Here is a 42,142-nt window from a genome sequence, read left to right as displayed (position 1 = left end):
GCGATGGCGGCGCCTGCTATTCCTGCGAGCCGCTACTCACTTTTCCTCCCACATCCTGGTCAAAGAACTGCGGGATCTCATGCTGGTAACTTTTCAGCCAGCGCTGCATCGCCAGTTCGCGTTCGGTGGTGCTGGCGGTTTGCGGTTTTGTGGAGGCGGCTGCGTTGCTGCTTTGCAGTTGCAGCCAGCCTTCGGTTTCCTGTTGTTGTGGCGAGGCGGGGCCGGCGTCGATGGCGTGGGCGGCAAGGGGCAGGGCCAGCACGCCGAGGCAGTAAAGGGTGGTCGATTTCATCGGGGGGCTCCTTACTGAACGGCGGCGACGGTCGGACCGGACCTGCCGGGGGACTTGAGTTTCTCCGCGCGGGCCTGGGCCTGGGTGACTTGTGCCGGTTTCAGGCCAAGGCGGCTGACCAGTTCGGCGGCGCGGTTCCAATCGTCCTGGTAGATCAACAGGGTCACCAGGTTTACCGCAGCCAATTGATCGCTCTGCTTGAGCTCGATGGCCGTGAGGAATTCGAATTTGGCGTCTTCGATGCGCAATTGATTGAGGTACACCACGCCCAGGTCGTTGCGGATTTTTTCGTCGGTGGGCGCCAGGCGTGCGGCCCGTTGCAGGTGCGCCTGGGCCAGGCGATGGTCGCCCCGGGCGGCGGCGAGTTGGCCCAGGCCGTGTTCTGCTTCGGCGGCCATGCAGCCGCCGAGCAGGCTGCGGTACAGCGGCTCGGCTTCACTGCGATCCAGCAGTCGATACACCTTGGCCTTGCGCAGGCGCACATCGGCGAGATTGTCCGGCAGGCTCTGCAGGTTGGCGAGGCTGGCGTGCAGCTTGCCGTCATTGGCCATGTCATCGGCCAGGTTCAGTGACAGCTGTTGTTCGGCGTTTAATTTGGCGCAACTGGCGGTGCCGGTCATGGCACTCCAGGGTGCCGGTCCGTTGCTCGCGCAACCCCCCAGCATCAGCAGACTCAAACCGGCAATCAATGCTTTCATCACGATTCCCCTAGGAAGCAAAAGCCCGGGCGAGGGCGGTGAAGCCCGGGCCGGCCAGTACGATCAACAACGCCGGGAAGAGGAACAACATCATCACGACGGACATTTTCGCGGACATCTTGGAGATGTATTCCTGCAGGCGTGACAGACGCTTGTCATCGAGCAACAGTTTGAGCGCCAGCAGGGATTTCATCGCGCCACCGCCCTGATGGATCAGCTGTTGCAGGATCACGCAGGTGTCAGTGAATTCATCGACCGCCAGCAAGCGGGTGGCCTTGTTCAGTTCTTCGCCCAGCTCCAGGCCCGAGTCGACGCGTGCCAGCACCAGGCGCAGTTCGTGGGTCAGCGTGGGCATCAGCAGCTTGCCTTCATTGCTCAACACGCGCAGCGATTGCTCCACGGCCATGCCCGATTCGAACAGGATGCGCAGCAACGGAATGAAGGTGGAAATCTCGACCGCCAGTTTCTTTTGCCGATGCTGCGCGGCGGCGGCTAGCAGGCGCTTGGGCAGCAGGTAACCGATGCCCAGGGCGAACGCCGGGACCAGCCACGGGCGAGTGACCTCGGGGAAGAACAGGCCCTGCACCAGCGCACTCAACGCCAGCGCCAGTACCGGGACACCCACCTGGAAGGCGGCGAACAAAGCCCGTTGCCGCGCGGTACGCCAGCCCAGGCAATTGAGCAGCGTCTGGGTTTCGTTGTCGAGCTTGACTGACTGCTGGCCGACACGGCTGCTGCCCAGCGCGTGCAGCCATTGGTTGAAGCGGTTTTTGCTCGGCGCTTTGCCGTCCAGGCGCTGCACCACCTGGCGGGCACGCCGACGCATTTGCACAATGACGCCGACAAACAATCCCGATGCCAGCAGGAACAGCAGCGAGCTCAGCAGCATGGACAGGTTCATAGGCTACGCAACATCCGCCACAGCGCCACGCAGCCGAACACCTGGAGGGCAAGCGCGCCCACCAGCATCGTTTGCCCCGAGCTGTCGTTCCACATGCCCATCAAGTACTTCGGATTGGACACCAGGATGTAGCCGGCGAGTGCCACCGGCATCAGCGCCAGGACCACCGCGGTGACCCGGGTTTCGCCGGTCATGGCGCTCAACTGGCGAGCCGCCTGTTCACGTTCGCGGATGATCTTGATCAGGTTCTCCAGCAGTTCACTGGCGTTGCCGCCGTAGCGGTGGTTGACCTTCAATCCCAGGGCAAACAGGCGCAGTTCGTCCTTGTCGTAGAGTTCGGCGAAGTCCGAGGCGGCGTCCGGCAGGCTGATACCCATGTGCACCTGGCGTTGCACGCGGCCCAAGGCATTTTTCAGCGGGTCTTCGGCGGCGTCGATGGCACCCAGCACCGCGTCGGCCAGGGTGCGCCCGGACTTCAGGCTGCGCACGCTGTGATCGAGCAGCGCTGGCAATTGTTCGATCATGCGCTTGAGCCGGCGCTGGTAACGCCAGTCGACATACAGGCGCAGCAGCAGGGGCGGCACCAGTAACAGGGCGAACAAACCCAGCCAGCCGCCAGCGATGAAACCAAGCAGAACACTCAAGCCCCACAGCGTCAGCCACACACCCAGACGTTCAGTGGGTCGCCCGAGGCCGGCGCGCAAAAAGGCGCGATCCAGCCCCGTCCAGGATGTTTTCTGCACCACCCGCTCCGGTTGCCCCTGGCTCAGGCGCTCCAGTACGCGGCGAGTACCGGGTTCGCGCAAACCGCGGCTGAGCAAGCGCACCGACAGCCCCAGCAACGCCAGGCAAACGAGGATGAGCAGCAGCGGTTTGAGCATGCCGTGACCTTCAATATACCGAGGGAGAGAGCGCCGATTCGCGGCGCAGTTTGTCACCGGCGGGGTTGAGGGCTTCGCGCATGAAACCGAAGCCGCTGCGGCGATCGAGGCGAAACAGCGTATTGGTGACATACACGTCTTCGCGGATGCCGATCACCTCGACCACTTCGCTGACGCAGCGGCGGCCATCGGGCATGCGCGTCAACTGGATCACCACGTCCAGCGCCGCGCAGATCATCTGGCGCAAAGTCCTTTCGGCAATGCTGCGGCCGGTCAGGCCGACCAGGGTTTCCAGGCGCAACAAGGCATCCTGCGCGTTGTTGGCGTGCACGGTGCTCATGGAACCGTCGTGACCGGTGTTCATGGCGGTCAGTACGTCGACCACTTCGACGCCACGGATTTCGCCGAGGATGATCCGGTCCGGGCGCATCCGCAGGGCATTGCGAATCAGGTCGCTGGCTTTTACCTCGCCATGGCCTTCAGCATTCGGCGGCCGGGTTTCCAGGCGCACCACGTGAGGGTGGCCCAGTTGCAGTTCGGCGACGTCTTCGATGGTCACCAGGCGTTGGTGGGGATCGATCAACTGGCTGAGGATGTTCAGCAGCGTGGTCTTGCCGGTGCCGGTGCCGCCGCTGATGAGGATGTTGCAGCGCTTGCCCACGGCGTCCTGAAGAAATTCGTAGATCGCCTGGTCGATGGTCTGCATGGCCATCAGGTCGGTGCTGTTGAGCATGTCCTGGCGGAATTTCCGAATCGACAGGCACGGCCCGTCGAGCGCGATCGGGGGAATGATCGCGTTGACCCGGCTGCCGTCCGGCAGGCGCGCGTCGACCATCGGCGAAGACTCGTCGAGCCGTCGGCCCAAGGGCGCGAGGATGCGCTGGATGACGCGCTCGACATGGTGCGCATCGATGAATCGCAGGTCGCTCAGGTGCAGGACGCCATCGCGCTCGATGAACACGCGGTGCGGGCCGTTGACCAGGATTTCGGTCACTGCCGAATCCCGCAGCAGCACTTCCAGCGGCCCGAAACCTGTGAGCTCGTCGACGATCTCCTCGGCCAGGCGCTCCATCTCGTAGCGCGAAATCGCCAAGTGCAGGCGCGCGATGTATTCGGCCACCTTGTCGATGACGAACTGCGCCAGCACCTGGCGCGAGCCTTCGAGCAGGTTTTTCCCGGACTCCTCGATGGCATCGATGATGTAGCGATGCAGCACCAGTTTCAGGCCTTCGTGGTCGGTATTGCCGGCCACCCCGCGGTGTGTCGCGCCGAACAGTTTTTCGCCGCTCATGGCGTACCTCTCAAACGGCTGAACCAGGACTTGGGTTTGGCCAGGCTTTCGGAGCGCTTGGCCAGGCGTTCGCCGAGGTTGCGCAGGCTTTGGGTGAGCACTTCCCGCGGGGCCAGTTCGAACAGGGTCACGCCCTGGTTCTTGGCGTTCAAGCGCACTTCGGGGCTGTAGGCGAGCGTGGCGATGACCTCCATGCCGAAGCTTTTGCCCAAGGCCTCGGAGTCCGGCGCGACGCTGCGCAGGTAGCGATCCACCAGCAGTTTGGCATGGTCGAGCTTCATGCCTTTTTCGCGCCAAAGGTTCAGTATCGCCAGGTTGCGGCGGCAGTCGAGCACGTTCTGGTCGGTGTACCACAGCAGCTTGTCGCAATGGCTGACAAAGGTGCGCAGGGCTTCGCTGTCGGGCTGGCCGGTGACATTCACCACGATGTGCTGGAAGTGTTGGCGCAGGGCGCTGAGCAGCATGTACAACTCGGCGGCGCTGGTGTGTTCCAGCGGTTCGTCGTGGGTGGCGTAGGCGAGGATTCGCAGGCCGGCTTCGCAACGGGTGAAGGCGCTGTCGATCAGGGTTGCGTCGAGGCGGCGCAAGTTGCGCAGCGCATCACCGAAATGAAACGAACTCTCCAGGCCGAGCAGGGCCAGGCTGTCACCGCGCGGCAGGCCGAGGTCGAGCAGCAGCGTCTGCTGACCGCTTTTTTGCACCACTTGCGCCATGTGGTTGGCCAGCAGCGCGCCGTCGGCGTTGCTCTGCACGCCGTACAGCACGGTCAGGCCGCCCAGGTGAGTGTTCGGCACTACAGGCGGAAGGCGTTTACTCTGGCGCCGCACCAGCCCGGCGACTTCACTGGAGCGCGATCCATACGCCACGAAATCCCGGGCCCCGGCGCGCATGGCGTTGAGCACCAACTGGTTGTCCATGCCGTCGCCCAGCGCAACGATCGCCAACCGCGGCTTGGCTTCCAGGGCGCCTTCGATCAGGGCGCACTGGGCCACCACGTGTTCACGGTCCAGACCCACGAACACCAGGCTGGCCAGGGTCACGTCCACCAGCGCCAACAGTTCGTCGAGGCTGCCGCCACCGGCACTGACCACCTGGCCCAAGGGGGCGAGAGCGCCTTGCAGCCATTCCAGGTCCGTGCTGTTGCGCGTGATCGCCAGGAAGGTCTGACTCAGGTTCTGGCTCATTGCGATAGCCCGCTGCGTTTATCGAAGTCGCCGTTTTCGAGGAAGTACATGCGATACCAGTTGGGGTCGTAATTGCGCAGTTTTTCACCCGGCAGCGACGGCAGTTGCGCATTGGCCGCCAGCGGCTGCACCAGGTGTGGCGTGACGATCATCAGCAACTCGCGTTCTTCGCGATTGATCGAGGAGCTGCGAAAGAACGCGCCGAGAATCGGGATATCGCCCAGCCCCGGAAACTTGTCCACCTGCGAGGTGTTTTGCGTGCTGATCAGGCCGCTGATGACGAAGCTTTCGCCATCGGCCAGGGAGATGCTGGTATCGGTGCGGCGAATGGTGAACGCCGGCACGGTGGTGCCGCCGATGGTCACGGCGTTGTTGTAATCCAGTTCGCTGACCTCGGGAGCAACCTTGAGGGCGATCTGGTCGTTGCTGACCACCGTCGGCGTGAGCGTCAGGCGGATGCCGAATTCCTTGTATTCGATGGAGTAGCTGTTGCTGTTGGCGCTGGGGATCGGGATCGGGATTTCACCGCCCGCCAGGAAGCTTGCGCTTTGGCCGCTGATCGCCACCAGGCTCGGGCGTGCCAGGGTGTAGGCAAAGCCACTGCTTTCCATGGCGTTGATGATGGCCAGGAAGTTGCCGCCGCCGGCGACGATGTTGAACATGTCGTTGGCCAACGGAATGCTCGGCACGGCAATCCGCGGATCAAGGTTGCGCAACGGAAACACCCGCGGCGTCACCGCCGTGTTGGGGACGGTACCGGGGGAACCGAACAGGAAATTCGAGTTTTTGCCGTAGATCGAGGTACTGGCTTCCTTGAGCTTGGTGCGACTGACTTCGACGAAGCGGATGTCGGTCTGCACTTGCGATGGCAGCAACCCATCATCGGACGGTGACTGCCTGGCACTGGTCATGGCCGCCGTCGCGCGGCCCTGGACGAATACCATGCTTTGCCGCGGTGCACTGGCACAAGCGGTCCAGACCATCAGGCTGGTGGCGCCGGCGCCCATGCCGGTGAGCAGGAACGCCTGGTTGCCATTGACTCGCACGTCGGCGATCTTCGGGTCGCCCACCGCGATCCGGGTGATCGCCACCGGCGATTGCACTTCCTGTTGCAGGCCTTCGCCCACTTCCAGTACCGCTGGCAGCGGGCCCAGCGCTGCGCAACTGCCGGTAGCTGCCAGTGCTGCCGTTACCGGCATGCCGCTGAGCAAGGTGGCGCAGATCAAGCCGTTGAACAACGGCATAATACGTCTGTGCATTAAAGCGGTTCCTTGCACGATTCAGGGGGTCTTTTGGGTTTCGTTGCCGCGGATGACTTCCACACCGGAGCGGCGCGGTGCGCCTGCGCTACTGGCGATTGCAGGTTTGGGCGGTGCGGTCATGGCCAGTTGGTTGAACTGGATCAGGTCGCGATTGGCATTGGCGAGATTGGTCGCAGAATCCCGTTCCCCGGCCCAGTAGCGCGCCAGGCGTTTTTCCTCGGCGCTGCGCACGGCCAGGCGCAACACGCCGGCTTGGGTGGCGAGCATCAAGCGGCTCAACAGTTGTTCGGGGACGGCGAGCAGCACGGTGCGGGCGCTGGCGCGTTGTTGCTCCTGGCGGAGTTTTTCATCGTTGCCCTGGGCCGGGCTGGACGGATGGCCGTCGTTGGTCAGGCCCAATTGCTCGCCCACCCCCAATACGCGCAAGGCCGGGATGGCGAGCTGGGCCGAGGGCTGAAGGTTGAGGTTGTCCGAGCGCAAGAACAGCAGCACATCGACATAGTCCCCCGGCGTCAACTGCCCGCCGGCATTGATCACTTCATCCACGGCAACAGCGAGTGCGCGCTCGTCGGGACGGATCATCCGCGCCAGCTTGCCGCCGGCTTCAAAGCTCTCGTCATTGAGCCAGCTGCCGGCGGGCAGGGCGCGCCAGGGCGTACGGCCAATGGCTTGATCGAGACGGGTCAGGCTGCCGGCCGGAACGGTGCGTAGTTTTTCCAAGGCAATGTCGGCGGCGGTGATCTGCACGAACGGTGGGATGTCATGCAACAACACCACGATCGGTTGACGGGTGTCTTCTTCTGGCTGGGGAACAGCTGCTGGAGTGGCGGTGGTCGCAGGTGAAATCTCGGTTTGCGCAACAGGGGCGGCGGCCGGCTGACGGGTCAAGGTAAAGCCCCAATAACCGGCGATGACTGCGCCCGCCAGGGACAGGCCGGCCAGGCCTAGGATGACACGACTGTTCATGACGGCGCTTCCTTTCCTGGTGCATCTTTCCTGCTGCTCAAATAACTCGTTTGCGCAACGAGACAACTTCGCAATCAGGCAGCTATGAACATGGAACTATTTGGCTATTTGAAGGTAGCGCAGCTAGAGCAAAACGCCATTACCCAGGGGGCAAAAATCCAACGAAAGTTAATGGTTCAGAGCAAATACAGGGTTTTTTGACGTCAACGAAACGGTTAATACTTTGGTGTTAATGCGTTCTTACAGTTGTTTGGCGGGGAAATGCCGACAATGCTGATGCTGGCACAGGGGAATCATGTTGCGTCCGTGCAACACCCGGAGTCATCTAGGAGAACTTCATGTCTTTCGCCAAGCTGGTTCAGAAGGTCAAATCCGAAATCGATTTTTACAAAGGGCTGGCCAAGGATACCGAGGGAGCTTCGGGTATCGAGTACGCCATCGTCGCCGCCATGGTTGCGGTGGTGATTGCCGGGCTCAGTGGCGGCATGGGCACGACGATCACCACGATCTTTGGAAAAATCACCGGTGCAATGGTGGGCGCCCCCACCGGTGGTGGCGGTGGTGGTGCTTAAGGCGGCTGTCACTTGCTAATGCACAAGGCGGGTTCTAATGTCAGCGCTTAGTCTATTCCAGGTGTTGCCCATGAACGCCCCCGCACTGCCGCGCCAACAACTGCTTCTGGTCGATGACGAGGAGGATGCGTTGCTTGAGTTGGCGGAGTTGCTGGAGGGCGAGGGGTTCAATTGTTTCACCGCGACCTCGGTCAAGCTGGCGCTGCAGCATCTGACACGCCATCCGGATATTGCTCTGGTCATTACCGACCTGCGCATGCCGGAGGAGAGTGGCATGTCGTTGATCAAGCGCTTGCGCGAGCACACGGCGCGCCAGCATTTGCCGGTGATCGTGATGTCCGGGCATGCGGACATGGAAAGTGTCAGCGACATGTTGCGGTTGCAGGTGCTGGACCTGTTTCGCAAGCCGATCTATCACGTGCGGTTGCTGGAGACCCTGAATAACCTGTTCCCGCAGCCGTTGGGGGAGTTGGCCAATCGTTGAAGCAGGTGAGGGCCTTGTAGGAGCCCGGCTTGCCGGCGAAAGCGCCTGAAAGACTGACGCAAGGTTCAAGAACGCCTTCGCCGGCAAGCCGGCTCCTACAAGGTGTATGTCATACGATTCGCGTCAGGCGATGGGCCGCCAATGGCCAATCATGTGCTCCAGATCACCAGCCCCTATCAATTGCAAATCCCCACTGGAGCCCGCAGCGCTGGCCAGCAATGTCACCTCGCTGGGCAGGCGCACCGGCTTCTTGAATTGCACCGCAATCTCGATGTTCGCCGCCGGCAGATACTCTGCAAGCGCGGCCAGGGTGCGGGCCTTGTTCCATAGGCCATGGGCAATCGCCGTTGGAAAGCCAAACATTTTGGCGCTCAGCGCACTCAAGTGAATCGGGTTGTAGTCGCCGGATACCTTGGCGTATCGCCGGCCGATGTCTGTGGGCACGTTCCATTGGGCGACTTGCGTCAGGGGCAGCGTCGAGGCCAACTCCTCTTCGACGGGCTCGCCCTCAAGCTTCACCCCTCGGCACAGCATCTGGCTTTGCGCCTCCCAGAGCGGTCCCAGTTGATCATCCAGCGTCGTCACCAGATCGAAGGTCGCCCCCTTCGCATGGGGTTGCAGGTTCTCCACGCACACGCTGGCCCGCACTCGATGGACGCCGCCCATGGGGCGCAGCACGCGGATGCGGTTGCTCAGGTGAATCAGCCCCAGCAGCGGGAACGGAAAGTCCCGGGCGGTGAGCAATTGCATCTGCAAGGCGAATGCGAGGATATGCGGATAGGTAGGTGGCAGCAGGCCGTTGTCGGCGAAGCCGCAGACTTTGCGATAGGCCGCCAGGCGCTGCGGGTCGACATCGAGCCAGCAGCGCAGACCCGAATGGGGCAGGGTGGTACCGGTGATCTTGCGCCGCGTTGCCGCCTGCACATAGAGCCCCGACAGGCTGGGTTCGCGATTGAGTGTGTGCCAGTCGATGATCATGCCTAGGCCCCCAGAACGCTTTGCCCGCAGACACGCAGTGCCTGGCCGGTGAACGCGCCGGTGCCCGGTTGCGCGAGCCAGGCCACCGCTTCGGCGACGTCCTGCGGCAGACCGCCCTGGCCCAACGAGCTCATGCGCCGTCCGGCTTCGCGCAGGCCGAATGGAATGTGCGCGGTCATCTGGGTTTCGATAAAACCCGGCGCCACGGCATTGATGCTGATGCCCCGCTCATGCAACAGCGGCGCCCAGGCTTGCGCCAGGCCAATCAGGCCAGCCTTGCTCGCCGCATAGTTGGTTTGCCCGCGATTGCCGGCGATGCCGCTGATCGACGCCAGCAGGATCACCCGGCCATTGTCGCGCAGGGTGCCGCTGTCGAGCAGGGCCTTGGTCAGCACTTGCGGAGCGTTGAGGTTGACGGCGAGTACCGCGTCCCAGAATTCCGGGGTCATGTTGGCCAGGGTCTTGTCCCGGGTGATGCCGGCGTTGTGCACCACGATGTCGATGCCGTCGGGCAGTTGTTCGACCAGTTCCGTGGCGGCGTTCTCGGCACAGATGTCGAGGGTGATGCCACGCCCGCCGAGGCGTGCGGCGAGGGCGTCGAGGTCGTTCCTGGCCGGGGGGACGTCGAGCAGGATGACCTCGGCACCGTCACGGGCCAGGGTCTCGGCGATGGCGGCGCCGATACCGCGCGCCGCACCGGTGATCAGTGCCTTGCGCCCGGCCAGCGGGCGAGTCCAGTCCATTACCTGGGTGTCGCAGGCAGTCAGGTTGATGACTTGCCCGGACACGAAGGCGCTTTTCGGCGAGAGGAAAAACCGCAGCGGTCCCTCCAGTTGATCCTCGGCACCTTCGCCAACATGGATCAGCTGCAAGGTGCCACCGCTGCGCAGTTCCTTGGCCAGCGAGCGGCTGAAGCCTTCGAGGGCGCGCTGGGTACTGGCGGCGAATGGGTCGCTCAACGACTGCGGGTCACGTCCCAGGATCACCAGGTGGGCACTGTGGTCGAGATTTTTTATCAGGGGCTGGAAGAACTCGCGTAGTTGCTTGAGCTGGCCGACCTGCACCAGATCACTGGCATCGAACACCACGGCCTTGAGTTTCGGACCGTGTCCGGGAATCCACGCGGTCGCCATCGAGGGCTCGGTGCCGTAGGTGTAGATCGCGTCCGTCAGGCGGTTGGCGAAGGTGTTGACCTTCTCCGCCAGCGGTCCGCCGCCAATCAGCAAGGCGCCTTCCACAGGGCGCAATCTGCCCGCTTGCCAGCGTTCCAGGCGTACCGGCGAAGGCAGGCCCATGGCCCCGACCAGACGATGGCCGATGGACGAATTGGCGAAGTCGATATAGCGGTCGGACATGGAACGCGCTCCAGCAGATGAGGTTCAAAGTGTGGACCATGAATGGCAATCAGTCGTTCGATTTGCCAGATTCGGCCTACGCTTGCGGGTAATGGCCTTCACAGAATAGGAAGCTTTTCATGACTCAGCTGCGTCGCGTCGCGATCATCGGCGGTAATCGGATACCCTTCGCTCGCTCCAACGGACCCTATTCCACCGCCAGTAACCAGGCCATGCTCACGGCTGCACTCGAAGGCCTGATCGAACGCTACAACCTGCATGGACTGCGCCTTGGCGAAGTGGTGACGGGGGCGGTGCTCAAGTTGCCACGGGACATGGCCCTGACACGCGAGTGCGTGCTCGGTTCGCGGCTGTCGCCCGCTACCCCCGCCTACGACATCCAGCAGGCTTGCGGTACAGGGCTGGAAGCGGCGCTGCTGGTGGCGAACAAAATTGCCCTCGGCCAGATCGACTGCGGCATTGCCGGTGGCGTCGACACCACCTCGGACGCGCCAATCAGTGTCAACGAAGGGTTGCGCAAGATTTTGCTGCAGGCCTATCGCGCCAGCACCACCGCGGAAAAACTCAAACCCTTCCTGCAGCTGCGCCCCCGGCACCTGATTCCCGAGTTCCCGCGCAATGGCGAGCCGCGCACCGGTATGTCCATGGGCGAGCATTGCGAGTTGATGGCGCAGGCCTGGAACATTCCCCGTGAAGAGCAGGATCAGCTGACGCTGCTGAGCCATCAGAACCTGGATGCGTCCTACGCCGAAGGGTGGCAGAACGATTTGATGACGCCGTTTCTCGGCCTCACCCGCGACAACAATTTGCGCCCGGACCTGACCCTGGAAAAGCTCGCCTCGCTCAAGACCGTTTTCGACAAAAGCGCAAAAGGCACCCTGACCCCCGGCAATTCCACGCCGCTGACCGATGGCGCATCCTTGGTGCTGCTGGGCAGTGAGGCATGGGCGAAGGAGCGCGGTCTACCGATTCTCGCCTACTTGCGTGACGGCGAAACCGCCGCGGTGGATTTCGTCCATGGCGCCGAGGGCCTGTTGATGGCACCGGTGTATGCCGTGCCACGCCTGCTGGCGCGCAATGGCCTGACCCTGCAGGACTTCGATTACTACGAGATCCACGAAGCCTTCGCCGCCCAGGTGCTCTGCACCTTGAAGGCCTGGGAAGACCCCGAGTACTGCCAAAGCCGCCTGGGCCTCGATGCACCGCTGGGCTCCATCGACCGCAGCAAGCTCAATGTCAAAGGCAGCTCACTGGCGGCCGGGCACCCGTTTGCGGCCACGGGTGGGCGCATCCTCGCCAATATGGCCAAGTTGCTTGATGCGGCGGGGAAGGGGCGTGGCCTTATCTCAATTTGCGCCGCAGGCGGTCAGGGGGTAACCGCCATCATCGAGCGATAGGGGCGTCCGGTATTGAATGGATGCGTGACATGGCCTAACGTCGGCCCATCAGCCGTCTCGCAACACAAGGCCAGGTTATGCCGACTAACGGACAGGTTTCCCTCGAACGCAGCATTCCGCCCCTCATAAGGTTGCCGCGTCCGCTGTATGCCCGGGTGGAAAGCCTCAATGCCGGGTCGTGGACGCCGTCCCATCGCCACGACTGGGTGCAGTTTTCCTATGCCATCAGTGGCGTGCTCGGCGTGCACACCGCCGAGGGCAGTTTCTTCGCGCCGCCGCAATGGGGCATCTGGATTCCGGCCGATCTGGATCACCAGGTCGTGACCTCGATGCGCGCCGAGATGCGCAGCCTGTATGTGCGTCGCGAGGATTGCCAGTGGGCGGACGGGCGTTGCCGGGTGCTGGAAGTGACGCCGCTGGCCCGGGAGCTGATCAAGAGTTTTTGCCTGCTGCCAGTGGAATATCCCCAGGGTGACAGCCCGCAGGCGCGGTTGGTGAGTGTGCTGCTCGATCAGTTGGCGACTTTGCCGGAAGTCGGGTTTTCCCTGCCATTGCCCCGCCATGAACGGTTGCTGGGGTTGTGCAATGAGCTGATCGAAAATCCCGAGAGCAATGTGACCCTGCACCAATGGGCCGAACGCCTGGGCGCGTCGGAGAAAACCCTGATGCGTTTGTTTCAGCGTGAAACCGGGTTGAGTTTTCGCGGCTGGCGCCAGCGTATGCGCTTGCTGTCGTCGCTGAGTCTGCTGGAGGAGGGCGACAGCGTGACCAATGCCGCGCTGGCCTGTGGGTATGACTCGACGTCGGCGTTTATTGCGGCGTTCAAGAGTTTGTTCGGGTTTACCCCGGGGGAGTTGTTTCGGCAGTGATGGCCCCATCGCGAGCAAGCTCGCTCCCACAAGGACAGTGAAAATCCCTGTGGGAGCGAGCTTGCTCGCGATTGACCGCGCAGCGGTCACCGGTCAGGTACGGAACCGGCGCACCAACCCATCCAGCTCATTCGACAACCCGGCCAGGCTCTGGGAATCCAGGCGCGCCGAGTTCGCCAGTTCAGCCACCAATTGCGCGTCGCCATGGATCTGGCTGATGTGCCGGTTGATGTCTTCGGCCACCTGATGCTGTTGTTCCGCCGCCGTGGCAATCTGGGTGTTCATGTCGCGGATGACGTCCACCGACTCGCGGATCTGCCCGAAACTGTTGCGCGCTTCACCGATGCGCGTCACCGATTGCTGGGACACCTCCAGGCTCGCGTGCATCTGCTGGGTCACCTGGCTGGTGCGCTTGGCCAGGTTGCCCAGCAGTCCGTCGATTTCCGCCGTGGAGTCGGCCGTGCGCTTGGCCAGCGCCCGTACTTCATCGGCCACCACGGCAAAACCACGGCCCTGCTCACCGGCCCGCGCCGCTTCAATGGCCGCGTTCAGCGCCAGCAGATTGGTTTGCTCGGCGATCGAACGAATGGTCCCGAGGATCGACTGGATATCATTGCTGTCGCGTTCCAGCTGTTGCATCGACTGGGCCGACTGCTCGATTTCCTGGCTCAGGCGATCGACGCTGCTCACGGCCGCGTCAATTTGTTGCTGACCTTCACGGGCCTGGCGCTGGCCACTGTCGGCGGACTCGGCCGCCTGGCTGCAGGAGCGTGCCACTTCGTTGGCGGTAGCGACCATTTCGTGAAATGCCGTGGACACCATGTCCACCGCTTCGCGCTGGCGTCCAGCGGCTTCAGCCATGTCGCTGGAAACCTGGGTCGAGCTCCTGGAGGTGGCCAGGATCTTGGTCGCGGCGCCACCAATGCTTTGTATCAGGTTGCGAATCGCGGTCAGGAACTGGTTGAACCAGTTGGCCAGTTGCGCGGTTTCGTCGCTGCCACGGATTTGCAGATTCTTGGTCAGGTCGCCTTCACCCTGGGCAATGCCTTCCAGGCCGTCGGCCACACTGCGGATCGGCCGCACGATAACGCTGGCGAAACTGGCGCCGACGATGGCGAAGACAACGGCCAGTACCGCAGCGATGATGGCGATCAACCAGGTCAGCTGGGTCGCGGTGCTCATCACGTCGCTCTGCTTGATCAGGCCGATGAAGGTCCAGCCCAGCTGCTCCGACGGCCAGACGTTAGCCATGTAGCGTTCGCCGTTGAGCTCGACTTCAACCAGGCCCTTGCCAGCCTTGGCCAGTTGCGCATAACCCTCGCCGAGGCTGTTCAAGGCCTTGAAGTTGTGTTCCGGTTGCTTCGGATCGACCAGCACGGTACCGGTGTTTTCCAGCAGCATCAGGTAGCCGCTTTCGCCGAGCTTGATCTGTTTGACCAGTTCGGTGAGCTGCTTGAGCGAGACGTCGATGCTGACCACGCCACCGTTGGTGCCCAGCTTGTTGTCGATGGTGCGCACAGTGCTGACGTAGGACGTATCGTTTTCGGCCCAGTAATAGGCCTCGGTACGCAACGGCTTGCCCGGTTTCGCCTGGGCCGCCTTGTACCACGGACGCTGGCGCGGGTCGTAGTTGGCCAGCTTGGCGTCGTCCGGCCACGACACATAACCACCGGCGGCGGTGCCGAGGATGGCGTAGGCGTAGGATGGATGGGCGTTGCCCAGATCCTGCAGGAAGCCAAAGACTTTTTTGTCCATCTCGCCCTGTGGAATGCTGGCGGCGTTGGCGTTCATGTAGGTCTTGAGGCTGTCGTCGGAGTTGGTGATCAGCGGTTGTTTGGCCAGGTACTCGACGTTCTGGCTGATGCCGTCGAAGAACAGTTGCATGGCGTTGCTGACCTGACGGATCTCGCGACCACTGCTGTCGACGAATCCTTCCCTGGCATCACTGCGCAGGTTCAGCACGACGAGGGTGGCGACCAGTACCACCGGCAAGCAGGCGATGATTGCAAACGCCCAGGTCAGTTTCTGTTTGATGTTCATCCGCGCTCCAGATTTTCTTGTAGGCCCACGCAGTGCAGATGACTCGCGGTTTATTGGCAGCCGTAAACGTTGTCGATCAACCCGGGTCCGTGAGTGCGGTATCGTTGTTGTCAGGGAAACGATTGTCGGACAAATCACTTTGTCACTAAGGACTTCGGCTGTTGTCTGCGGAAATTGAGGGTTGTCCGGAAAAATCCCGCGAACGGTAGTGCCGGGGTGTCGGTTTCTGTCACAAATGCCCATGCAGCCCCGGACAACAAGCGCTTCAGGCTCGACTATGATCCAGAAGACCGGTGATGAACTGCAGGTTTTTGCGAGTAAATCGGCACATTGTGTGCATCTGCATGGTTCATAGGTCGGCACCCCCTCCCCCGAATCGGTGGATTGCCGTATAACGAATGACTTTCGCGTGTTTGGTAATAAAGGACCCACAATAAAAGCTGATGAAGACTCCAAAACGCATTGAACCCCTGATCGAGGACGGTCTGGTCGACGAAGTGCTGCGCCCACTCATGAGTGGTAAAGAAGCAGCTGTTTATGTGGTGCGCTGCGGCAACCAGTTACGTTGCGCGAAGGTCTACAAGGAGGCGAATAAACGCAGTTTCCGGCAGGCGGCCGAGTATCAGGAAGGCCGCAAGGTGCGCAACAGCCGACAGGCCCGGGCCATGGCCAAGGGTTCCAAGTTTGGTCGCAAGGAAACCGAAGACGCTTGGCAGAACGCCGAAGTGGCGGCGCTGTTCCGCCTGGCCAATGCCGGTGTACGGGTGCCCAAGCCGTTCGATTTCCTCGAAGGCGTGCTGCTCATGGAGTTGGTAGCCGACGAGTACGGTGATGCCGCGCCGCGTCTGAACGACGTGGTTCTGGAACCGGACCAGGCGCGTGAATATCACGCGTTCCTGATCTCGCAGATCGTGCTGATGCTGTGTACCGGTCTGGTGCACGGTGACCTGTCCGAGTTCAACGTGCTGTTGACCCCGACCGGCCCGGTGATCATCGACTTGCCGCAAGCAGTTGACGCGGCCGGCAACAACCACGCGTTCAGCATGCTGGAGCGGGACGTGGGCAACATGGCGTCCTATTTCGGACGGTTTGCACCGGAGTTGAAAAAGACCCGGTACGCCAAGGAAATGTGGGCTTTGTACGAGGCGGGCACTTTGCACCCGGCCAGCGTCCTGACCGGCGAGTTCGACGAGCCGGAAGAGCTGGCGGATGTGGGCGGCATCATGCGCGAAATCGAGGCCGCGCGCCTGGATGAAGAGCGCAAGCAAGCCGCGCGTGCGGCTGACGATGCTCCCCCCAAGCCAGCCGAAGAACCGCCTCCACCGTGGATGCAGTGATCGACTAAAGAAAAACCCGGCTTCGGCCGGGTTTTTTCTGGGTGAAGGGACTCAATGTTTATGGCGCCCGACGCACCGCCTTCGCGAGCAAGCCCGCTCCCACATTCGATCTGCACTGGACACAGAATTTGTGTTCGGCGACGGTCCAATGTGGGAGCGGGCTTGCTCGCGAAGGCGTTAGCACAGTCAAAATCATTGTCAGACGGGATCCGCGTTAGCACAACACCCCGACTCAAGACTCTTGAGAATCGGACAATCCGGCCGATCATCCCCCTGACAATGCTCCACCAGATCCTGCAACGTATCGCGCAACTGCCCCAGCTCCCGAATCTTCTGGTTCAGTTCATCGATATGCTGGCGCGCCAACGCCTTCACATCGGCACTGGCGCGCTGGCGGTCCTGCCAGAGGGTCAACAGCTTGCCGACTTCCTCCAGCGAAAACCCAAGGTCCCGTGAGCGTTTGATGAACGCCAGCGTGTGCAGGTCGTCATCGCCGTACACCCGGTAGCCGCTGTCGGTGCGATGAGCCGCCTTGAGCAGGCCGATGGACTCGTAGTAGCGGATCATCTTTGCGCTCAGGCCGCTGTGACGGGCTGCTTGGCCGATGTTCATCGGTTGTCCTCCAGGTCCTCGGGTTTCCAGGTTTTCAACAGTAGCGCATTGCTCACCACGCTGACGCTCGACAACGCCATGGCTGCTCCGGCCAGCACCGGATTAAGGAACCCGAAGGCGGCCAATGGAATGCCGATCAGGTTATAGACGAAGGCCCAGAACAGGTTCTGCCGGATCTTCGCGTAGGTCTTGCGGCTGATCTCCAGTGCCGCCGGAACTCGCCGAGGATCGCCATGCATCAAGGTAATGCCGGCCGCATGCATGGCCACATCGGTGCCGCCGCCCATGGCGATACCGATATCGGCCGCGGCCAGCGCTGGCGCATCGTTGATGCCGTCGCCGACCATTGCGACCACGCCGGTTTTCTTCAACGCAGCGACAGTGGCGGCTTTGTCCGCCGGCAGGACCTCTGCGTACACATCCTGGATGCCCAGCGCCTTGGCGACCACGTTGGCACTGCCTCTGTTGTCACCGGTCAGCAGATGACTGCTGATATTGCGCGCGCGCAGTTGTTGTACCGCTTGCAGCGCGCCAGGCTTGAGCGTATCGCCGAAAGCGAACAGGCCCAACACTCTCGGCTCGGGACTTTGCTCGATCAGCCAGGACAAGGTCCGGCCTTCGGTTTCCCACGCGCTTGCGGAACCTGCCAGAGTGCCGGCGTCCAGGCCGCTTTCCTCCAGCAGGCGCCGATTACCCAGCGCCAGGCGACGATCCCCGAGCGTGCCGGCAATGCCTCGGCCGGTCAGGGATTGGCTGTCAGTCACGTCGGCCACGGCCAGGCCTCGCTCGGCGCACGCATCCAGCACCGCCTTGGCCAGCGGATGCTCGCTGCCGCGTTGCAGGGCGCCGGCCCATTGCAGCAGGCTGCCTTCGTCGCCATCGAGGGCGCTGAGGTGGGCGATACGTGGGGTGCCCGAAGTCAGCGTGCCGGTCTTGTCGAACACCACGGCGCTGACTTCATGGGCACGCTCCAGCGCCTGGGCATCCTTGATCAGAATGCCGTAGCGCGCCGCGACCCCGGTGCCGGCCATGATCGCCGTTGGCGTGGCCAGGCCCAGGGCACAAGGGCAGGCGATCACCAGCACCGCCACGGCATTGATCACCGCGGTCTCCAGCGGGGCGCCATACATCCACCAGCCGATCAGGGTCGCCAAGGCCAGCAGCAAGACCACCGGGACGAACACCTGGCTGACTCTATCCACCAGTTTCTGGATCGGCGCTTTCGCCGCCTGGGCGTCCTCCACCAGGCGAATGATCCGCGCCAGCACGGTTTCCGCGCCAAGGGCCTGGGTGCGCACCAGCAACCGGCCTTCACCATTGATCGCGCCGCCCGTGACCTTGTCACCAGGTTGTTTGGGCACCGGCAGGCTTTCGCCGCTGATCAAGGCTTCGTCGGCATGGCTCTGGCCTTCGACCACTTCGCCGTCCACCGGGAAACGTTCCCCGGGCTTGATCATGACCAGGTCATCGAGACGCAGGGCGCTGATCGCCACCTCTTGCTCACGACCGTCGATCACCTGGACTGCCCGCTCCGGGCGCAGCGCTTCCAGGGCGCGAATGGCGCTGGCGGTCTGGCGTTTGGCGCGGCTTTCCAGGTATTTACCCAACAGCACCAGGGCAATCACCACGGCCGAGGCTTCGAAGTACAGGTGCGGCATGCGCCCGGCGGCGGTGGCCCATTCGTAGAGGCTCAAGCCATAGCCCGCGCTGGTGCCCAAGGCAACAAGCAAGTCCATGTTGCCTGCCCCGGCACGCACGGCTTTCCAGGCGGCCACATAAAAGCGCGCGCCGAAGATGAACTGCACGGGCGTTGCCAAGGCGAATTGCGCCCAGGCCGGGAGCATCCAGTGCACGCCGAACGGTTGCAGCAACATCGGCAATACCAGTGGCAAGGCGAGGGCAATCGCTGCGATCAACGCCCAGCGCTCGCGCTGCAGGCGGGTTTGCTGAGTATCGACGTGCGGCTGATCGTCCTGCCAGACGCTGGCGGCATAACCCGCCTTGCTCACGGCCGCGATCAAGGTTTGCGGGTCGACTTGCCCGAGCAGTTCCAGATGGGCGCGTTCATTGGCCAGGTTGACGCTGACGCTCTTGACCCCCGGCACTTTGTTCAATGCCCGCTCGACCCGGCCGACGCAGGAGGCGCAGGTCATGCCGTCGATGCTCAATTCCAGGCGCTGCCGAGGTACGCTGTAACCGGCTTTTTCCACTGCGTCCATCAAGGCCGGCAGGCTGTCGGCCGGTGCCTGGACCCGGGCCTGCTCGGTGGCCAGGTTGACGCTGACGGCACTGGCGCCAATGACTTTGCTCAAGGCGCGCTCGACACGCCCGGCGCAGCTGGCGCAGGTCATGCCGGCAATCGGCAGATCGAAAGTGGTGGATTCGGACATCGGTCACGCTCCCTGTAGAAGATGCCTACAGGATCAACCTTGCCATGCTGGCAAGGTCAAGCGCCATTTTTAAAGCAAAAGATCGCAGTACACCTGTAGGAGCTGCCGCAGGCTGCGATCTTTTACAGGCAACTCAATATCCAAGACCTGCACGCTTTAGATACATCCCATCCTGGGTCATCGCAATCCGGTACTTCAACACATCTCCGGCCCGCAACTGAATATCCTGCGAACCCGGCGCCAGCATCCCCGGGTTGCACCCCGGCGCCTGGCCGGGCAGCAACTTGAGGCGCAGGGAGACATTGCCCGGCGGCAGGTTGAACGAGGTGCTTTGCTCCTGGAATAGCCGCGCCGCCAACTGGTCCTGGATGTACACGCCGATCTCGCAGCTGGTTGCGACTTCCAGGCGCTCGCGGGAAATGACCAGCACGCCATAATCCTCCCCGGCGGCATGGGCCGAAGTGGTGGCGGTGAAAAGGCCGAGCAGGCCAAACAGGCTGAAAGCTGACCAGCGCATGGCTGAATCTCCTGGGATCAAATCGTAAATACCCGCAGCTTGGCCGAGCGCGAAGCCGATTGCCAGCCCGGCAGGTCACTGCAGAACTTGACCTTGCCATGGTGGCAAGCTCAAGACTGCAGGTCACCTCTTTCGAATGGCACATTAAAGGAGTCATCCATGCAAGTGTTCAACGTTGAAGGCATGTCCTGCGGTCACTGCGTCAAGGCGATCACCCAGGCGGTGCAGGCCCGGGATCCGGCGGCGAGTGTGCGGGTCGATCTGGCGGCCAGGGAAGTCGGGGTCGAGAGCGCATTGAGCGCCGATCAAGTGATCGCGCTCATCAGTGAAGAAGGCTACAGCGTGAAATTGGCCTGACTTTTTAATAGTTAGCGAGCTAACTTAATGTTCAAGGCGTCCATGCGCGGCTAGACTGTCGGGCTGCCGACTTCTGTTCCATGGATGCCTGATGAATTTTCGTACAATCCTTATTCTTGGCGCCTTGAGCGCTTTCGGTCCGCTGGCGATCGATTTCTATCTGCCGGCGTTCCCGGCGATGGCGCTTGCCTTCGGTACCGACGAACAACACGTCCAACTGACGTTGGCCGCTTATTTCCTTGGCTTGTCCATTGGCCAGCTGGCCTACGGTCCGGTGGCGGATCGTTTCGGGCGACGCATTCCCCTGTTGATCGGCGTCGGCTTGTTTACCGCCGCTTCGTTGGCGTGCGCCTATGCACCGAACCTGGAATGGCTGATCGGCGCACGCTTCGTGCAGGCCCTGGGCGGTTGCGCGGGCATGGTGATCTCGCGGGCGGTGGTCAGCGACAAATGTGATGCGGTGGGTTCGGCGAAAGTCTTTTCGCAGCTGATGCTGGTAATGGGCCTGGCGCCGATCCTTGCCCCGATGCTCGGCGGCTTGCTGGTCAACACCACGGGCTGGCAGTCGATCTTCCTCGCGCTGACCGGTTTCAGCGCCTTGGCAGGTCTGGCTGTGGCACTGGGTTTGCCGGAAAGCATGCCCGCCCATTTGCCACGCCAACCCCTGAGCGGGGCGTTCCGTCAGTACGCACGCCTGCTGAAGGACCCGGTGTACCTCGGCCATGCCATGACGGGCGGTATCGCCATCGCCGGCATGTTCTCCTACATCGCCGGGTCGCCGTTCATCTTCATCAAGCTCTATGGCGTCCCGGCCGAACACTTTGGTTGGTACTTCGGTGTCAACGCAGCGGGGTTCATTCTGGTGGCCCAGATTAATGCGCGACTGTTGGCCAAGCGTGGTCCGGCGTTCCTGCTGACGCGCACCGTGTGGATCTACCTCGGTGCCGGCCTGGCATTGCTCGCCGTCAGCGCGCTGCACACCGCGCAGCTGTGGCCGTTGCTGATTCCATTGTTCGCCTGCATCGCCAGCCTGGGTTGCATCCTGCCCAATGCCTCGGCCTGCGCGATGAACGGCCAGGGCGCCCGCGCCGGTAGCGCTTCGGCAATGCTCGGATGCCTGCAATTCAGTGTCGCGGCAGGCGCCGCGGCGCTGGTGGGTGTTTTGCACGACGGCAGCGCCATGCCGATGGCCATGGTCATCAGCCTGTGCGGGATTCTGGTGGTGAGCGCGGCGATGCTCACCCGGCGTCTGCAAAATGCCCGGGCGCTGGTGCAAGCCCAGGTCTGAGGACGGACTCAGCCAGCGGCACGCTGCTGGCGGTCGGGGATCTGATGGGGAGCGTGCAATCGCGCTTCAAGGGTATTGGTGAACGCCCGCGCTTCCGCTTCGCTGCGGAACATCACGGTATGTTGGTCCAGGCGGACCTGCCACTGGGATTTTGCCAATTCTTTTATCAGGATCTTCATAGCTGAACTCCTCTTGTAAAAGACGTTGCGTAAAAAGGATGGGTAAAGATTTCCTCGCAGAGGTTTCGATTGTAGACCCGATTACGATGGCTTCTATGACAAGGATCAACTCTCGGACTGACGGTTTGTAACAAAAAAAATCGCCGTCCGAGGGCCAATTCCTGAGGATGCCTAGAATCCTTCCAGCACGATCTTGCCCTTGGATTTCCCGCTTTCCAACAGCGCATGTGCACGCCGCAGATTAGCCGCATTGATGGTGCCAAAGTGTTCGCCAACCGTGGTTTTCAACGTCCCGGCATCGATCAGATGGGCCACCCGGTTGAGCAGTTTGTGCTGCTCGATCATGTCCGCGGTCTCGAACAGTGAGCGGGTGTACATGAACTCCCAGTGCAGCGACAGGCTCTTGCGCTTGAGCTTGGTCACGTCGAGGGTTTTCGGGTCGTCGATCAGCGCCAGCTTGCCTTGCGGTGCCAACGCCTCGACCAGTTGATCGAGGTGATGATCGGTCTGGGTCAGGCTGGCGACATGGGTCACCTGATCAATGCCGGCGTGCTTGAGCGCTTCACTCAGTGGCTGGCTGTGGTCGATCACCTGGTCGGCACCCAGGGCCGTGACCCAGCTTTGGGTTTGCGGGCGCGAAGCCGTGCCGATGACCTTCAGGCCCGTGAGCTGTTTGGCCAGTTGCGTGAGGATCGAGCCAACGCCACCGGCGGCGCCGACGATCAGCAGGCTCTGGCTTTCATCGGTCTTGCCTTCGCGCACTTGCAGGCGCTCGAAGAGCAACTCCCACGCGGTAATGGCGGTCAACGGCAGGGCAGCGGCTTCGGCGAAACCGAGCGACTTCGGCATATGGCCGACGATGCGCTCATCCACCACGTGCAGCTCGCTGTTACCCCCGGCGCGGGCAATGGAGCCGGCGTAGAACACCTTGTCGCCGGTCTTGAACAAGGTCACTTCACTGCCAACGGACTTGACCACGCCGGCCACGTCCCAACCCAGCACTTTGGCCGTACCGACTTCTGGCTGGACGTTCTGACGGACCTTGGTATCGACCGGGTTGACCGAGATGGCTTTGACTTCCACCAGCAGGTCACGGGGGCCAGCGACCGGCTCCGGCAGGTCGATGTCTTGCAGGGCGTTTTCATCGCTGATCGGCAGCGAGGCGTAGTAGGCAACGGCTTTCATGGAAGGCTCCCAGATAACTATGGATTCGATGGGCGGATGATTGGCTATTTCTTCGCAAGATAAAACCCGCTAAAACAGCAGTCTCTTTCAATATTTTTTTGATAATAAAAGGCTTCACATGCTGCGATTCGATGATTTGCAGTTATTCGTCCGGGCCGCGGACCTGGGCAGTCTGTCCGCGGCCGCGCGGGGCATGGACATGTCGGCGGCGGTGGCAAGCGCGGCGTTGAAACGCATCGAACAGCAGCTGGGCGCCCGACTGCTGGCGCGTTCGACCCGCAGCCTGCGCCTGACCGCCGAAGGTGAAGGTTTTCTCGAGTACGCCCGGGCGGCCTTGAGTTCCCTCGACGAAGGCCGGCGATTGTTGGCCAGTGGCCAGGATCAGGTCAGCGGAGTCCTGCAGCTGTCGGCACCGTCGGACTTCGGTCGCAACCTGTTGCTGCCCTGGCTGGACGAGTTCCAGCGCGAGCACCCGAAGCTGACCGTGCGCCTGCTGCTGGGCGATCGCATCGCCGACCTGTTCCGCCAGCCGGTGGACATCGCCCTGCGCTACGGCGAACCGGAGGACTCCAGCCTGGTGGCGCTGCCCATCGCCCCCCACAATCGTCGCGTGTTGTGTGCCGCGCCCGAATATCTCGCCCGGCGTGGCGAACCGCGCCAGCTGGAACAACTGGCCCAGCACAATTGCCTGCTGTTCATGCTGGGCAGCCGCGTTCACGATCACTGGACCTTTCATGACGGCAAGCGCGAGGTCGGCCTGACCGTCAGTGGCGATCGTTTCAGTGACGATGCCGATGTCGTGCGTCTGTGGGCGCTGGCAGGGGCCGGGATCGCGTACAAATCCTGGCTCGATGTGGCCGCCGATGTGCTCGCGGGGCGTTTGAAAGTGCTGCTGCCGGAGCTGCTCTGTGAGCGCGCACCGCTGAATCTGTTGTGCGCCCATCGCGCACAATTGAGTAAGCCGGTGAACCTCTTGCGGGAAATGCTTGCCAGCCGATGCGCGCGCTTGAGTAGTCATTTTCCAGGGTTATCAGACATTGATCATTAGTCGCAGGTAAAAAGCGAAATTTCCCTCAGGAACTATCAGCATCTGCGGTTTGCAGGGGGCAGGATCTGGCGGTCAACCGGCCTATACTAACGTTCGCCTCGTACACGCACGTCGATCGCCATGGCGAAACCGGTTTATGGCAGTTTCCACGTTTGGCCGACGGCACCTTACTGGTCAAGATATCTCTGGGCAGCAGGACGAAACGATTCAACAGGGAGTGAATACATGGAACATGCACCTTGCATCAGCCAGATAGCCACATTGCTGGCTGACCCCAAGCGCAGCGCAATGATGTGGGCCTTGATGGACGGCTCGGCGCGACATACCGAAGAACTGGCATTGATGGCCGGCCTGTCACCGTCCTCCGCCAGTGCGCACCTGGGGCGGTTGTCCGCCGGAGGTCTGTTGAAAGTAGAAGCCCGTGGGCGAAAGCGCTTCTTCCGCCTGACGGCTCCCGAAGTCGGTGCCGCGATCGAAGCGCTGGCCAGCGCCACGCTGGCCAGCGCACCCCAGGATATCCCGGATATTTTCAAGCGCGCCGCGCCCCTGGCGAAACCTCGGCCGAGCGCTTCGCCGTTGTTGCGCGCACGGCTTTGTGACGACCATTTGGGTGGCACCCTGGCCGCCGATCTTTACCAGCGCCTGCTGGACGCGGGCTGGATCGAACAGTTCGATCAGCGGGTCACGGTCACGCTCAAGGGCGCGACGCAGTTGGAGGCACGCGGCGTCTTCATTCAGGCGCTGGCCCATCGCAACGGCAAGGTCGCGTGTGCGTGTCCCGACTGGAGCGAAAGACGTCCGCACCTGGGCGGCGCCCTGGGTGCGGCGTTGCTGCAGTTGTTCATGCAGTCGGGTTGGCTGAACTTGCCCATGGATTCCCGTGCCCTGCAGCTCACCGCCGCCGGGCAGCGAGAAATTCACCGGTTCGCCAAACAGACCGAGGTTGAAATGGCCCTGTAGGAGCAAGCTTGCTCGCGATGACGGAGTGTCAGTCGACATCAATGTTGAGTGCCAAACCGCTATCGCGAGCAAGCTTGCTCCTACAGAAGAATCCGGTAAACCTCAGGGTTTTACCAAACGAGCATCCAGGCTGTTCTGCGCCAGGCGTTTGGCCTGGTCCTGGGTCATGCCCAGATCGGTATACAGGGCATGGAAGTTTTCGGTGACGTAACCGCCGAAGTACGCCGGGTCATCCGAGTTCACGGTCACTTTCACGCCACGCTCGAGCATGTCGAGAATATTGTGCTGGGACATGTGATCGAACACGCAGAGCTTGGTGTTGGACAGCGGGCACACGGTCAGCGGAATCTGCTCGTCGATGATGCGCTGCATCAGGCGCTCGTCTTCGATGGCGCGCACGCCATGGTCGATGCGCTGGATTTTCAGCAGGTCGAGGGCTTCCCAGATGTACTCGGGCGGGCCTTCTTCACCGGCGTGGGCGACGGTCAGGAAACCTTCGCCACGGGCGCGATCGAACACCCGCTGGAATTTGCTCGGCGGGTGGCCCATCTCGGAGCTGTCCAGACCCACGGCGACAAACGCGTCGCGGAACGGCAGTGCCTGGTCGAGGGTTTTCTGCGCCTGCTCTTCGCTCAAGTGGCGCAGGAAGCTCAGGATCAAGCCGCTGGTGATGCCCAGTTGCTGCTCGCCATCCTTCAACGCGGCGGCGATGCCGTTGAGCACCACTTCGAATGGAATGCCACGGTCGGTGTGGGTCTGCGGATCGAAGAACGGTTCGGTGTGAATCACGTTCTGCGCCTTGCAGCGCAACAGGTAGGCCCAGGTCAGGTCGTAGAAGTCCTGGGAGGTGCGCAGCACGTCGGCGCCCTGGTAATACAGGTCGAGAAACTCCTGCAGGTTATTGAAAGCGTAGGCCTTGCGCAGGGTTTCGACATCGCTCCATGGCAGGGCGATCTTGTTGCGTTCGGCCAAGGCAAACAGCAGCTCGGGCTCCAGCGAACCTTCCAGGTGCAGGTGCAGTTCTGCCTTGGGCAGGGCGTTCAGCCAGTCGTACATAATTCTTTTCTCATCAGGTGCAATGGCGCCATTCTACAGAGGCTCGCTGCAAAAATTGGTAAAACCTGACCAGGCGGTTCATTCCACCGCCTCCTGATCCCGTCTATAAGCGTAGGTATCGGCGAAGCGTGAGAGCAGGAATTGGGCGCAAGTGGTGGCCGGGTATTTCGCCGGCTGCTGCTCATCCTGGCACCCCGGCAGGCATTCGATGCGGGTGTCGGGGTGCGGCTCGGCAAAGAATGGCATCGAATAGCGATCTACGCCCAACGGGCTGATCACCCTGTGTGGCGTCGACAGGTAACGGTCGTTGCTCCAGCGCGCCATCATGTCACCGAGGTTGACCACGAACGTCCCTTCGATCGGCGGGGCGTCGATCCATTCGCCCTTTACGTTCCTGACTTGCAAGCCACCGGCAGAATCCTGGTAGAGCAGGGTGATGCAGCCGTAATCGGTGTGGGCACCGGCGCCTTGCTGATCGATGGAGCTGGCGGTGTGACGCGGCGGGTAGTGAATCATCCGCAATACGCTGACCGGCTCGACAAAGCGTGTGTCGAAAAAGTCGCGCTCGATGCCGAGCGCCATGGTCATTGCCCGCAACAGGGTTTGCGCGAGCGCCTGCATGTCGACGTAGTGCTGCTCCATCAGCGCCTCCCAGCCCGGCACCGATGGATGGCGGTTGGGGCCGCGCAACGGTTTTTCCGCCAGTACTTCGGGATGGTCGAGGGGCAGGTGCAGGCCCATGTCGAAGGTTTCTTTCAGGTCGCTGGGTTTGCTCGGGTCCAGTTGTTCGGTGGCGATGGCGCCGTAACCGCGATGGTGGCGGGACTGGGTGATGTCGATCTTGAGTTTTTCGGCGGTGGGCAGGGCGAAAAATTGCTTGGCGTTGTCGAACACGGCATCGATGCGCGCCGCGCTGATTGGATGACCCTTGATGTAGAAGAATCCCCATTCGCGGCAGGCGAGGTCGATTTGTTGTGCCACGGCTGGCCAGGCGCTGTGATCGTCGCTGTAGAGCGGGCTGATGTCGATGATGGGAAGGCTGTTCATACACAATCCTGGAATACGCTGAAAATCCATTGTGGGAGCGAGCCTGCTCGCGATGGTGTATCAGCTGCATCGAGTCGACTGACACACCATCGCGAGCAAGCTCGCTCCTACAGGGGTTTTGTGTTGGTCGCTGGATTTATTTCGGCATCTCGGCCTTCATTCCTTCCACGTAATAATTCATCGACGCCAGCTCCGTATTCGTCGCGCTAACCCCTGCGGGTATTTTCTCGACCCCGGCCTGGTCCTTGATCGGCCCGGTAAACGGCTGCAGCGCGCCGCTCTTGATATCGGCGATGATCTGTTCGGCTTCGGTTTTCACCGCCGCCGGCACCAGGTCGCTGATCGGCAGTTCAACGGTGCCTTCCTTCAGGCCACCCCAGTAATCCTGGGTTTTCCAGCTGTGGTCGATCACGCTTTGGGTCGCTTGCAGATAATGCGGCGCCCAGTCATTGACGATGGAGGTCAGCACCGCCTTGGGGCCGAAGTGCGCCATGTCCGAAGCGTAGCCCACGGCATATACGCCGCGCCGTTCAGCGGCCTGGATCGGCGCCGGGCTGTCAGTGTGCTGGAACACCACGTCGACGCCCTGGTCGATCAGCGCGTTGGCGGCGTCGGCTTCCTTGCCCGGATCGAACCAGGAGTTGACCCACACCACCTTGATCTCGGTGCCGGGGTTGTACTTGTTCAGGGCCAGTTGAATGGCGTTGATGTCGCGGATCACTTCCGGGATCGGAAACGAGGCGACGTAGCCGATCTTTTTGCTCCTGGTCATCTTGGCCGCGAGGAAACCGCCGACGTAGCGACCTTCATAGGTGCGCGCCAGGTAGGTGCCCAGGTTCTTGTCCTGCTTGTAGCCGGTGGCGTGTTCGAAGGTCACCTGGGGAAACTGCTTGGCGACCTTGAGTGTCGGGTTCATGTAGCCGAACGAGGTAGTGAAGATCAGGTCGTACTTGTCCTTGGCCATGTTGCGGATCACTCGCTCGGCGTCGGCGCCTTCGGCAACGTTTTCCACATAGTTGGTGGTGATCCGGTCGCCGAGTTTTTCCGCCAGCGCCTTGCGCCCCTGTTCATGCTGATACGTCCAGCCGTGGTCGCCGATCGGGCCGATATAGACGAAGCCGACTTTCAGCGGCTCGCTGGCACTGGCGGTAAGGCTGATCCCCAGACCGATGGCGGCGCACAGCAGTTTATGCAGCGGACGTATTTGCATGAATTCGAACCCCATTTTGTTGTGTGTGGTCAGGGCCAATGCAAATTGCTGACCAACAGGACAACATCGGCGTTAGACCGAGGGGAGGCCTTCGCGGGCAAGCCCGCTCCTACAAGGGTTGCGTAAATCCTGTGGGAGCGGGCTTGCCCGCAAAGAGGCCGGGAAGACCGATAAAAGTGCAGTGCCTGGCACAGCTGCCATCCACTGGTGCGCTAAGGTGAAACGAAACGTTAGCGCCGCGCCGCAGTCAGTCACCTATCGCACCTCAACGGCAAAAAGGCCCGCCATGCTCACGATTCTCAAGCAAGAAACCTTTCTGCTGCTGGCCCTGATCGCCGTCGTCGTCGCTTTCCCGCTGGAGCACTGGTTGCTGCACAGCGGCCAGGCCGTCGCACTATCTGCAGGGCTGGTGCTGATCGCGTTCATCGTCGCCGCCTCCATGCGCGTCGCCCATCAGGCCGAACTGCTTGCGGAAAAGGTCGGCGACCCCTACGGCACGATGATCCTGACCCTGGCCGCCGTGCTGGTGGAAGTAGTGATCCTGGCGATCATGATGAGCAACGAAGCCTCGGCCACCCTAGTGCGCGACACCATCTACTCAGCCGTGATGCTCGACATCAACGGCATCCTCGGCCTGGCGGCGTTGATGGGCGGGCTCAAGCACGGCGAACAGTCCTACAACGATGATTCGGCGCGCAGCTACAGCGTGATGATCCTGACCGCCATGGGCGTGTCGATGGTGGTCCCGGAGTTCATTCCCGAAGCCGACTGGAAGCTCTATTCGGCGTTCACCATTGGCGCGATGGTGGTGCTCTATACCTTGTTCCTGCGCATGCAGGTCGGGCCGCACAGTTACTTTTTCAGCTACAGCTACCCGGACAAACGCCGCAAAAAAGAACCCCTGGAGCAGGAGCCGGCACCGATCAACCTGACGTTGTCCATCGGCATCCTGGTATTCGGTGTGGTGGTGATCGGCGCCTTGGCCGAAGTGATGTCCAAGACCCTCGATCTGGGGCTGGAAGGAACGGGCGCACCACCGGTGATCACGGCGATCCTGGTGGCGGCCATTTCGGCCGCGCCAGAGATTCTGACGGCATTGCGCGCGGCGCTGGCCAACCGCATGCAGTCGGTGGTCAACATCGCCCTGGGTGCCTCACTGTCGACGGTGATCCTGACGGTGCCGGTGATGGAGGCGATGGCGCTCTACACCGGCCAGCCGTTCCAGATGGCCATGACCCCGGTGCAGACCGTGATGATCTTCATCACCCTGATCGTCAGCGCGATCAACCTCAACGATGGCGAAACCAACGCCATCGAAGGGATGACTCATTTTGTGCTGTTTGCGACGTTCATCATGTTGTCGTTGCTGGGCCTGTGATCCAACCGAAAATCAAGGTGGAAACTGGATCAATGTGGGAGCGGGCCTGCTCGCGAAGGCGGTGTGTCAGGCAATGAAATATCGACTGACACATCGTCTTCGCGAGCAAGCCCGCTCCCACATTAGATCTCCATAGGCTTAGACGCCTGCGATCAACTGCCGAGCTGCTTGAGTGTGATCAGCGATCAACCCTTTCAGATCCAGCCCTTCGACCTGCCCGTCGATCACTCGCCATTTGCCGCCGACCATCACCCGATCCGCGCGATCGGCACCGCACAACAACAGCGCCGACACCGGATCGTGACTGCCGGAGAAACGCAGTTCATCAAGCTTGAACAACGCCAGGTCCGCCTGCTTGCCCACCGCGATCTCGCCAATATCGGTCCGCCCGAGCAAACTGGCCGAGCCCTTGGTCGCCCAGCCCAGCACGCGCTCTGGAGTGATCTTCTCGGCACCGTAGCGCAGGCGCTGGATGTACAGCGCCTGACGGGTTTCGAGCATCATGTTCGACGCATCGTTGGACGCTGAACCGTCCACGCCGAGACCGAGCAATGCGCCGGCATCGGTCAGCTCGATGGTCGGGCAAATGCCGGAGGCCAGGCGCATGTTAGAGCTCGGGCAATGGCAGATGCCGGTGCCGGCCGCACCGAGGCGAGCGATCTCGTCCGGGTTGAAGTGGATGCCATGGGCCAGCCAGGTACGCGGGCCGAGCCAGCCGACACTGTCCAGGTAATCCACGGTGCGCAGACCGAAACGCTGCAGGCAGAAATCTTCTTCGTCGAGGGTTTCGGCCAGGTGCGTGTGCAGGCGCACGTCGAGTTTATTCGCCAGTTCGGCGCTGGCGGACATGATCTCCGGTGTGACGGAGAAGGGTGAGCAGGGCGCCAGGGCGATCTGGATTTGCGCGCCGTCACCACGTTCGTGGTACTCGGCGATCAGGCGCTGGCTGTCGGCCAGGATGACTTCGCCTTCCTGTACGGTTTGCTGCGGCGGCAGGCCACCGTCCTTTTCACCCAGGCTCATGGAGCCGCGCGTCAGCATGGCGCGCATGCCCAGTTCGCGCACGCTTTCGACTTGCACGTCGATCGCATTTTCCAGGCCTTGCGGGAACAGGTAATGGTGATCGGCAGCCGTGGTGCAACCGGAGAGCAGCAATTCGGCCAGTGCGACTTTGGTGGCCAGGGCGAGTTTTTCCGGCGTCAGCCGTGCCCAGACCGGATACAGGGTTTTCAGCCAGGGAAACAACGGCTGGTTGACCACTGGCGCCCAGGCGCGGGTCAGGGTTTGATAGAAGTGGTGATGGGTGTTGATCAGCCCCGGCAGAATCACATGCTCGCGGGCGTCGAACACTTCGTTGCAAGGCGTGGCAGGCTGCTGGCCGAGGCCAAGCACTTCGACGATCAAACCGTCTTGCAGCACCAGGCCGCCACGGGCATCGAGACCGTTGGCTGTGAAAATGGCGAGGGGATTTTTTAACCAGGTACGGGTCGCAGGCATGTTGGCCGGCTCCTCTGAAAGTTGGGTTCAGGGTTGCCAGCTCAGTGTTGCCCTGTCTGCTGATCCAGGGTCGCCGGGGAGGCGAGGTGCGAAGTGTCGATCAAAAGGGCTTCGCGGGCAAGTCCGGTCCGACCAGACAACGCAAAACCCCATTGGGGCGGTGTAATTACCAGGGAATGGTTTCACCCCGGTAATTGATGAAGTGATGCCCGCCCTTGCCCACATACGCATTCACCTGATCCACCAGCCCCCGCGTGCTGGTCTCTACATCGATGTCAGCACCTTCACCGCCCATGTCGGTTTTCACCCAGCCCGGATGCAGCGACAGCACGGTGAGTTTCTGTTCGCCCAGTTGAGTGACGAAGCTGTTGGTCATGGAATTGAGCGCCGCCTTGCTGGCCTTGTACAGTGCCAGTTCCGGCGCGTCGGGCATGGTCACGCTGCCCAGTACCGAGCTCATGAAGGCCAGCACGCCGCTGTCCGGACGGATTTGCCCGGCAAAACGCTGGGCCAGGTTGATCGGCGCCACGGCGTTGGTGAAGAACAGTTGGCCGACTTCGGCCAGTGTCGCGCCACCGTTGGGCGTCTGCACCTCAGGGCCTTTGACGCCGGCGTTGACGAACAGCAGGTCGAACACTTCGTCCTTCAGTTGCTGACTCAGCGTGATCACCGCTTGCTGATCGTCCATGTCGAGCTTTTCGATCCGCACATTGCCCACTGCCTTGAGGGCTTCGGCGTTTTGCGGATTGCGCACAGTGGCGGTGACTTGCCAACCGTCGGCCAGCAGGGTTTTCACCAGGCCGAGGCCAAGGCCCCGGGAGGCGCCGATGATCAGTGCAGTTCTGGACATGTGTGGCTTCCTTGAAAGTTCAGGGACGTGGGTTCCGGATCCGGCTTGACCCTGGAGCATACTCCAGGCTTTAGCCTTGTTGCTCCCTGAAATTGATGGAGCAATGTCGATGTGGACTTCAACGCAGTATCGTCAGCTGGTACGCGGCAGCGCGTGGTACGACCTGGTCGTCATGGCAGCGTTCGCCACACCCTGGAGTTTTGCCGTGGTGCATGGACTGTTGTCGAGCCTGATGCTGGTGGTTTTCCTGGTGTTTGAATTGGCGTGGGGCGTGGCTCAGGTGTTGCCTGTGCGGGACCCTTCGCGAGCAAGCCCGCTCCCACATTGGATTGGTGTGCACTCGGTCAATTGTGGGAGCGGGCTTGCTCGCGAAGAGGCCGTAACAGTCAGCGCTTAATGCCCGGCCCGCCACGGCTGCCCCAACGAAACCGGCGCATACAAACGGGTGCGCATCCGGTCCCGGGACAGCAGCACCAGCACCACGATGGTCGCCACATACGGCAGCATCGCCAGCAAACTCGACGGAATCGCCAGCCCCAGCCCCTGCGCCACCAGGTGCAGGATGCTGGCGAGCCCGAACAGGTACGCACCGAGCAGCAAACGCCATACCCGCCAACTGGCGAACACCACCAGGGCCAGGGCAATCCAGCCGCGGCCGGCGCTCATGTTTTCCGCCCACATCGGTGTGTAGGCCAGCGACAGGTACGCACCGGCCAACCCGGCCATCGCGCCGCCGAACAACACCGCCAATGCCCGCACGGCCAACACCGGCAAGCCCATGGCACTGGCGGCATCCGGGTTTTCGCCGACCGCCTGGATGATCAGCCCGACGCGGCTTTTCAGCGTCACCCAGGCCACCAGCGCAAACAGCGCGAATGACAGGTACACCAGCAGGTCCTGGGCGAACAGCATCCGCCCGATCAACGGGATCTCGCTCAAGTACGGGATCGCCAGCGGCTCGAAGCCCGCCAGCGGTTTACCCACCCACGCCGCGCCGACAAAGGTCGACAGCCCTACGCCGAAAATCGTCAGGGCCAGACCGGTGGCCACCTGGTTGGCGTTGAAGACCAGCGCCACCAGGGCAAACAACGAGGACAACAGCATCCCGGCGAGCATCGCCAGCAAGACGCCAAGCCAGAGGTTGCCGGTGCTGAACGCGATGATGAAACCGATCACCGCGCCAAACAGCATCATGCCTTCCTGGCCCAGGTTGAGTACGCCGCTTTTCTCGCACACCAGTTCGCCCAGCGCCACCAGCAGCAACGGCGTACCGCAACGAACCATGGCGTAGAAAATGTTGCTCAGCAGATCGATATCCATCACAGCGCTCCTGCTGGTACGGCGGTGGCGGGTGCACGGCGAGCCCAGTGCAGGTTCAAACGGGGTCGGTAGAGAATCAGCACATCGCAGGCGAGCAGGAAAAACAGCATCATCCCCTGGAACAATTGGGTGATCGCCTGCGGCAGGTTCAAGCTCATTTGCGCGTTCTCGCCACCGATGTACAGCAGCGCCATCAACAGGCTGGAAAACAGAATGCCAAGGGGGTTCAAGCGCCCGAGAAACGCCACGGTGATCGCCGCATAGCCGTAGCCGGGCGAAACCTGCGGGACCAATTGCCCGATCGGCCCGCTCACTTCACAGGCACCGGCCAAGCCCGCGAGGCCGCCGCTGATCAACAGTGCCAGCCAGACCAGGCGTTTTTCGCGAAAGCCGACAAAACCGGCTGCGCGCTTGTCCAGCCCAAGCACCTTGATCTGGAAGCCGAGAAAACTTTTCTGCAGCAGCACCCACACCGCCACCAAAGCGAGCAGGGCGAAATACACGCCGGCGTGAACCCGACCGTCTTCCATCAACAGCGGCAAGCGGCTGGCGTCACCGAACATCGCCGACTGCGGAAAGTTGAACCCTTCCGGATCTTTCAGCGGGCCGTGCACGCAAAACAGCAGCAGGTTCAGGGCGATGTAATTGAGCATGATGCTGGTGAGGATTTCATTGGCGTTGAAGTGCGTGCGCAACCAGGCCGTCAGCCCAGCCCATGCGGCACCGGCCAGGGTCCCGGTGAGCAGGATCAGGACCAGTGCCCAGCGACTTTGCAGCTCGATGATATTCACCGCCAAAGCACTGCCGGCCAGGGCGCCGAGCAGCAGTTGGCCTTCGGCGCCGATGTTCCAGATTCGCGCCTGGTACGCAACGGCCAGGCCCAACGCGCAGAGCAGAATCGGTAACGCTTTGACCAGCCATTCGGAGATGCCATACAGGTCGCTGATGGGCGCGATCAACAGCGTATGCAAAGTCAGCAAAGGATCGTGGCCCAAAGCGATAAACAGCAACGAGCCACAGCCCAGGGTCAGGACCGCCGCAAGCAACGGCGAGCACCACAGCATCAGGCTCGATTGCTGGCCACGGGGTTCAAGAGAAAGCAGCATGTGAAACTCCGTTAACGTATTGCGCAGGCGGGTAGGTGAGAGGTGTCGAACTGGCCGGCCATCCAGCCACCAACATCGCTCAGGCGGGTGTCGACGGTGGCCTTGAGCGGCGATAACTGTCCGCCGCACAAGGCACCGAGGCGGTCGCTGATCTGGAACAATTCGTCGAGGTCTTCGGAAATCACCAGGATCGCCGCGCCGGCATCGCGCAGGGCGATCAACGCCCGGTGAATGGTCGCGGCCGCGCCGACATCCACGCCCCAGGTCGGGTGCGCGGCCACCAGCAATTTCGGCTGTTGAAGTATTTCCCGGCCAAGGATGAATTTCTGCAGGTTACCGCCGGACAGGCTGCGGGCCGGTGCCAGGGGGCCGGCTGCCTTGACCCCGAAGCGGCGAATGATGTCTTGCGCCATTGCCAGGACCTTGGCGCGCTGAATCAGCCCCTTGCTCACCAACCCGTGCTGGAATGCAGTAAGCAGGGCGTTGTCCGCCAGGCTCAGGTCCGGTACGGCGCCATGCCCCAGGCGTTCGGCCGGGACGAAGGCCAGTCCGCGCTGGCGGCGGGCATCGGGGCGTAAATGCGCGACCGCTTCGCCGCCGAAACGGATGGTCGCAGCGTCGTTGCGGCCCAGCCGTTCTTCACCGCTGAGCAACGCCAGCAGTTCATCCTGACCATTGCCGGCGACACCGGCGATGCCGACTATCTCGCCGCTGCGCACCGCAAGGTCGATGGCCTTGAGCGAACAGCCGAACGGGTCCGGGTTGTGCCAGGACAAGCCTTGCATGTGCAAAAACACATCGCTGCCCGTCACCTTCGGGTAATCGGTGATCAACTCCGCCGCATCGCCCACCATCAGGCGCGCCAGTTGCCGATCCGAGTATTCGGCCGGCACGCAATGGCCGGCCACTCGTCCGCCGCGCAACACGGTGGCGCTGTGGCACAGCGCACGCACTTCGGCGAGTTTATGGCTGATGAACAGAATGCTGCAGCCCTCGGCAGCCAGTCGGCGCAAGGTCACGAATAAATCGTCGGCCTCCTGCGGGGTCAACACCGAGGTCGGTTCGTCGAGAATCAGCAGGCGGATGTCCTGCATCAGGCAGCGAATGATTTCCACCCGTTGCCGCTCGCCGATGGACAGGCTGTGGACAAGTCGCTGCGGCTCCAGCGCCATGCCGTAGCGCTGCGACACTTCGCTGATTTTGCGTTCAAGCTGGCTGGGCGTGCCTGCCGCCGGGCCCATGGCCAGGGCGATGTTCTGCGCCACACTCAAGGTTTCAAACAGCGAGAAGTGCTGGAACACCATGCCGATCCCCAGGTCGCGAGCCTGGGCCGGGTTGCGCAGGGTCACGGGCTGGCCATGCCAGAATATCTCGCCGGCGTCGGCATGCACGACGCCGTAGATGATCTTCATCAGGGTGCTTTTGCCTGCACCGTTTTCGCCGAGCAGGGCGTGGATTTCACCCGGGGCGATGGTCAGGTCGATGGCATCGTTGGCCAGGCAGCCGGGGTAGCGTTTACTGATTCTGCTCAGTTGGAGGCGGGGCGTTGGATCGGCGATGGGCATGACAGGCTCGGTTCGATGGAGTGCATGCCTGTGGATAAAGCAATTTTCTGGCCATCAGGTCAGGAAATTTGCCTGGGCCGCGTGCGCCAAGCCACTTTGCGCGCAGGCAGGCCGGGACGCACCGCAAACCGGGCACCACAAAAGTGCAGGGCGGTTGAGCCGGCTCCGGTTTTGCGCGTGGTCTCTTGATCAAAAAATGAGCATTCGCCGGCAAGCCATGCCGGATATGCAGCCGCGCCAGCCATGAACGGGTTATCCACAGATTGCTCCACAGTATTTGTGCGCAAGCTCAAGGGACGGGCATAAGCGTGGGGCGGCTATCTTCTAAAAGTGCTAAACCACTCTAACTAATTGTTTTTAATTGGATTTAACAATTTTATGGGCGAAATGGACGAAAAATGAGCAAAGCCCGCAAAGCCGCATGACAGAAGGGTTACAGCGTTATGTGCTCAGGTTATCCACAGTCGGGTGCACAGCAGATGTGGGCAACTATGGAATATGCAAAAAATGCGCGTGCCCCAAAAGATCGCAGCCTGCGGCAGCTCCTACAGGATGTCCGCGATCCCCTGTAGGAGCCGCCGCAGGCTGCGATCTTTTGATCTTGCTAGTGCTGCAACACAATCCGTCCACGACTCAAGTCGGCGAGTAGAGATTGCAATGTGTCGATCTGCCCGGCACCCACCGCTAATTGCAGTTCAACGCCATTGGCCGTGAAATCCTCGTGCACCACCAGCCCACCAAGTTCCGCAACCCGCAGCTTGACCAACGCCAACTCACCAAACGCACAGGCACAGCGCACCGGCACCCGACTGATCAACTCAATCTTCGGCGCCGTTTGCAGGCACTTATTGGCACCGCCGCCGTAAGCCCGGGCCAGTCCACCGGTGCCCAGTTGAATGCCGCCATACCAGCGAATCACCAGTACGACGACCTGATCACAATCCTGTGCCTCGATGGCCGCCAGGATCGGCCGCCCAGCCGTGCCGCCGGGTTCGCCATCGTCAGTGCTGCGGTATTGATCGCCGAGCTTCCACGCCCAGCAATTGTGCGTCGCGTTCGGATCGCTGTGCTGGGCAATGAAAGCCTGGGCTTCGGCGGGGCTGCCGATCGGCGCGGCGAAGGTGATGAAGCGGCTTTTGCGAATCTCTTCGCGGTATTCGCAGAAGTCGCTGAGGGTAAAAGGCATAGGGGTCTTAGAGAGAGGGTGTCAGGCCGCAGCCTTTGAGAATGATACGGATCAGGTTGTTGCCGGCGTCTTCCATGTCTTGCTTGGTCAGCTTGCTGCGCCCGCTGACCCGGCAGATCTGCGTGGCGAAGTCGGCGTAATGCTGGGTGCTGCCCCACAACAGGAAAATCAGGTGCACCGGGTCGACCGGGTCCATTTTGCCAGCGTCGATCCACGCCTGGAACACCGCGGCACGGCCCTGGAACCAGGTGCGATAGTCCTGGTTGAAATATTCGGTCAGGCATTCGCCGCCACTGATGACCTCCATGGCGAAGATTCGGGAGGCTTGCGGCTGGCGCCGGGAAAACTCCATCTTGGCGCGGATATAGCGGGTCAGGGCTTCGGCCGGGTCGTCTTGCGCAGTGAGGGTATTGAAGGTGCTGTCCCACAACTCGATGATGTTGCTCAGCACCGCCACGTACAAACCGAGTTTGTTGGTGAAGTAGTAATGGAGGTTCGCTTTCGGCAAGCCGGCATTCAGGGCGATGGTGTTCATGCTGGTGCCCTTGAACCCGTGACGGGCGAACTCGTCTTCGGCTGCTTTGATGATGGTCTCTTCGTTCTTCTGACGAATGCGGCTGGCGGGTTTGCCGCTGTGGGCTGGGACTTCAAAGGTCATAGGCACTTCCGGACAAGGGGGTGGGTGCATCCAGTGCGTTGATAGCGTAAAACCGAATACACCACAACCGGATGTTCAGCGTGTTGCGGCCAGGCTTTCGAGAAAACTTTCCAGAACCAGGTGCGGACGACGCCCCTTGCGGGTCACCGAAGCCAGGCTGAGATCATAGAATCGGCTTTTTGATTTCAATGCGCGCAACCGGCCTTGCTGCACCCAAAGGCTGGCGTAATGGTCCGGCAGGTAGCCGATGTAGCGCCCGGTCAGGATCAGGAACGCCATGCCCTCGCGGTCCGACGCGCTGGCGGTGCAGTTGAGCGCCTGATAATGCGCCTGGATATCCGCTGGCAAACGGAAGGTCGGGGCGATGGCGTCCTGGCTGTTCAAACGCCCGTCGTCCAGTTGCTTGTCATCGACATAAAACAGTGGGTGGCCAACCGCGCAGTACAGCAGCGAGCGTTCGCTATACAGCGGCTGATACTCCAGCCCCGACAGCGCACTGGCCTGCGGCACTACGCCGACATGCAGGCGCCCGTCGAGCACGCCTTGTTCCACTTCGTTGGGCGCGATCATGCGGATCTGGATCTGCACGTCCGGGCCGCGTTCCTTCAATTGCGACAGGGCGTGGGTGATGCGCATGTGGGGCAGGGTGACCAGGTTGTCGGTCAGGCCGATGGTCAATTCGCCGCGCAAGTGCTGGTGCAGGCCGTTGACCTCGGTGCGGAAACTTTCCAGGGCATTTAGCAGCTGCAACGCCGATTGATAAACCTCACGACCTTCTTCGGTCAGGGAAAAACCGGCACGGCCACGTTGGCACAGGCGCAAACCCAGGCGCTGCTCCAGATCGCTCATCTGCTGGCTGATGGCCGAGCGGCCGATACCGAGCACGCTTTCAGCCGCAGAGAAGCCGCCACTTTCGACCACGCTGCGAAAGATCCGCAGCAGGCGAATATCAAAGTCGCTGACTTGCGCCAGTGGATCGGGGCGACGGCTGGACATGCGTTTACTCGATAGTTTAGTGAGGGGCTGACTGAAGGTTAGAAAAGTTGCATTTCACCGACTTTATCCCCGTGGCAATTTAGCTGCAACAGCGGTTTCAATCCTTACGCGCTTATTGCCTTGCGAGGTTTCACCCATGAACTTGCCTGAAAACGCCCCGACATCCCTGGCCAGCCAGCTCAAGCTCGATGCTCACTGGATGCCGTACACCGCCAACCGTAACTTTCAGCGCGATCCGCGCCTGATCGTGGGTGCCGAGGGCAGCTGGCTGATCGACGACAAGGGTCGCAAGGTCTATGACTCGCTGTCGGGTCTGTGGACCTGCGGCGCAGGGCACACTCGCAAGGAAATCCAGGAAGCGGTCGCCAAGCAACTGGGCACACTCGATTACTCGCCAGGCTTCCAGTACGGTCACCCGCTGTCGTTCCAGCTGGCAGAGAAAATCACCGACCTGACCCCGGGCAACCTGAACCACGTGTTTTTCACCGACTCGGGCTCCGAGTGCGCCGACACCGCCGTGAAAATGGTGCGTGCCTACTGGCGCCTGAAAGGCCAGTCGACCAAGACCAAGATGATTGGTCGTGCCCGTGGCTACCACGGCGTGAACATCGCCGGTACCAGCCTGGGTGGCGTCAACGGCAACCGCAAGTTGTTCGGCCAGGCGATGATGGACGTCGATCACCTGCCGCACACCTTGCTGGCGAGCAATGCGTTCTCCCGTGGCATGCCGGAGCAGGGCGGTATCGCCCTGGCTGACGAACTGCTCAAGCTGATCGAGCTGCACGATGCCTCGAACATCGCGGCGGTATTCGTTGAGCCTCTGGCCGGTTCCGCTGGCGTACTGGTTCCGCCGCAGGGTTACCTGAAACGTCTGCGCGAGATCTGCGATCAGCACAACATCCTGCTGGTGTTCGACGAAGTGATCACCGGTTTCGGCCGTACCGGCAACATGTTCGGTGCCGACACCTTTGGCGTGACCCCGGACCTGATGTGCATCGCCAAGCAAGTCACCAATGGTGCGATCCCGATGGGCGCGGTCATTGCCAGCTCCGAGATCTACCAGACGTTCATGAATCAGCCGACGCCTGAATACGCGGTGGAATTCCCCCACGGCTACACCTATTCCGCACACCCGGTGGCGTGCGCCGCCGGCCTGGCAGCACTGGATCTGCTGCAGAAGGAAAACCTGGTACAGAGCGTCGCCGAAGTCGCACCGCATTTCGAAAACGCGCTGCATGGCCTCAAGGGCACCAAGAACGTCATCGACATTCGTAACTATGGCCTGGCGGGTGCGATCCAGATCGCGCCACGTGACGGCGACGCCATCGTGCGTCCGTTCGAAGCGGGCATGGCCTTGTGGAAAGCCGGGTTCTACGTGCGCTTCGGCGGCGACACCCTGCAGTTCGGCCCAACGTTCAACAGCAAGCCGCAGGACCTGGATCGTCTATTCGACGCGGTCGGCGAAGTGCTCGGCAAGATCGACTGATTTCTCCTTACATACCTACAAACAACGGGCGCGCCGATTCGGGCGCGCCTGTGGACAACTTTTCAGGAGCTTCCATGAGCGTTATTCCGCATTTGATCAATGGCGAACTGGTGACCGAGAACGGTCGCGCGGTTGATGTGTTCAACCCGTCCACCGGCCAGGCTATCCACAAGTTGCCGCTGGCGACTCGCGAAACCATCCAGAGCGCTATCGACGCGGCCAAGGCTGCATTCCCGGCCTGGCGCAATACGCCACCGGCCAAGCGTGCCCAGGTCATGTTCCGCTTCAAGCAACTGCTGGAGCAGAACGAAGGACGTATCGCCCAACTGATCAGCGAAGAACACGGCAAGACCCTGGAAGACGCCGCCGGTGAACTGAAGCGCGGTATCGAGAACGTCGAGTTCGCTTGCGCGGCGCCGGAAATCCTCAAGGGCGAATACAGCCGCAACGTCGGCCCGAACATCGATGCATGGTCCGACTTCCAGCCATTGGGCGTAGTGGCCGGTATCACTCCGTTCAACTTCCCGGCCATGGTGCCGCTGTGGATGTACCCGCTGGCCATCGTCTGCGGCAACTGCTTCATCCTCAAGCCATCCGAGCGTGATCCGAGCTCGACGCTGCTGATTGCCCAGTTGCTGCTGGAAGCCGGTTTGCCGAAAGGCGTATTGAGCGTGGTGCACGGCGACAAGACTGCGGTGGACGCGCTGATCGAAGCGCCGGAAGTCAAGGCACTGAGCTTCGTCGGTTCGACCCCGATTGCCGAGTACATCTATAGCGAAGGCACCAAGCGCGGCAAACGCGTCCAGGCCCTGGGTGGTGCGAAGAACCACGCGGTGCTGATGCCGGATGCCGATCTGGACAACGCGGTCAGCGCACTGATGGGCGCGGCTTACGGTTCCTGCGGCGAGCGCTGCATGGCAATCTCGGTAGCCGTGTGTGTCGGCGACCAGGTTGCAGATGCTCTCGTGGCCAAACTGGTTCCACAAATCCAGGCGCTGAAAATCGGTGCTGGCACTTCCTGCGGTCTGGACATGGGCCCTCTGGTCACGGGGCAAGCGCGGGACAAGGTCAGCGGTTACGTAGAAGACGGCGTAGCAGCCGGTGCGACACTGGTCGTGGACGGTCGTGGTCTGACCGTGGCCGGTCATGAGGAAGGCTTCTTCCTGGGTGGCTGCCTGTTCGACAACGTCACGCCAGAAATGCGCATCTATAAAGAAGAGATCTTCGGGCCGGTGCTGTGCGTCGTCCGTGTGAACAGCCTGGAAGAGGCGATGCAACTGATCAACGATCACGAGTACGGCAACGGCACCTGCATCTTCACCCGTGACGGGGAAGCGGCGCGCCTGTTCTGCGACGAGATCGAAGTCGGCATGGTCGGCGTTAACGTACCGTTACCGGTGCCAGTGGCCTACCACAGCTTTGGTGGCTGGAAACGTTCGCTGTTCGGCGACCTGCATGCCTACGGCCCGGATGGTGTGCGTTTCTACACCCGCCGCAAAGCCATCACCCAGCGCTGGCCGCAACGTGCGAGCCATGAAGCTTCGCAGTTCGCTTTCCCTAGTTTGTAAGTAGAAGGGTAAAGACGGCCGACCCAACGGGTCGGCCTTTTTGTTTCTGGTGCTTTTTAGCTATATGACAGTTTTGTGAAAATAGAGGTTGACGGCAGATTCTGGAAGCCTATAATTCGCCCCACTTCCGGCGCAGCCGAAACGGAAAACTCCTTGGTAAACAATGAGTTACGTAG

At 61.7% G+C, this 42,142-nt stretch carries 40 protein-coding genes and 1 pseudogene; 13 read left to right on the top strand and 28 right to left on the bottom strand.

The genetic code is table 11. The features are described 5' to 3' along the window. Window positions 1–16 precede the first annotated feature (16 nt). Genes ACM6I6_RS13620 through cpaB form a run of 8 tightly spaced genes read right to left on the bottom strand, consistent with a single transcriptional unit; the run spans window position 17 to window position 7,475 of the window. Complete coding sequence (locus tag ACM6I6_RS13620; protein ID WP_414920043.1) at window positions 17–292, bottom strand: DUF3613 domain-containing protein; 276 nt, start codon at window positions 290–292, stop codon at window positions 17–19. A gap of 11 nt (window positions 293–303) precedes the next feature. Then, a complete protein-coding gene (locus ACM6I6_RS13615) occupies window positions 304–990 on the bottom strand; it encodes a hypothetical protein (RefSeq protein ID WP_414920042.1) in 687 nt (228 codons plus the stop codon). A gap of 10 nt (window positions 991–1,000) precedes the next feature. Continuing rightward, window positions 1,001–1,879: a type II secretion system F family protein gene (locus tag ACM6I6_RS13610; protein WP_414920041.1), complete on the bottom strand. Its 879-nt coding sequence runs from the start codon at window positions 1,877–1,879 to the stop codon at window positions 1,001–1,003. A gap of 8 nt (window positions 1,880–1,887) precedes the next feature. Further along, window positions 1,888–2,772, bottom strand: a complete 885-nt coding sequence (locus ACM6I6_RS13605; RefSeq protein WP_414920040.1) for a type II secretion system F family protein — start codon at window positions 2,770–2,772, stop codon at window positions 1,888–1,890. A gap of 10 nt (window positions 2,773–2,782) precedes the next feature. Further along, window positions 2,783–4,063 carry a CpaF family protein gene (locus ACM6I6_RS13600; protein WP_274077778.1) on the bottom strand — a complete coding sequence of 427 codons (1,281 nt, stop codon included), beginning with the start codon at window positions 4,061–4,063 and terminating at the stop codon, window positions 2,783–2,785. After that, window positions 4,060–5,247, bottom strand: a complete 1,188-nt coding sequence (locus ACM6I6_RS13595) for an AAA family ATPase (RefSeq protein ID WP_414920039.1) — start codon at window positions 5,245–5,247, stop codon at window positions 4,060–4,062. Before ACM6I6_RS13595 ends, ACM6I6_RS13600 begins: the two co-directional genes overlap by 4 nt. Continuing rightward, on the bottom strand, window positions 5,244–6,506 hold the full coding sequence (locus ACM6I6_RS13590; protein ID WP_323607145.1) for a type II and III secretion system protein family protein: 1,263 nt from the start codon (window positions 6,504–6,506) through the stop codon (window positions 5,244–5,246). The genes ACM6I6_RS13595 and ACM6I6_RS13590 overlap by 4 nt, the downstream gene beginning before the upstream one ends. Before the next feature lie 21 nt (window positions 6,507–6,527). Further along, window positions 6,528–7,475 (bottom strand): Flp pilus assembly protein CpaB, encoded by a 948-nt coding sequence (cpaB, locus tag ACM6I6_RS13585; RefSeq protein WP_414920038.1) that lies wholly within the window; start codon window positions 7,473–7,475, stop codon window positions 6,528–6,530. 338 nt (window positions 7,476–7,813) lie between these two features. Here cpaB and ACM6I6_RS13580 point away from each other — a divergent pair, with 338 nt between their 5' ends. Next, complete coding sequence (locus ACM6I6_RS13580) at window positions 7,814–8,047, top strand: Flp family type IVb pilin (RefSeq protein WP_406592623.1); 234 nt, start codon at window positions 7,814–7,816, stop codon at window positions 8,045–8,047. Between the two features lie 70 nt (window positions 8,048–8,117). Beyond that, on the top strand, window positions 8,118–8,531 hold the full coding sequence (locus tag ACM6I6_RS13575) for a response regulator (protein ID WP_274077773.1): 414 nt from the start codon (window positions 8,118–8,120) through the stop codon (window positions 8,529–8,531). Between the two features lie 123 nt (window positions 8,532–8,654). On the opposite strand, the gene ACM6I6_RS13570 is transcribed toward ACM6I6_RS13575, so the two are convergent. Continuing rightward, window positions 8,655–9,509 carry a MaoC family dehydratase gene (locus ACM6I6_RS13570; RefSeq protein ID WP_414920037.1) on the bottom strand — a complete coding sequence of 285 codons (855 nt, stop codon included), beginning with the start codon at window positions 9,507–9,509 and terminating at the stop codon, window positions 8,655–8,657. Between the two features lie 2 nt (window positions 9,510–9,511). Further along, window positions 9,512–10,864: a 3-oxoacyl-ACP reductase gene (locus ACM6I6_RS13565; RefSeq protein ID WP_414920036.1), complete on the bottom strand. Its 1,353-nt coding sequence runs from the start codon at window positions 10,862–10,864 to the stop codon at window positions 9,512–9,514. Between the two features lie 119 nt (window positions 10,865–10,983). Between ACM6I6_RS13565 and ACM6I6_RS13560 the strand changes: the two genes are divergently transcribed. After that, window positions 10,984–12,261 (top strand): acetyl-CoA C-acetyltransferase, encoded by a 1,278-nt coding sequence (locus tag ACM6I6_RS13560; RefSeq protein WP_274077770.1) that lies wholly within the window; start codon window positions 10,984–10,986, stop codon window positions 12,259–12,261. Window positions 12,262–12,338: 77 nt separating this feature from the next. Further along, window positions 12,339–13,130 carry an AraC family transcriptional regulator gene (locus tag ACM6I6_RS13555; RefSeq protein WP_274077769.1) on the top strand — a complete coding sequence of 264 codons (792 nt, stop codon included), beginning with the start codon at window positions 12,339–12,341 and terminating at the stop codon, window positions 13,128–13,130. A gap of 93 nt (window positions 13,131–13,223) precedes the next feature. On the opposite strand, the gene ACM6I6_RS13550 is transcribed toward ACM6I6_RS13555, so the two are convergent. Both ACM6I6_RS13550 and ACM6I6_RS13545 read right to left on the bottom strand, forming a co-directional pair. Beyond that, window positions 13,224–13,952 (bottom strand): methyl-accepting chemotaxis protein, encoded by a 729-nt coding sequence (locus ACM6I6_RS13550; protein WP_370628334.1) that lies wholly within the window; start codon window positions 13,950–13,952, stop codon window positions 13,224–13,226. Window positions 13,953–14,081: 129 nt separating this feature from the next. Further along, window positions 14,082–15,170: pseudogene (locus tag ACM6I6_RS13545) on the bottom strand (cache domain-containing protein); the annotation flags it as partial. Window positions 15,171–15,613: 443 nt separating this feature from the next. On the opposite strand from ACM6I6_RS13545, the gene ACM6I6_RS13540 reads away from it, so the two are divergent. Further along, complete coding sequence (locus ACM6I6_RS13540; RefSeq protein ID WP_274077767.1) at window positions 15,614–16,507, top strand: PA4780 family RIO1-like protein kinase; 894 nt, start codon at window positions 15,614–15,616, stop codon at window positions 16,505–16,507. 198 nt (window positions 16,508–16,705) lie between these two features. Here the strand turns inward: ACM6I6_RS13540 and cueR are convergent, their stop codons facing one another. From cueR to ACM6I6_RS13525, 3 genes are all read right to left on the bottom strand, one after another. After that, complete coding sequence (cueR, locus tag ACM6I6_RS13535; RefSeq protein WP_274077766.1) at window positions 16,706–17,119, bottom strand: Cu(I)-responsive transcriptional regulator; 414 nt, start codon at window positions 17,117–17,119, stop codon at window positions 16,706–16,708. Beyond that, window positions 17,116–19,509: a heavy metal translocating P-type ATPase gene (locus tag ACM6I6_RS13530; RefSeq protein WP_274077765.1), complete on the bottom strand. Its 2,394-nt coding sequence runs from the start codon at window positions 19,507–19,509 to the stop codon at window positions 17,116–17,118. Before ACM6I6_RS13530 ends, cueR begins: the two co-directional genes overlap by 4 nt. 133 nt (window positions 19,510–19,642) lie before the next feature. Continuing rightward, window positions 19,643–20,026 carry a hypothetical protein gene (locus tag ACM6I6_RS13525; RefSeq protein ID WP_274077764.1) on the bottom strand — a complete coding sequence of 128 codons (384 nt, stop codon included), beginning with the start codon at window positions 20,024–20,026 and terminating at the stop codon, window positions 19,643–19,645. A 159-nt stretch (window positions 20,027–20,185) separates the two neighbouring features. Here ACM6I6_RS13525 and ACM6I6_RS13520 point away from each other — a divergent pair, with 159 nt between their 5' ends. Both ACM6I6_RS13520 and ACM6I6_RS13515 read left to right on the top strand, forming a co-directional pair. Next, entirely contained in the window at window positions 20,186–20,383 is a 198-nt protein-coding gene (locus tag ACM6I6_RS13520; RefSeq protein WP_274077763.1) for a heavy-metal-associated domain-containing protein, read from the top strand. Between the two features lie 91 nt (window positions 20,384–20,474). After that, a complete protein-coding gene (locus ACM6I6_RS13515; protein ID WP_408599663.1) occupies window positions 20,475–21,671 on the top strand; it encodes a multidrug effflux MFS transporter in 1,197 nt (398 codons plus the stop codon). Window positions 21,672–21,679: 8 nt separating this feature from the next. Here the strand turns inward: ACM6I6_RS13515 and ACM6I6_RS13510 are convergent, their stop codons facing one another. Further along, the gene (locus ACM6I6_RS13510) at window positions 21,680–21,850 is read right to left on the bottom strand and encodes a hypothetical protein (protein WP_274077761.1); all 171 of its coding nucleotides are present in this window, start codon (window positions 21,848–21,850) and stop codon (window positions 21,680–21,682) included. Between the two features lie 171 nt (window positions 21,851–22,021). After that, entirely contained in the window at window positions 22,022–23,035 is a 1,014-nt protein-coding gene (locus ACM6I6_RS13505; protein WP_323607137.1) for a zinc-binding alcohol dehydrogenase family protein, read from the bottom strand. Between the two features lie 118 nt (window positions 23,036–23,153). Between ACM6I6_RS13505 and ACM6I6_RS13500 the strand changes: the two genes are divergently transcribed. After that, window positions 23,154–24,083: a LysR family transcriptional regulator gene (locus tag ACM6I6_RS13500; protein ID WP_323607136.1), complete on the top strand. Its 930-nt coding sequence runs from the start codon at window positions 23,154–23,156 to the stop codon at window positions 24,081–24,083. A 225-nt stretch (window positions 24,084–24,308) separates the two neighbouring features. Continuing rightward, complete coding sequence (locus ACM6I6_RS13495) at window positions 24,309–25,043, top strand: helix-turn-helix transcriptional regulator (protein WP_323607134.1); 735 nt, start codon at window positions 24,309–24,311, stop codon at window positions 25,041–25,043. Between the two features lie 102 nt (window positions 25,044–25,145). Here ACM6I6_RS13495 and ACM6I6_RS13490 read toward each other — a convergent pair whose 3' ends face one another. The 3 genes from ACM6I6_RS13490 to ACM6I6_RS13480 all read right to left on the bottom strand — a co-directional run bounded on the left by ACM6I6_RS13490 (window position 25,146) and on the right by ACM6I6_RS13480 (window position 28,356). Further along, entirely contained in the window at window positions 25,146–26,099 is a 954-nt protein-coding gene (locus ACM6I6_RS13490) for an adenosine deaminase (protein WP_020796340.1), read from the bottom strand. A 78-nt stretch (window positions 26,100–26,177) separates the two neighbouring features. Beyond that, window positions 26,178–27,146, bottom strand: coding sequence for a 2-oxoglutarate and iron-dependent oxygenase domain-containing protein (locus tag ACM6I6_RS13485; protein WP_414920035.1), 969 nt, complete (start codon window positions 27,144–27,146; stop codon window positions 26,178–26,180). A gap of 136 nt (window positions 27,147–27,282) precedes the next feature. Then, complete coding sequence (locus ACM6I6_RS13480; protein WP_414920034.1) at window positions 27,283–28,356, bottom strand: BMP family ABC transporter substrate-binding protein; 1,074 nt, start codon at window positions 28,354–28,356, stop codon at window positions 27,283–27,285. Between the two features lie 286 nt (window positions 28,357–28,642). On the opposite strand from ACM6I6_RS13480, the gene ACM6I6_RS13475 reads away from it, so the two are divergent. Continuing rightward, window positions 28,643–29,734 (top strand): calcium:proton antiporter, encoded by a 1,092-nt coding sequence (locus ACM6I6_RS13475; RefSeq protein WP_414920033.1) that lies wholly within the window; start codon window positions 28,643–28,645, stop codon window positions 29,732–29,734. Window positions 29,735–29,872: 138 nt separating this feature from the next. Here the strand turns inward: ACM6I6_RS13475 and ACM6I6_RS13470 are convergent, their stop codons facing one another. Then, the gene (locus ACM6I6_RS13470) at window positions 29,873–31,231 is read right to left on the bottom strand and encodes an 8-oxoguanine deaminase (RefSeq protein ID WP_274077754.1); all 1,359 of its coding nucleotides are present in this window, start codon (window positions 31,229–31,231) and stop codon (window positions 29,873–29,875) included. A gap of 166 nt (window positions 31,232–31,397) precedes the next feature. Then, window positions 31,398–32,081, bottom strand: coding sequence for an SDR family oxidoreductase (locus ACM6I6_RS13465; protein WP_323607124.1), 684 nt, complete (start codon window positions 32,079–32,081; stop codon window positions 31,398–31,400). A gap of 109 nt (window positions 32,082–32,190) precedes the next feature. Between ACM6I6_RS13465 and ACM6I6_RS13460 the strand changes: the two genes are divergently transcribed. Continuing rightward, window positions 32,191–32,478, top strand: coding sequence for a hypothetical protein (locus ACM6I6_RS13460; RefSeq protein WP_414920032.1), 288 nt, complete (start codon window positions 32,191–32,193; stop codon window positions 32,476–32,478). On the opposite strand, the gene ACM6I6_RS13455 is transcribed toward ACM6I6_RS13460, so the two are convergent. The 6 genes from ACM6I6_RS13455 to ACM6I6_RS13430 form a co-directional block, all read right to left on the bottom strand. Further along, the gene (locus ACM6I6_RS13455; RefSeq protein WP_414920031.1) at window positions 32,475–33,401 is read right to left on the bottom strand and encodes an ABC transporter permease; all 927 of its coding nucleotides are present in this window, start codon (window positions 33,399–33,401) and stop codon (window positions 32,475–32,477) included. The two genes, ACM6I6_RS13460 and ACM6I6_RS13455, sit on opposite strands and share 4 nt — an antisense overlap. Then, entirely contained in the window at window positions 33,401–34,507 is a 1,107-nt protein-coding gene (locus ACM6I6_RS13450) for an ABC transporter permease (RefSeq protein ID WP_414920030.1), read from the bottom strand. Before ACM6I6_RS13450 ends, ACM6I6_RS13455 begins: the two co-directional genes overlap by 1 nt. Window positions 34,508–34,518: 11 nt before the next feature. Beyond that, window positions 34,519–36,072 carry an ABC transporter ATP-binding protein gene (locus ACM6I6_RS13445; RefSeq protein WP_414920029.1) on the bottom strand — a complete coding sequence of 518 codons (1,554 nt, stop codon included), beginning with the start codon at window positions 36,070–36,072 and terminating at the stop codon, window positions 34,519–34,521. Window positions 36,073–36,676: 604 nt separating this feature from the next. Continuing rightward, complete coding sequence (locus tag ACM6I6_RS13440) at window positions 36,677–37,258, bottom strand: IMPACT family protein (protein WP_274077748.1); 582 nt, start codon at window positions 37,256–37,258, stop codon at window positions 36,677–36,679. Between the two features lie 7 nt (window positions 37,259–37,265). Then, the gene (locus ACM6I6_RS13435) at window positions 37,266–37,916 is read right to left on the bottom strand and encodes a TetR/AcrR family transcriptional regulator (RefSeq protein WP_020796325.1); all 651 of its coding nucleotides are present in this window, start codon (window positions 37,914–37,916) and stop codon (window positions 37,266–37,268) included. 75 nt (window positions 37,917–37,991) lie between these two features. Next, entirely contained in the window at window positions 37,992–38,912 is a 921-nt protein-coding gene (locus tag ACM6I6_RS13430; protein ID WP_406592985.1) for a LysR family transcriptional regulator, read from the bottom strand. A gap of 136 nt (window positions 38,913–39,048) precedes the next feature. Here ACM6I6_RS13430 and ACM6I6_RS13425 point away from each other — a divergent pair, with 136 nt between their 5' ends. Next, on the top strand, window positions 39,049–40,398 hold the full coding sequence (locus ACM6I6_RS13425) for an aspartate aminotransferase family protein (protein ID WP_274077746.1): 1,350 nt from the start codon (window positions 39,049–39,051) through the stop codon (window positions 40,396–40,398). A gap of 74 nt (window positions 40,399–40,472) precedes the next feature. Next, the gene (locus tag ACM6I6_RS13420; protein ID WP_408599677.1) at window positions 40,473–41,966 is read left to right on the top strand and encodes a CoA-acylating methylmalonate-semialdehyde dehydrogenase; all 1,494 of its coding nucleotides are present in this window, start codon (window positions 40,473–40,475) and stop codon (window positions 41,964–41,966) included. Window positions 41,967–42,142: the final 176 nt, after the last annotated feature.

It is taken from the genome of Pseudomonas sp. IT-P218, from assembly GCF_949767605.1.
Lineage (GTDB): Bacteria > Pseudomonadota > Gammaproteobacteria > Pseudomonadales > Pseudomonadaceae > Aquipseudomonas > Aquipseudomonas putida_AE.
Note: the sequence above shows the minus strand (reverse complement) of the source record. Positions and strands in the feature narration are given on the sequence as shown.

Bases quoted from the DNA above. Each gene is read 5' to 3' on its own strand.
- ACM6I6_RS13605 (WP_414920040.1), bottom strand. From the start codon at position 2,772: ATGCTCAAACCGCTGCTGCTCATCCTCGTTTGCCTGGCGTTGCTGGGG.
- ACM6I6_RS13610 (WP_414920041.1), bottom strand. From the start codon at position 1,879: ATGCTGCTGAGCTCGCTGCTGTTCCTGCTGGCATCGGGATTGTTTGTC.
- ACM6I6_RS13505 (WP_323607137.1), bottom strand. From the start codon at position 23,035: ATGAAAGCCGTTGCCTACTACGCCTCGCTGCCGATCAGCGATGAAAAC.
- ACM6I6_RS13465 (WP_323607124.1), bottom strand. From the start codon at position 32,081: ATGTCCAGAACTGCACTGATCATCGGCGCCTCCCGGGGCCTTGGCCTC.
- ACM6I6_RS13455 (WP_414920031.1), bottom strand. From the start codon at position 33,401: ATGGATATCGATCTGCTGAGCAACATTTTCTACGCCATGGTTCGTTGC.
- cueR (WP_274077766.1), bottom strand. From the start codon at position 17,119: ATGAACATCGGCCAAGCAGCCCGTCACAGCGGCCTGAGCGCAAAGATG.
- ACM6I6_RS13515 (WP_408599663.1), top strand. From the start codon at position 20,475: ATGAATTTTCGTACAATCCTTATTCTTGGCGCCTTGAGCGCTTTCGGT.
- ACM6I6_RS13500 (WP_323607136.1), top strand. From the start codon at position 23,154: ATGCTGCGATTCGATGATTTGCAGTTATTCGTCCGGGCCGCGGACCTG.
- ACM6I6_RS13575 (WP_274077773.1), top strand. From the start codon at position 8,118: ATGAACGCCCCCGCACTGCCGCGCCAACAACTGCTTCTGGTCGATGAC.
- ACM6I6_RS13435 (WP_020796325.1), bottom strand. From the start codon at position 37,916: ATGACCTTTGAAGTCCCAGCCCACAGCGGCAAACCCGCCAGCCGCATT.
- ACM6I6_RS13475 (WP_414920033.1), top strand. From the start codon at position 28,643: ATGCTCACGATTCTCAAGCAAGAAACCTTTCTGCTGCTGGCCCTGATC.
- ACM6I6_RS13550 (WP_370628334.1), bottom strand. From the start codon at position 13,952: ATGGTGTCCACGGCATTTCACGAAATGGTCGCTACCGCCAACGAAGTG.
- ACM6I6_RS13495 (WP_323607134.1), top strand. From the start codon at position 24,309: ATGGAACATGCACCTTGCATCAGCCAGATAGCCACATTGCTGGCTGAC.
- ACM6I6_RS13430 (WP_406592985.1), bottom strand. From the start codon at position 38,912: ATGTCCAGCCGTCGCCCCGATCCACTGGCGCAAGTCAGCGACTTTGAT.
- ACM6I6_RS13480 (WP_414920034.1), bottom strand. From the start codon at position 28,356: ATGCAAATACGTCCGCTGCATAAACTGCTGTGCGCCGCCATCGGTCTG.
- ACM6I6_RS13445 (WP_414920029.1), bottom strand. From the start codon at position 36,072: ATGCCCATCGCCGATCCAACGCCCCGCCTCCAACTGAGCAGAATCAGT.
- ACM6I6_RS13620 (WP_414920043.1), bottom strand. From the start codon at position 292: ATGAAATCGACCACCCTTTACTGCCTCGGCGTGCTGGCCCTGCCCCTT.
- ACM6I6_RS13425 (WP_274077746.1), top strand. From the start codon at position 39,049: ATGAACTTGCCTGAAAACGCCCCGACATCCCTGGCCAGCCAGCTCAAG.
- ACM6I6_RS13565 (WP_414920036.1), bottom strand. From the start codon at position 10,864: ATGTCCGACCGCTATATCGACTTCGCCAATTCGTCCATCGGCCATCGT.
- ACM6I6_RS13470 (WP_274077754.1), bottom strand. From the start codon at position 31,231: ATGCCTGCGACCCGTACCTGGTTAAAAAATCCCCTCGCCATTTTCACA.
- ACM6I6_RS13615 (WP_414920042.1), bottom strand. From the start codon at position 990: ATGAAAGCATTGATTGCCGGTTTGAGTCTGCTGATGCTGGGGGGTTGC.
- ACM6I6_RS13580 (WP_406592623.1), top strand. From the start codon at position 7,814: ATGTCTTTCGCCAAGCTGGTTCAGAAGGTCAAATCCGAAATCGATTTT.
- ACM6I6_RS13490 (WP_020796340.1), bottom strand. From the start codon at position 26,099: ATGTACGACTGGCTGAACGCCCTGCCCAAGGCAGAACTGCACCTGCAC.
- ACM6I6_RS13525 (WP_274077764.1), bottom strand. From the start codon at position 20,026: ATGCGCTGGTCAGCTTTCAGCCTGTTTGGCCTGCTCGGCCTTTTCACC.
- ACM6I6_RS13555 (WP_274077769.1), top strand. From the start codon at position 12,339: ATGCCGACTAACGGACAGGTTTCCCTCGAACGCAGCATTCCGCCCCTC.
- ACM6I6_RS13530 (WP_274077765.1), bottom strand. From the start codon at position 19,509: ATGTCCGAATCCACCACTTTCGATCTGCCGATTGCCGGCATGACCTGC.
- ACM6I6_RS13540 (WP_274077767.1), top strand. From the start codon at position 15,614: ATGAAGACTCCAAAACGCATTGAACCCCTGATCGAGGACGGTCTGGTC.
- ACM6I6_RS13560 (WP_274077770.1), top strand. From the start codon at position 10,984: ATGACTCAGCTGCGTCGCGTCGCGATCATCGGCGGTAATCGGATACCC.
- ACM6I6_RS13440 (WP_274077748.1), bottom strand. From the start codon at position 37,258: ATGCCTTTTACCCTCAGCGACTTCTGCGAATACCGCGAAGAGATTCGC.
- ACM6I6_RS13520 (WP_274077763.1), top strand. From the start codon at position 20,186: ATGCAAGTGTTCAACGTTGAAGGCATGTCCTGCGGTCACTGCGTCAAG.
- ACM6I6_RS13595 (WP_414920039.1), bottom strand. From the start codon at position 5,247: ATGAGCCAGAACCTGAGTCAGACCTTCCTGGCGATCACGCGCAACAGC.
- ACM6I6_RS13510 (WP_274077761.1), bottom strand. From the start codon at position 21,850: ATGAAGATCCTGATAAAAGAATTGGCAAAATCCCAGTGGCAGGTCCGC.
- ACM6I6_RS13570 (WP_414920037.1), bottom strand. From the start codon at position 9,509: ATGATCATCGACTGGCACACACTCAATCGCGAACCCAGCCTGTCGGGG.
- ACM6I6_RS13600 (WP_274077778.1), bottom strand. From the start codon at position 4,063: ATGAGCGGCGAAAAACTGTTCGGCGCGACACACCGCGGGGTGGCCGGC.
- ACM6I6_RS13420 (WP_408599677.1), top strand. From the start codon at position 40,473: ATGAGCGTTATTCCGCATTTGATCAATGGCGAACTGGTGACCGAGAAC.
- cpaB (WP_414920038.1), bottom strand. From the start codon at position 7,475: ATGAACAGTCGTGTCATCCTAGGCCTGGCCGGCCTGTCCCTGGCGGGC.
- ACM6I6_RS13485 (WP_414920035.1), bottom strand. From the start codon at position 27,146: ATGAACAGCCTTCCCATCATCGACATCAGCCCGCTCTACAGCGACGAT.
- ACM6I6_RS13450 (WP_414920030.1), bottom strand. From the start codon at position 34,507: ATGCTGCTTTCTCTTGAACCCCGTGGCCAGCAATCGAGCCTGATGCTG.
- ACM6I6_RS13590 (WP_323607145.1), bottom strand. From the start codon at position 6,506: ATGCACAGACGTATTATGCCGTTGTTCAACGGCTTGATCTGCGCCACC.
- ACM6I6_RS13460 (WP_414920032.1), top strand. From the start codon at position 32,191: ATGTGGACTTCAACGCAGTATCGTCAGCTGGTACGCGGCAGCGCGTGG.